This window comes from Enterobacter sp. SGAir0187, assembly GCF_002952735.2.
In the GTDB taxonomy this organism is placed as follows: Bacteria; Pseudomonadota; Gammaproteobacteria; order Enterobacterales; family Enterobacteriaceae; genus Enterobacter; species Enterobacter quasiroggenkampii.
Genome location: NZ_CP025034.2, coordinates 455593 through 512729, shown reverse-complemented (window position 1 = coordinate 512729; position 57137 = coordinate 455593). Strand labels below are relative to the sequence as shown.

The following is a 57137-nucleotide window of genomic DNA, read 5'->3' as shown; positions in this document are numbered from 1 at the left end:
CGACGCTGCAAAAGTCCATGCCGACTGGCCTTCCGTGCCGGTTGTCTCAGAGCCGAAACATCTTTTCAACGATCCCAATATTGATTTAATCGTTATCCCCACGCCGAACGATACCCACTTTCCGCTGGCAAAGGCCGCGCTGGAAGCCGGAAAACATGTGGTTGTCGATAAACCCTTCACCGTGACACTGTCACAGGCCCGCGAGCTGGATGCGCTGGCAAAGAGTCTGGGCAGGCTGCTGTCGGTGTTTCATAACCGCCGCTGGGACAGCGATTTTCTGACGATAAAACGGCTTCTCAGTGAAGGCGCGTTAGGGGAGATCCTCTTTTTTGAATCCCACTTTGACCGTTTTCGTCCGCAGGTACGAAACCGCTGGCGTGAGCAGGCCGGCCCTGGCAGCGGCATCTGGTATGATTTAGCCCCGCATCTGCTGGATCAGGCCGTCAATCTCTTTGGCCTGCCGGTGAGCATGACGGTCGATCTGGCCCAGCTCAGGCCCGGGGCGCAGACGACCGATTACTTCCACGCGGTGCTCAGTTACCCGCAGCGGCGGATTGTGCTGCACGGGACGATGGTCGCGGCTGCAGAATCTGCCCGCTATATTATTCACGGCACGCGCGGGAGCTACGTGAAGTTTGGTCTCGACCCGCAGGAAGACAGGCTGAAAAACGGTGAGCGTCTGCCGCAGGAAGACTGGGGCTATGATATGCGCGACGGCGTCGTCACGCGGGTGGAAGGCGAGGAGCTGGTCGAAGAGACCTTGCTGACGATACCGGGTAACTATCCGGCGTATTATGCCGCTATCCGTGATGCGCTGAATGGCACGGGGGAGAACCCGGTTCCGGCCAGCCAGGCGATACAAATTATGGAGCTGATTGAGCTGGGCATCGAATCTGCCAAACATCGCGCCACGCTCTGTCTGGCATAAGTTTTTGACGTTGTTGTAGGCCGGGTAAGGCGTAGCCGCCACCCGGCAAAAGGGTTTACGCGGTTGCCACCTTATCCCGCAGCGCCTGCTTCTCAGCAGGCGTCAGGAAGGCAATTTCCAGCCCGTTAATCTGTGCCTGACGGATCTGCTCACGGCTCAGACCCGCCTGCGGTGCGGCGATGTTGTACTCGTGGATGATATCCACGCCCTGAACCGCCGGATCGTCCGTATTCAGAGAGGCCAGCACGCCGTGTTCAAGGAACGTTTTCAGCGGGTGCTGCGACAGCGATGCTACGGTGCTGGTCTGAATGTTAGACGTCAGGCACGACTCAATACCGATACGCTGCTCAGCCAGGAAATCCATCAGCGCGCGATCTTCGACCGCCTTCACGCCGTGACCAATACGCTCTGCGCCCAGCTCACGGATGGCCTGCCAGATGCTTTCCGGGCCAGCCGCTTCACCCGCGTGCACCGTAATGTGCCAGCCGGCATCGCGCGCGCGGTTGAAGTGGGAGAGGAACAGGCTACCCGGGAAGCCCAGCTCGTCACCGGCGAGGTCGACGGCGGTGATGGCATCACGATGGGCCAGCAGCGCCTCCAGCTCCTGCAGGCAGGCGGCTTCACCGAACGTACGGCTCATGATGCCGATCAGGCGGGCCTGAACGTCGAAGGTTTTACACCCTTCGCGGACGCCTTCAATGACGGCTTCCACCACGCCTGCAACGGGCAGGTTGTGGGTCATCGCCATATAGCCCGGCGAGAAGCGCAGCTCGACGTAGTGCAGGCCGTTGCGGGCGGCATCTTCGATGTTCTCAAACGCCACGCGGCGGCAGGCATCCAGCGACGCCAGCATCTTCACGCCCCAGTCGAGTTTGCTCAGGAAGCTCACCAGGTCCGGTTCATTAGAGATCACCTGTACGTGAGGGATCAAGGACTCAAGGGTCTGAGCAGGAAGCGTTAAATTGAACTGGCGGCCAAGATCGAGGATGGTTTGGGCACGAATGTTACCGTCAAGGTGACGATGAATATCAGTTAAAGGCAGGCGTGTATCAATCATGGTCGCACTCTTTTCTGGTTAAAGTGCGCCATATTATAAAAACAAAACGGGGTAAAAAGCTATTTGCGCAAGGGAATATTCCGTTGCGCAAGTTAATTACAGGAGCGTGTTAATCCCGGCGATGAGGCGTTGAACTCCTTGCTCCAGCTTGCTGCGGGGGCAGCCCGCATTTAAGCGCACGAAGCCATTTCCCTCTTTCCCGTAGGTATATCCCGGCATGATGGCAACTTTTTGCTGCTCGATCAGCACTTTTTGCAGCGCCCGATCGTCAATGTTCAGTGGCCGCAGATCGATCCAGGCCAGATAGGTCGCTTCCGGTGGCTGCCAGTTCAGTTTCGGAAAAGCGCTGTTTAGTTCCTGTGCGATATACAACAAATTCCCTTCCAGATAACCCCGCAGGGCATCCAGCCACGGCGCTCCCTGCTGATAGGCGGCGATATGCGCCGTCAGCGCCAGCACGGAAGGGGAAGAGAGCCCATCCCGGCCTTTTAGCGCGCTGAGATAGCCGTTACGGCTCTCTTCATCGCCGATCAGGCCGTAAGCCCCGGTCAGCGCCGGAATGTTAAAGCTTTTCGAGCCGGAGGTCAGAAGCGCCCATTTGCCCTGCGCCACGGTGTTCCACGGCGTGTGACGATGTTCTCCCCACACCATGTCCATATGGATTTCATCGCTGATCACCGCCACGTCGTAGCGTGCGCACAGTTCCGCCATGTGCGTCAGCTCATCCCGCGTCCAGACCTTGCCGGTCGGGTTCTGCGGGCTGCACAGCAGCAAAATTTTGTTTTCCGGTTTCGCCAGCGCCGCTTCGAGGGCCGCCATATTGCCCTGCCAGCCTGCAGCCTGCTTTTCCATCTCAACCGCCACAATACGACGCGCGTTACCCTCTATGGTTTTATAAAACGCATCGTATGCCGGGGTGTGCACCACCACGCCGTCGCCGGGGGTTGACCAGAGGCGTATCAGTTCAGAGACCATGTAGATGACGGACGGACCATAAACCACGCTTTCAGTATCAATTCGGCTGTTAAAACGCTGCTGGAACCAGTGCGCGACGGCGGCAAGAAACTCGTCGTTCTTCCAGCGGCTATAGCCAAACACGCCGTGATGAATGCGCTGATGCAGCGCGTCGATTATGCAGGGTGCGGTGGCGAAATCCATATCGGAGATGGTGAAGGGCAGCAGATCGTCCGCGCCAAAACGGTCGGCGACGTAGTCCCACTGCGTACACCAGGTGCCGTGTCGATCCACGACGGTGGAGAAATCAAACATGCTTTAATCCTTAACGTAAAACCCCCTCATGGAGAGGGGGCTGAGGCATCAGGCTTCTACTGTTCGCATCAGGGTTGCCAGCTCATCTTTCACTGACTGTACCTGCGGGCCGATAACCACCTGCAAATTGTGCTGATTTAACTGTACCACGCCGATAGCCCGGTTGGCTTTCAGGGCGTTGGTATCCACTTTTGACATATCCGCCACCGACAAACGCAGGCGGGTAATGCAGTTATCCAGCGAGGTAATGTTCTCCGCACCGCCCAGCGCCGCCAGAATGGCAGGGGTGTTGTAGCCGGATTTGCCCACGGTACCGGCAACCGCCTGTTCCACGCTGGTGGCCGTATCGGTATCGCGGCCTGGCGTTTTCAGGTTAAAGCGGGTGATGGCGAAGCGGAAGATCCCGTAGTACACCACGAACCAGATTGCTGCCACGACCGGGACGAGATACCACTTGGTGGAGAGGCCGTGCAGGATCCCGAAGACCACGAAGTCAATCACGTTGCCGTCGGTGTTACCGATGGTGACGCCCAGCACCGCCATCACAGTAAAGCCCAGACCGGTCAGCACAGCGTGAATCAGATACAGCACCGGCGCAACGAACAGGAACAGGAACTCGATAGGCTCGGTGGTCCCGCCCACGACGCAGGCGATCACGCCGGAAATCAGCAGGCCTTTAATTTTATGACGGTTTTCCGGACGCGCGCAGTGGTACATCGCCAGTGCGGCACCCGGCAGGCCGCCGAGGAAGGCCGGCATTTTACCCTGAGACAGGAAGCGGGTGGCGCTTTCGGAGAAGCCGTGGGTGGTCGGGCAGCTCAGCTGCGCCTGGAAGATAGTCAGCGCGCCGCTCACGTCGTGACCGCACACCTCCATCGTCCCGCCCGCTTCGGTGAAGCGAATCAGGGCCACCAGGATATGCTGCAGGCCAAACGGCAGCAGCAGACGCTCGCCGGTGCCGAAGATCATCGGACCGAAATCTCCCGCGCCGTTGATGATGCGGCCAATGCCGTTGATGCCCATCGCGAAAACTGGCCAAATCAGCGGAATGATCAGACCAAACAGGCCCATCACCACCAGGGTGATAATCGGCACAAAGCGGGTACCGCCGAAGAACGCCAGGGCATCCGGCAGGCGGATATTGTGAAAGCGCTCGTGCAGCATCCAGATAATCACCCCGGCGATCACCGCCCCGAGGATCCCGGTATCAATAGACTGGATACCAATCACGCTCTGAATGTTGTTAGCTTTCAGCACGGCAGCGTCGGTGGTCGGCAGAATACCTTTCGCGGTCAGCCAGAAGTTAACCGCGAGGTTCATCACCGCGTAACCCACAAAACCGGCAAACGCCGCGACGCCTTTGTTCTCGCGGGCCAGGCCCAGCGGGATAGCAATACAGAACATCACGGGCAGGAAACTAAACGCGAAGGAGCCGACTTTACTCATCCAGATAAAGATCGCCTGCAGCACGGGGGTGCCGAGGAACGGGATCAGCGTGATGACGTCTTTACTGCTGAGGGAGCTGCCGATACCCAGCATGATCCCGCAGAACGAGAGAAGCGCCACGGGCAGCATAAAGGTTTTACCCAGTTGCTGGAAAAATTCCCACAGCGATATTTTTTGTGCTGCTTTCGCCGTCATATAACGACTCCTTTATTGTTAAAATCAGTTTGTCTGCTTCAATGCTGCGAGAAGATAAAACGTTTTATCAAAGTTTAGTGCGCGCTAAATCACATTCTCAGGCTTTGACTGGTAGTATAAAGATTACGTATTGATAAAACGTTTTACCGATCTCATTTTTCAGGGAGTCACTCCAGGACATGGCTGTAGCGAAAAAAGTCACCATCAACGATGTCGCGCTGGCGGCGGGGGTTTCCGTCAGCACCGTTTCTCTGGTACTGAGCGGAAAAGGGCGCATCTCTCCCGCGACCGGTCAGCGGGTGAACGAGGCGGTTGAGCAGCTGGGCTTTGTGCGAAACCGCCAGGCGTCGGCGCTGCGCGGCGGGCAAAGCGGGGTGATTGGCCTGATTGTCCGTGACCTGACGTCACCGTTCTATGCGGAGCTGACCGCCGGCTTAACCGAAGCGCTTGAAGCGCAGGGGCGGATGGTCTTTCTGCTTCACGGCGGTCGCGAGGCCGATCAGCTGCTTTCCCGGCTCGATATGCTGCTGAACCAGGGGGTGGACGGGGTGATCGTCGCCGGGGCATCGGGCGTGGGCAGTGAACTTTGCGAGCGCGCCGCCGAAAAAGGCGTGCCGCTGGTGTTTGCTTCACGCGCCAGCTACCTCGATGAAGCCGATACGTTGCGCCCGGATAACATGCAGGCCGCGCAAATGCTGACCGAGCATCTTATTCGTCGTGGGCATCAGCGCATTGCCTGGCTGGGCGGTAAAAGCTCGTCCCTCACCCGCGCCGAGCGGGTCGGCGGCTACTGCGCGACGCTGATTAAATACGGCCTGCCGTTCCACAGCGAGTGGGTTGTTGAGTGTGAGTCCAGCCAGAAGATGGCGGCGGAAGCGATAGGCGCGCTGCTGCGAAGCAATCCGACGATCAGCGCCGTGATTTGCTACAACGATGTGATTGCCATGGGGGCCTGGTTTGGCCTGATTCGCGCCGGGCGTCAGAGCGGCGAGGGCGGGGTGGAAACCTTCTTCGGCCATCAGGTGGCGTTAGGGGCGTTCGCCGACGTTGGTGAAAACGCCCTCGACGACCTGCCGATCGTCTGGGCCACGACCCCCGCGCGGGAGATGGGTTACACCCTGGCGGACAGAATCATGCAGCGTATCGACAATGCGGATGTGCAGGCCGGGCACCAGATTGTGGCGGCGCGGTTAGTGACGGTGAAATAATATCGCCCGGCGGCGCTTCGCTTGCACGGGCCTGCAACGGCTCTGAATCGCAGGCCGGGTAAGCGTCAGCGCCACCCGGCAATAAAAAACCCCTCATGCGAGGGGTTTTGACGTTTACTGCTGCGGTGCCGCCGGTACGGCTGGCGCTGCGGGTTCAGCCGGTTCCGGCATTCCCAGCGTCGGCATACCAAACATGCCAACAAACTCTTCCAGCGGCATTTTGTCGCCGTTGAGCGTGACCTGGCCGTTGGCGTACTGCAGGCTGGTGGAAATCGTGTTGTTGTCCACCTTCGTGATGCGGAACATCTGGCCCATTGCCGCCAGACCTTTCACCTGCTGGTTCGCCAGCTTGCCAGCGTCTTCATCGCCGTAGCCTTCCAGCTTCGCAATCTGGGTCATAAACTCGGTCGCCATATCCATCGGGATGGTCAGCTTGCTGTCGAGCGACTTCACGCTGCGATCCACTTCCTGCGCCAGCGTCTGCGGTTCACCCGTGGCGGTGGCCGGATCCTTCAGGAACAGAGACAGGTTAAAGCTGGTTTCACCTTTGCTGTTTTTCCAGCTCAGCGGCGCAACGGTGATCACCGGCTCGCCTTTCAGCAGGATCGGCAGGTTGTTGAACAGCACTGCCATCGCCTGCTGCTGGTACACTTCCGGGTTCTGCTGCAGCGCGGCATCGGTCAGCAGCGCCTGGCTCTCTTTGCTGTATTTCTGGCTAAATTCGTGCCACGCCTGGCCGTCGATATTGCCGATCTTCAGCGACAGTTTGCCTGTGCCCAGATCCTGATTCTGCACTTTCAGGCTCTTCAGCGTGTAATCCAGCTGGGTATTGATGCTCTTACCGTCTTTGGACACGTCGGATTTGCCGTTGACGTCCATGCCTTCCAGCACGGCCATCTCTTTGCCTTCAACCGCAATGGCGACTTTATCGAGAGACAGTTTCTGATCGCCGATACGCTCTTTAAAATCGGTCATGCGGCTGTTGCCGTCGGCCTTCAGGTTGTTGAAGGTGAGCTGAACTTTTTGATTGTATTCGTTCACGGCGTTGACCAGGCCACTTTCCGCTTCACCCGTCAGGGAGAACACGTTTCCGTCGAGGTCCGCGTCAAGTTTGAAGTGACCACCGCTAAAGGCGACTTTCTCATTCTCTTTCTCGTAGTTCAGCGCTTTCAGCGCGATATCGGAACTGGTGTCACCGGCATAGCTGATGCGGGTGTCGATTTCGAAAGGTGAGGTATTTTTTGCCAGGTCGAACAGCGGTTTGGTGACGTCGTTATTCACCAGGACCGTGTGAACGGACGCCATTGACGGGATCAGATTAAAGGACTTCAGCTGCGCCAGCGGGAATGGACCGTGGCTGACCACTTCATCCAGCACCACGCTCTGGCCCGGTTTCAGCCAGCCGTTTTCCGTACCGGCAACCGGCTTCACCACTACCTGCATACGGCTGGTAAACACGCCGCGCTCATAATTTTGATAGCTCAGCTCAAGGCCCGCTTCCGGCGCGCTGCGCTTAATCTCTCCGTTAGCCTGCGCCACCATCTCAGCCAGGCGTCCTTCCAGCTGTTTCCCGGTAAACCAGGAGGCACCCGTCCAGACCACGCCTAACGCTACAATCACTCCTACCGCTACGACCGATTTTTTCATTGCGACTATCCCTAAAATGAAACCAGGCGGTAAAAACCGCCCGGAGATATTAAGCCTGCAACTAGCTTAGCAAGAGTTGTTAAAAAATTCAGTAAGTGCTTAAAGCTTATTGAAAACGCGCGCCAGTCGACCGGTGCCGCTTACGCTAACCGGAGACTCATTGGCTGCAACGAATGCTGATTCACCGGGCTTAAGCACCAGACGCTGTTCGCCTTTGTGCAGCGTCGCTTCGCCTTCCACGCAGAACAGGATCGCCGCACTTTCCTGTGCGATGGTCGTTTCTGTCTGGCTCAGGTCGTGCAGGGAGAAAGCAAAATCCTCAACCGGAATCGGGAAGTCCAGCTCTGCGCCGTTTTTCACCGGCTGAGTCAGCAGCTCCGCGGCAGGTTTCGCCACAAACTTCACGTTGGCAACCAGCTCAGGGATGTCGATATATTTCGGCGTCAGGCCCGCGCGCAACACGTTGTCAGAGTTGGCCATCACCTCCAGCGCTACGCCCTGCAGGTAGGCGTGCGGGGTTTCCGCGAACAGGAACATCGCTTCGCCCGGGTTCAGCTTCACCACGTTCAGCAGCAGAGGGGAGAACAGGCCGCTATCGTCAGGGTAAAACTCGGAAATCAGGCGGATGGTCTCCCACGGTTCCCCTTGCTGGCTGTTCAGGGCCGCTTTCAGCACCGCCAGCGCGTGAGATTTCTCTTCACCCTGCATATTCAGCAGGCTGGCAAACAGCTGGCTGAGCGCGTCCGCGTTTGGGTTTTCGAGGAAGTGGGCAATAGCCTTGTTGGCACCCGCGACCGGCTGCAGCAGGGGGATAATCTCTGAAAACTCGCGGAAGGCGTTCATCGCCAGGAACGGCGTCAGCGCGAACACCAGCTCCGGCTTGTGGTTAGGATCTTTGTAGTTACGCTCGGCGGCCTCCAGCGGGATGCCCGCCGCGTTCTCTTTGGCAAAGCCGATTTCAGACGCTTTTTTGTTCGGGTGAACCTGGATGGAGAGCGGCTGGTCGGCGCACAGCACCTTAAACAGGAACGGCAGTTCGCCAAAGCGCTGAGCCACCTTGTCGCCCAGCAGTGCGGCTTTATCGGCATCAATCACGTCACGCAGGCTGCGTACCTGGCCGCTGGCGTCTTCAATTTTTGAGCTGCTCTTCGGGTGCGCCCCCATCCACAGTTCCGCCATCGGCAGGTTGTTCGGGTTAGCGATACCGTAGAGATCCGTTAACGCAGTTTTACTTCCCCAGGCGTAGTTTTGCACTGAGTTAATGAGTTTTTGCATTATCAAGCCCTGATTCAAATGTGGAATTAACTCCGGGTATTAAAGCAATAAACCACGTGGAAGTAACCTGTGGATGTAAAAAGTCGTACTAGTCTCAGTTTTTGTTAAAAAATTGTGTAGGATAAGCTGACTCGCTTTTAAGCCGGGCAGCGGAACATCTGCCCTGAATAAACAGACCGAAGCAGTAAGTGAGAGAACAATGTCGAATAAACCCTTCCATTATCAGGATCCTTTCCCCCTCAGTAAGGATCAGACCGAGTATTACCTGTTAACCCGCGATCACGTCTCCGTCTCTGAGTTTGAAGGACAAGAGATCCTCAAGGTGGATCCGCAGGCGCTGACTCTGCTGGCGCAGCATGCTTTCCACGATGCCTCCTTTATGCTCCGCCCTGCGCATCAGCAGCAGGTTGCCGATATCCTGAGCGACCCGGAAGCCAGCGAAAACGATAAATACGTTGCCCTGCAGTTCCTGCGTAACTCCGATATCGCGGCGAAAGGCATTCTGCCAACGTGCCAGGATACCGGCACGGCGATCATCGTTGGTAAAAAAGGCCAGCGCGTCTGGACCGGCGGCGGTGATGAAGCGGCGCTGGCGCACGGTGTTTATAACACCTACACCGAAGACAACCTGCGCTATTCGCAAAACGCCGCGCTGGACATGTACAAAGAGGTCAACACTGGCACCAACCTGCCAGCACAGATTGACCTCTACAGCGTCGACGGTGATGAGTACAAATTCCTCTGTATCGCCAAAGGAGGCGGTTCGGCCAACAAAACCTATCTCTATCAGGAAACCAAAGCGCTGCTTACCCCGGGCAAGCTGAAGAATTACCTGGTTGAGAAGATGCGCACCCTCGGCACCGCGGCGTGCCCGCCGTACCATATCGCGTTTGTGATTGGCGGTACCTCGGCGGAAAGCACGCTGAAAACCGTGAAGCTGGCCTCAACCAAATACTACGACGGCCTGCCTACCGAAGGTAACGAACATGGTCAGGCGTTCCGCGACGTGCAGCTTGAGCAGGAGCTGCTGGAAGAAGCGCGTAACCTGGGTCTCGGCGCGCAGTTTGGCGGCAAATACTTCGCTCACGACGTGCGCGTGATCCGTCTTCCGCGTCACGGCGCTTCCTGCCCGGTCGGGATGGGCGTCTCCTGCTCTGCGGATCGCAACATCAAAGCGAAGATCAACCGCGAAGGCGTGTGGATCGAAAAACTGGAAAACAACCCGGGCAAGTACATTCCGGAAGCGCTGCGTAAAGCGGGCGAGGGGGAAGCGGTTCGCGTTGACCTGAACCGTCCGATGAAAGAGATTCTGGCGCAGCTGTCTCAGTATCCGGTTTCGACCCGTCTCTCCCTCAACGGCACGATTATCGTGGGCCGCGACATCGCGCACGCGAAGCTGAAAGAGCGCCTGGACAACGGCGAAGGGCTGCCGCAGTACATTAAAGATCACCCGATCTACTACGCTGGCCCGGCGAAAACGCCTGAAGGTTATGCGTCCGGCTCGTTAGGCCCAACCACGGCAGGGCGTATGGACTCGTACGTTGACCAGCTGCAGGCCAACGGCGGCAGCATGATCATGCTGGCGAAAGGTAACCGCAGCCAGCAGGTGACGGACGCCTGCCACAAGCACGGCGGCTTCTACCTCGGCAGTATCGGCGGCCCGGCTGCGGTTCTGGCGCAGGGCAGCATCAAGAGCCTGGAATGCGTGGAATACCCGGAACTGGGTATGGAAGCGATCTGGAAAATTGAAGTGGAAGATTTCCCGGCGTTTATCCTCGTGGATGACAAAGGCAACGACTTCTTCAAGCAGATCCAGTCGTCCCAGTGTTCGGCGTGTGTGAAGTAATTCTGTAAATTTCCGGGTGGCGGCTGCGCCTTACCCGGCCTACGAGTCTGGTAGGTCGGGTAAGCGTCAGCGCCACCCGACACCAAAAAGAGCGCACAAAGCGCCATAACGTTTCTCAGAAGTCATCAATACTTATCCCTTAAGCATGTGAGCAATCCCGACAGTGTTATCAAGGAGAAAGTAATGACCACGGTACGCCATGAGAAAGACTCGATGGGCGCCATCGACGTCCCGGCTGACAAGCTATGGGGCGCGCAAACCCAGCGTTCGCTGGAGCATTTCCGTATCTCGACTGAAAAAATGCCCGTCTCGCTGATTCAGGCGCTGGCCCTCACCAAACGCGCGGCCGCAAAAGTGAACCAGGATTTAGGCCTGCTGGCGGCAGACAAGGCCACCGCCATCATAAATGCCGCCGACGAAGTGCTGGCGGGCAAGCATCCCGATGAATTCCCTCTCGCCATCTGGCAGACCGGTTCCGGCACCCAAAGCAACATGAACATGAACGAAGTGCTGGCGAACCGGGCAAGCGAACTGCTGGGCGGCGTGCGCGGCATGGAGCGTAAGGTTCATCCGAACGATGACGTCAACAAGAGCCAGAGTTCTAACGACGTTTTCCCCACGGCCATGCACGTGGCGGCGGTGATTGCTATTCGCGAACAGCTAATCCCCCAGCTCAACGTCCTGAAATCTACGCTCAACGAGAAGGCGCAGGCCTTCCGCGACATCGTTAAAATTGGCCGTACGCACCTGCAGGACGCCACGCCACTGACGCTCGGCCAGGAGATTTCCGGCTGGGTGGCGATGCTGGAACACAACCTGAAGCATATTGAGAACAGCCTGCCGCACCTGGCGGAGCTGGCGCTCGGCGGCACGGCGGTGGGCACCGGGTTAAACACCCATCCGGAGTACGCGGTGCGCGTGGCGGAGGAGCTTGCGGCCATTACCGGGCAGCCGTTCGTCACGGCGCCCAACAAGTTCGAAGCGCTGGCGACCTGCGACGCGCTGGTCCACACCCACGGCGCGCTGAAAGGGCTGGCGGCCTCGCTGATGAAAATCGCCAACGACGTGCGCTGGCTGGGCTCGGGCCCGCGCTGCGGCATCGGTGAAATCAGCATTCCGGAAAACGAGCCGGGCAGCTCCATCATGCCGGGTAAAGTCAACCCGACCCAGTGCGAAGCCATGACCATGCTCTGCTGTCAGGTACTGGGCAACGACGTGGCCGTTAACCTGGGCGGTGCATCCGGCAACTTCGAGCTGAACGTCTATCGCCCGATGGTGATCCACAACGTTCTGCAATCGATTCGTCTGCTGGCAGACGGCATGGAGAGCTTTAACGAACACTGCGCGGTGGGGATCGAGCCAAACCGTGAGCGCATCAGCCAGCTGTTAAATGAGTCGCTGATGCTGGTGACCGCGCTCAATACCCACATTGGCTACGACAAAGCCGCCGAGATCGCCAAAAAAGCGCATAAGGAGGGGCTGACGCTGAAAGCCTCCGCCCTGGCGCTGGGCTATCTGACGGAGGCGGAGTTCGATGCCTGGGTGCGCCCTGAGGCGATGGTCGGCAGCCTGAAATAATCAACTCGCCACGTACAGGTGCAGCCGTGGAATAATCAGCTGCAGCGGCTGCGCCTGAGGTCGGTAACGGTGCTGGACATTGTCAGCATCGTAATTCAGCAACTCACCAATATCCGGCACGATAGCCCCCTGATCGGCATCATAGAGCGCAATCAGCGGCGTTGGACAGGCATACTGCACCTGTTTTTGCTGGCCGGAATACCAGACGCGGGCGATAGGCTGAACCTTCACCGGGCGCTTAATTTTGAGGCGCGTATCCGCCGGTAGCGAGGCGATGCTGTGGTACTCCTGCTCCAGGCGCTCAATCCACTGCTCTCGCGACCACGGTGCGACGGTGCGCGGCGCCTTGAGGCTTTTTTCCAGCTGCGCAAGGATCTCATCCCGGGTGAAGTTTTTAATGATGTGCTTATTCGCCCAGCCGAAGCGCAGCGTGGCGGGATGGCGCAGTACCGTCAGCGTACGATAGGCATTCAGCGTAATTAACCCCGGAAGCTGACGGTGTACCCATTCAAACCGGGCGGCAGGGGCCAGGCCCGACTCCTCGGTAACGATCTTCTCAAACGCCGCTTTCAGGCTATTGATATGGGTAATCTGGCTTTCCAGCGCCTCGCGCGCTGTCGCATCGGTTTGCAGACAAATGACCCCCGGCAGGCGTACGGCGGCCTTACTGCTGCGGTTTTCTGACTGCTGCTGGATAAACAGGCGACGATAGTGTTTTAGCGCCAGCTCAAGGGCCGCGCTGCCGATGTGCTGTTCGACCTCGATGGTGTCCAGCGGATCGTGCTCGGCTCCCTTAGCCACATCCGGCAGGGTAAAGACGCGCGCGGCCAGCAGGCGACAGGCCTGCAAACGCTCGGTCAGGGTCAGGAGTTCGTGTTCTATTTCCCGAAACGTGCCGTTAAGCCGTTCGATGAGATCGTAGTTCGCCATAAACACTCTCATTAGTTACAACATACTTATCATATAGCACAGCACGCCGGGTCAGGCCAGCGTGCGGTTGAAGTCAGGCAGGAACGGGAAGGGCGATGTTATGGTACACCGGCCAGCTAAAGCAGAAGCGCGCGCCGCCGAGCTCGCTCTCCTCGCAATGTACCGTGCCGCCCATGGCCTGCGCGATAGAGTAGACAATGGCCAGCCCCAGACCACAGCCTCCGGTGGCGCGATCGCGGCTGGGATCGAGGCGGACAAACGGTTCAAACACGGTTTCGCGTGCCTCCGGCGCAATCCCCGGCCCGTCATCCTCTACCGTCAGGCTGGCCTGATTACCCTGCAAATCCAGCCCAATCTGTAGCGTACTTTCGCTGTAGCGCATGGCGTTGTTCATCAGATTGTCCAGCACGCGTTCCATCAGGCGCATATCGAGTGCGCCGTAGTCACCCGGCGTAACGCGCGTCAACAGCGTACGCTGCGGGTTCACGCTCTGAACGTCGTCAATGTGGGTTTGCAGCCACGCGGGCAGATCCGGCGTGCTGAGGTTAAGCTCGTTTTGCGGGCGATCGAGGCGCGCGTAGGTCAGCAACTCCTCAATCAGTGCCTCAAGCTGGCCAATGTCGCGGTTAAGCGCCTGAGACTCTGCTTCCGTCAGATTCTCACTCATCTCCAGACGATAGCGCAGGCGCACCAGCGGCGTGCGCAGCTCGTGCGCAATTCCGTCGATCAGCTGTTTCTTACTGGCGATAAGGGCATTGATGTTATCGGCCATCTGGTTAAAGGCTACGCCCAGACGTTCAAAGCTGGAGCCGCTGTCGAAGTGAATGCGCTCGGTAAAATGTCCCTCACCAAAACGCTGCGCGGCGGATTCCAGCTTCAGCATGTCCTGCCAGTGCGGGCGCATCCAGATAAAAACCGGAAACGCCAGCGAAATGGCGATAAAGGCCATCAGCGCCATGTCCAGCAGGCGCATCTGATGCAGATAATAGAGATAGGGCACCGGCCCGACGGCCAGCACGTAATGGCTGCGCGGAATACGCTGGATAAAGGTGTATTTCTCATCCAGCGCGACGATATCCCCGTCGCGCAAACGCTGCATGGCGGGCGGATCCAGCTCAAAATCTTTCAACGGCTCAATGCGTAAATCGAATGACAGATTGAGATCCAGCTCTTTCAGGGTTTTCGCCCAGTCGTGTGGCGGGATCTCTCTCAGCTCGCTGCGCATCAGATAGAGCGAGCTTTTCATCAGGTCGTCCAGAGACTGCCTGCCCGCGCGTTCGGCGGTAAATTTATAGACCAGCCCGACCAGCATGGTCATCACCAGGAAGCAGACAAACAGTAAAAGATAAAACTGCACAAACAGCTTTTTCATTGGATCTCACCGCAAACACGCTATGTGCAGAATATACATGAAAACCCCTCGAGTTTTTCACGTCTGTCGAACGTGTTACATGGCTTTCGCGCTGTTTTTTACCTTGGCGATGAATTTTTCTGTCACGGCCAGGCCTTCTGCAATGTGCGTATCAATCACATCCGTTCCGTATTCGCTGATGAGATCCAGCAGTATTTCGTAAGACTGGATGAGTTCCAGCAGGTCAAAGAGCGCTTTTTGATCGGTGTGTGAGGGGGAGGCGTGGTTGAGGGTTGCCTGATTAACAATCCACTCAAGATTGGTTTTTATCGCTTCTACCTGACCGTAGCTATACATAATTCATGAGCTTAAATCCTCATTTCAAGATTTATGGGAGAGATGTCGTGAAAGCTTCACGGCGAAAATGAGTAAAACAATCGCAAGAGCGGGGCGAGCTGAAGAAAGGTGAGTCGAGAAGGTAATTATGGAATAGTTTGCGTGCTTAGCAAGTTAATTGTTGCGCAAACGTAAGAATAATAGCGCGAAGAGAAGGCATCATCGCGCAATGCCTTCATTTCGCGCAGGTTATCTTATCCGGTGATCAGGTTTCCCACGCATGTGGTGCAAACAGATAGCCCTTGTTACGCACGGTTTTAATGCGGTAGGGCTCGGTGGCGTTATCCTGCAGTTTTTTGCGCAGACGCGAAATCGCCACGTCCACGCTGCGGTCCATGCCGTCATAGCTTACGCCACGCAGGTTTTTCAGCAGCGCGTCACGGTCCATGATCTGCCCGGCATGCGTTGCCAGCTCCCACAGCAGGTCAAAATCTGCGGTGGAAAGGGCGATAAGCTCGCCAGAGAGCAGCACCTGACGGTTAATCGGATCAATAGACAGCGTACCGAAGCGCATCGCTTTGTGCGGCGTTAGAGACGGCGCCGGTGCTTCGCGTTCGATGCTGGCGTGCTGGCGTAAATGGAGGCGCAGGCGAGCGAGCAGGACGGCAGGCGGTGTGGTTTTCAGAATGTAATCATTGGCACCCATCTCCAGCGACAAAATATGGTTCATATCGCTGTCGAGTGAGGTGAGCAGGACGATAGGGCCCTCCCAACGGGCGCGCAGGTCCCGGCAGAGCGTCATGCCGTCTTTGCCTGGCAACATAATATCCAGCAATACCAGATCCGGGTTTTCACGGACGACCACCTCTTCGGCACGATCGCCGCGAGGTTCAACAATGACGTCCATATCATGTTTACCCAGATAAGCGGCGATCAACTGCCCGACTTCGGGTTCGTCTTCAACATAAACAATCTTATTCATACAGCGTCTGTTTTCGTGAAAAAAGCCAACATACACCGCGAAACCTTAACCTTCCATTAATCTTTCAAAATTAACGCCGGTTCCGTTATTCTGGCTGATATTGTGAGTTGATTATTTCAGGGAAAAATATGGGGCTGGTGATCAAAGCCGTGCTGGGCGCGCTGGTGGTATTACTGATTGGCATTCTGGCAAAAACGAAAAACTACTACATTGCCGGGCTTATCCCGCTGTTTCCGACCTTTGCGCTGATTGCTCACTATATCGTGGCGTCTGAACGGGGTACGGAAGCGTTACGCACGACCATCGTGTTTGGCATGTGGTCGATCATTCCGTATTTCCTCTACCTGCTTTCGCTGTGGTATTTCACCGGTTTTCTGCGTCTTCCCCTGGCGCTGAGCGGGGCGGTGGTCTGCTGGGGGCTCAGCGCCTGGCTGTTAATTTTCTTCTGGAGCCGCTTTCACTAGCGCAGCGGTCGGCCGCCGTCCACGGCAAAAGTTCTGCCGGTGACGTAGCAACTGGTGAGCAGGTAATCCACAAGGTCGATGACCTCTTTCTCGCCCGGGGCAATTTTCATGAGCGACTTATTCAGCGCCTGCTGGCGATACTCCGCATCATCGTTTTCGTTAAATAAAATCATCGCCGGGGCGATGGCATTCACCTTCACCTCGGGGGCGAGCTTACGGGCAAACGAGCGGGTCATGTTATCCAGCGCGGCTTTACTGGCCGCATAGGCGATGTGCTTGTCGCTGCCGCGCTCCACCACATAATCAGTGAAGTGAATGATGTCGCCCGCAGCATGCCCGTGGCCGCGCAGCAGATCCTGCAGAGCATGATTCAGCAGATAAGGGGTATTAACATGGATCTGCAACATGGCGGCAAGCGTTTCGCTGAGCGAGGTACCGGTTTTTTCGGCCTGCCATGCGCTGGCGTTATGGATCACGGCGCGCAGCCCCGCAGTGGTGGATTTCACCTTTTCCGCAAAGGCCAGAATGCCTTCATCGGTTGAAAAATCAGCCTGAATGCAGACAGCACCGGCTTTGCGTAGCCCTTCAATCGACGGGTATTCCGTACGGTAGCTCACTATGACCGGATGGCGAAGGTTGAGAAAGTGATGGGCGAGAGCGAGGCCGATACGGCGGCCTCCACCGGTGATCAGTATGGGGCGAAGCGGTGCATTTCCCATCGTATTCTCCTTTACAGTTCAACAATGGGAAAGGCGATGCTATCCCATTAACATCCAGGTTGCCGGCAGGGCAGCAACCAGTAGCAGTCCAATTAATGCCATCTCACGGCGTTTCAGCGCATTCTCCAGCTGATGCGTGCGGCGGGCGTAGATAAACACCAGCAGACCCGGTGCGTACAGCACTACTGACAGCAGCAGATGCATAGGGCCGGAAGCATACAACAACCACAGGCCGTAAATACAGGCTCCGACACCTACGACATAATGCGCCGGGCTTGTGGCAATTTTTAACAGATACGCACCCACTAAGAAATAGGGTACCAGAATCATCTCCGAGGCGATGGTCAGCAGCGTGTTATAGTCTGAACCTGTGAGCCAGATCAGCACCAGGCAGACCTGAACGCTGATGTTGGTCAGCCAGAGTGATGCAGACGGCGCGCTGTTTTTGTTTTGACGCGCAAACAGCCGTGGAAACGCCTTGTGCGTAGCGGCCAGGAAGGGCACTTCAGCCGCCATGATGGTCCAGCTCAGGTAGGCTCCGCAGACGGAGATAATAAGACCCGCCGCAATCACCACGTCGCCCCAGGGGCCGAGCATTTTCACCATCAGGCCTGCCATTGACGGGTTACGCATTTCAGCCAGTTCAGGACGCGCCACCACGCCCAGCGACAGCAGCGTTACCAGCAGATAGACCCCGAGCGCAGCCAGTACGGCCAGCAGCGTGGCGCGGCCTACATCGCGTTTATTTCGGGCCCGGGCAGAAACCACAACCGCGCCTTCAACGCCGATGAATACCCACAGGGTAATCAGCATCGTGTTTTTCACCTGCTCCCAGACGGGAACGCCCAGCGCAACGCCGCTGAAATCGAGCTTAAACACGTCGAGACGGAACGCAATAAAGGCCAGAACGATAAACAGGCCGAGCGGAACCAGCTTCGCGAGCGTCGCCACCAGGTTAATGCTGGCGGCCGTTTGTACGCCACGCAGCACCAGCCAGTGGACGAACCATAGCAGCACCGAGGCGCCCACAATAGACTGCCAGGTATTCCCGTCGCCAAAGAGGTGCAGCTCAGGCGTATCGGTAAAGAAACTGAGCGCCGAGAAAACAATCACCAGATAGGAGACGTTGGCGATAACCGCACACAGCCAGTATCCCCAGGCGGAACAGAAGCCAATCAGCTCGCCGAAGCCTTCACGGGCATAGGTGAAAATGCCGCCGTCCAGGTCCGGGCGAATGCGGGTCAGCAGCAGCATGGCGAAGGCCAGCAGCAATATCCCGACTCCCGTAATGCCCCAGCCAATGATGAGCGCAGACGGGCTGGCGACGGCCGCCATATTTTGCGGCAAACTGAATACGCCCGCACCCAGCATTGAGCTTAAAACGAGTGCAGTCAGAGCACTCAGGCCAAGTTTCTTTTCCATTGGCTTCCTGTTATGAAAGGTCAAAATCCAGAATAATTATTTCGCTCAGGCGCATAAAAATGGTGGATCACACTAAGGCGCGGGATTTTACGGAGTGTAACGAAAGCATGCAATGACGTGTGGCAGAAATTCAAAAAAAGTAACAAAAAAAGCGGCATTGCGCCGCCTTTCTTAAACGATTTTGTTACTTGTACAGATCGGCGCTAATGGTCACGTTGTTACCACGTTCCTGCCACTGGCGGGTGATGTGGTAGAACTTCGCCCCTTTCTTCGCCGCACGCTTCGCGACCTGGTAAGAGACTTCCGTCATGTTGCCGTAGTTGCCGGTAAATTTGATGCTGTCGAACGGCACCATCTGCGCGGCAGTGGCGTTGTTCAGCTCTTCAATTTTGGTACCGTCTGGCAGCGTAACCGAATAACGGCCACCTTTCGTGGACTGCGTTTCAAAGAAACGGCCCACTTCAGCGCTTGGCGCAGCCGTCGTTGCGACGCCTGGAATTTCCACTTTCTTCGCTTCTTCGCCGCCTTTCGCTATCGCCGCGCGACCGGCTTCTGAGTTCGCCGGAATCGCATCCGGGCTCTGCAGAACACGTTTTTTCGCATCTTCTTTATAGATGAACGCGGTTATACGCTGGTTGCCGCCCTGGTTAGCATCGACCTGACGCACGATGTAGAACGAGTAGGCCCCTTTCTCCTTCGCGGCTTTGGTGATGGCATCGTTCACTTCAGGCTGGCTGCGGTAAAAGCCCTGAACGGTGACGGTGTCGTACGGTTCCAGCGCAATAGCCTGATCTTTCGGCAGTTCAACAACACCGTTGATCACGCGGTTTTTCGCTGCGTCAGCTTTTGGCGCGTTGTCTTTATACAGCGCAATAGTCACGCGCTGGTTACCGCTGTTGCCGTTATCAGACTGGTCAACAACATAAAACGAGGCCGCCCCGTTTTTATCAGCGGCTTTTGATGCAGCGGCGACGGCGTCGCCAATAGAATTATAACGACCCACAATGACCTTATGGTCAAAAGGTTTTAACGCTGCCGCTTGCTCCGGCGTTAACTCTGTTGCGGCATTCGCAGACAGGGCGGTCGCGGAGAGAAGTGCGGACGCCAAGAGTGTGTTCTTAAGCTTCATAAAAATGATCCTTCGCCTTGCGCAAACCATGTACTGGTATTGTTGTTAATTTGAGACGGTCCCGATTATGGCATTTAAAACCCGTCGCTGTCTGCGCCATTTTTCACTGCCTGTGCTCACTGAATCACCTTATTCGATAACATTTAGTGATATGTTGAAAAAACACGCGTTTGACAAGTAAAACTGATAAAGCTTATGACTTTTACAAGTTAATTTAATGTTAATAAGTTGTTCTCTTATGGCGCTATATCATGTTTTTACCGCTTCGCTTGCGCGAATTATCGGTTCTGGCGATGAATTTAAGGTAAATATCACTGTCAGTGGCGCCGATCGCTTATTTTTCACAGATAAAGTAAGAAATAGTGTTTTCTGGCGGTAGATCACGGCCGGTATTTTCAGTAGGTTATAGACAGTTTGTTACTGTTTTATTTTCCGGGGTGAATTGTGTCTCATTGCTTGTGTGATGGCGAAAAATGATACAAACCGCGGGCATTTATCGATAAACCATCATCAAAAACCGATGGAAGGGAAAACTATGCGTATTGGGGTACCAAAAGAACGGTTAGCCAATGAAACCCGCGTAGCGGCAACACCGAAAACGGTGGAGCAACTGCTTAAGCTGGGTTTTACCGTCGCGGTTGAAAGCGGCGCAGGCAAACTGGCGAGTTTCGATGACGAGGCCTTTATCCAGGCTGGCGCGGAAGTGGTGGACGGTGCCGACGTATGGCAGTCGCCGGTAATTCTGAAGGTCAATGCACCGGAAGAGAGTGAGATAGCGCTGCTGAATCCGGGCACCACGCTGGTGAGCTTTATCTGGCCTGCGCAAAATCCTGAGCTGATGGAAAAGCTGGCCGCGCGCGGCGTTACCGTCATGGCGATGGACTCCGTGCCGCGTATTTCGCGCGCCCAGTCGCTGGACGCCTTAAGTTCGATGGCAAACATTGCGGGCTACCGCGCCATCGTTGAAGCGGCCCACGAATTTGGTCGCTTCTTTACCGGTCAGATCACCGCGGCGGGTAAAGTCCCTCCGGCGAAGGTGATGGTGATTGGCGCGGGCGTGGCGGGACTTGCCGCCATCGGTGCGGCAAACAGCCTGGGCGCTATCGTGCGCGCTTTCGATACCCGTCCTGAAGTGAAGGAGCAGGTCCAGAGTATGGGCGCCGAATTCCTTGAGCTGGACTTCAAGGAAGAAGCGGGCAGCGGTGATGGTTACGCGAAGGTGATGTCGGAAGCCTTTATCAAAGCCGAAATGGAACTTTTCGCCGCCCAGGCGAAAGATGTCGACATCATTGTCACCACCGCGCTTATCCCGGGTAAACCGGCGCCGAAGCTGATTACCCGTGAGATGGTTGACTCCATGAAGCCGGGCAGCGTGATTGTCGACCTGGCTGCGCAAAACGGCGGCAACTGTGAATATACCGTAGCGAATCAGGTGACCACGACCGCGAACGGCGTGAAGGTAATCGGCTATACCGATCTGCCGGGTCGCCTGCCGACCCAGTCTTCTCAGCTGTACGGTACAAACCTCGTCAACCTGCTGAAGCTGCTTTGCAAAGAGAAAGACGGCAACATCACCGTCGATTTTGACGATGTGGTAGTCCGCGGTGTGACCGTGGTGCGTGAAGGTGAAATTACCTGGCCTGCGCCACCGATTCAGGTTTCGGCCCAGCCTCAGGCAGCGCCTAAAGCGGCGCCTGAGCCAAAAGAACCTGCCAAACCGGCTTCCCCGTGGCGCAAATACGCGATCATGGCGCTGGTGATTATTCTGTTCGGCTGGCTGGCTGACGTCGCGCCGAAAGAGTTCCTCGGCCACTTTACCGTCTTCGCGCTCTCCTGCGTCGTGGGCTACTACGTGGTGTGGAACGTCTCCCATGCGCTGCATACGCCGCTGATGTCGGTAACCAACGCCATCTCCGGGATCATCGTGGTGGGGGCGTTACTGCAGATTGGCCACGGCGGCTGGATCAGCTTCCTGAGCTTTATCGCGGTGCTGATCGCCAGTATCAATATTTTCGGTGGTTTCACCGTGACTCAGCGCATGCTGAAAATGTTTCGTAAAGGCTAAGGGGTAGCATATGTCTGGAGGATTAGTGACAGCCGCATACATTGTTGCTGCAATCCTGTTTATTTTCAGTCTGGCGGGGCTTTCCAAACACGAAACGTCTCAGCAGGGGAATAACTTTGGTATCGCCGGGATGGCGATTGCGCTGATTGCCACCATCTTCGGGCCGGATACTGGCAACGTAGCGTGGATCCTGGTGGCGATGATCATCGGCGGTGCGATTGGTATTCGCCTGGCGAAACGCGTTGAAATGACCGAGATGCCGGAGCTGGTGGCGATTCTGCACAGCTTTGTGGGTCTGGCCGCGGTGCTGGTGGGCTTCAACAGCTACCTGTACCACACGCCGGGTCTGGAACCGATTCTGGTGAATATTCACCTGACGGAAGTGTTCCTCGGTATCTTCATCGGTGCGGTCACCTTCACCGGTTCCATTGTCGCGTTCGGCAAGCTGCGCGGGAAGATTTCCTCTAAGCCGCTGATGCTGCCAAACCGCCATAAGCTGAACCTGGCAGCGCTGGTGGTGTCGTTTGTGCTGCTGGTGGTCTTCGTGCGTACCGAAAGCGTCGGTCTGCAGGTGCTGGCGTTGCTGGTGATGACCATTATCGCGCTGGCCTTCGGCTGGCATCTGGTGGCGTCCATCGGTGGTGCGGATATGCCGGTGGTGGTCTCCATGCTGAACTCCTACTCCGGTTGGGCGGCAGCGGCGGCGGGCTTTATGCTGAGCAACGACCTGCTGATCGTTACCGGTGCGCTGGTGGGTTCTTCGGGTGCGATCCTGTCTTACATCATGTGTAAGGCGATGAACCGCTCGTTCATCAGCGTCATCGCCGGTGGCTTTGGTTCTGACGGCTCGTCTACCGGTTCCGATGAGGAAGTGGGTGAGCACCGTGAGATCAGCGCGGAAGATACCGCCGAGATGCTGAAAAACTCGCACTCGGTCATTATCACCCCGGGCTACGGCATGGCGGTGGCGCAGGCGCAGTATCCGGTGGCGGAAATCACCGAGAAGCTGCGCGCGCGCGGCATCAAGGTGCGCTTTGGTATTCACCCGGTGGCGGGGCGTCTGCCAGGCCACATGAACGTGCTGCTGGCGGAAGCGAAAGTGCCTTACGACATCGTGCTGGAGATGGACGAGATCAACGATGATTTCGCCGACACCGACACCGTGCTGGTCATTGGTGCTAACGACACCGTTAACCCGGCGGCGCAGGACGATCCACGTAGCCCAATCGCCGGGATGCCGGTTCTGGAAGTGTGGAAAGCGCAGAACGTGATCGTGTTTAAACGTTCAATGAATACCGGCTATGCCGGGGTGCAGAACCCGCTGTTCTTCAAAGAGAACACCCACATGCTGTTTGGCGATGCCAAAGCCAGCGTGGATGCAATTCTGAAAGCGCTGTAAGTTGCGTTGAAACGAAAAAACCGCCGTATCCGGCGGTTTTTTTATTGCCGGGTGGCGCGCAAGCTTACCCGGCCTACGGTTTTGTAGGCCCGGCAAGCTTGCGCCGCCGGGCGTTAGGGGTCAATCGTCTTCCGGATCGTCGAGTTCAACCGGCGTCTGGTACTCATCCGGCTTGATAACCAGCAGGTCGCAGCGCAGATGGTCGATCACCTGCTCGGCGGTATTGCCGAGGAAGGCGGCAGAAATACCGGTACGGCCAATGGTACCCAGCACCACAATCCCCGCCTGCAGGTGTTCAGCCAGGTCCGGGATCACCTCTTCAGGCAGCCCTTTTTCCACGTGGGTCATTTTCTCATCGATGCTGAATTTCTGGCGCAGCGCTTTCATGGCCAGCAGATGCTGACCGCGGATCGCGTCGTTGTACACGCTCGGGTCAAATTCCGGCAGTTCAATGGCGATGTTAATCGGGGTGACCGGATAGGCGCCCACCAGATGCACTTCGGTATGATTGACCTGGTCGGCAAGCTGGATAGTCTCCTTCACCAGCTTCTCGTTCAGCGAATTGTGGTAATCCTCTTCGCTGGCGAGGTTTACCGCCACAACGGCTTTCCCGCCTTCAGGCCACGGCTGGTCTTTCACCATCCAGACCGGGCAAGGGCATTTACGCAGCAAATGCCAGTCTGTCGGGGTGAAGATCACGGATTCCAGCTTGTCGTGCTGGTGCGCCATCTTCAGCAGCAGATCGTGCCCACCGGCAACGACTTCCTGAATGATGGCTTCGAAAGGTCGGTTGTGCCAGACCACTTTAATATCAATGGGCACACCCGCTTCCAGGTAATACTTCGCCTGTTCGCGGATCCACGCGGTACGCTGGCTGATGACGCCCTGACGCATAGCGGTGCGCTCGTCAGGCGACAGAAGGGTGGTCATCTCATACGAGAAGTCATAGATCGGCAAAAACGCTTTGATTTTGCCACCAATCCGTTGATGTAAATACACAGCACGTCGTAATGCCGGCTGATCGTCCTGATTCGGATCGATTGCTACCAGCATGTTTTGATACTTGGCCATACAGGTCTCCTTACTACTGTCACCACAGTCTGTAATTAAAAGAGTAACCTATATATCCTGAATGAAACAGAGGGGAGGTTTTGCCAGATCAATAATTCATGAAAATTTATCAGAGGAAAAGCACCGTGGTCGTTACCGCAACAAACGCAATAAACAGCAGCACCATCACCGCTATCGCAAAGGTCGTGGAATCCTGAACGTAGGTTTTTTCCTCCCCCTTCATTGGGCCGACAAGCATGATCCAGATGAAGATAAAGGTCACGGAGGCAATCACGACTGAAACGAAAAACAAACTTTCTCTCAATTCATAACCTCAACGAGAACCTTTTGGGTGCTGTGTGGGGACGTGCTACGGTGAAAAGGTCAGATACAGGACAGGACGGGGTGACAGGCCAGACCGCTAAATCAGGAAAATTTATCGGTCTGGCTGTATACGTATGGCGTTTACGCCACGTTGCGGGCGTGCCCGGCAAGAACGGCCAGCGCTTCACCGTTTTCGATAGTGATGTATTTACCCTTAACGGCCAGCATCCCGCTTTTCTGGAAACGACCCAGCAGACGGCTGATGGTTTCCACCGTCAGACCCAGGTAGTTACCGATATCGCCACGCGTCATGGTCAGACGGAATTCACGCGGCGAGAAGCCACGCTCGGCGAAGCGGCGGGAGAGGTTGTAGATAAACGCGGCCAGACGCTCTTCTGCATTCTTTTTGGAAAGCAGCAGGATCATGTCCTGATCGCCTTTGATCTCACCGCTCATCAGACGCATCATCTGCTGACGCAGGTTAGGCATCTTGCCGGACAGATCGTCCAGGGTTTCAAACGGAATTTCGCAAACCATCGAGGTTTCGAGTGCCTGAGCAAAGCTCGGGTGATGGCCCGTACCGATGGCATCAAAGCCTACCAGGTCACCTGCCAGATGGAATCCGGTGATCTGCTCATCACCCTGCTCGGTGATGGTGTAGCTCTTGATGGTGCCAGAACGGATAGCATAGAGCGATTTCAGTTCGTCTCCCGCTTTAAACAGCGTCTGCCCTTTCTGAATAGGCTTTTTACGCTCGATGATATTATCAAGCTGATCGAGTTCATGCTCATTCAGGGTAAACGGGATACAGAGCTGGCTGATGCTGCAATCCTGGCAATGGATAGCACAACCGCCAGACTGAATGCGTCGTATAATTCGCTTTTCCGGGATCATAGGTTTGCTCAAGCCTTAATTGATATTGGTCAATTTTAACATCTTTTTGGTAAGTACGTAAGCCTGACAAACCCTCAATAAGGACAAGAGACGACAATGCGTCGCCATCTTCTTGAAATTCCACAGCTTGATTATGGATTTTTAGCCTAACCGGTAGAAAATTAAGCACAAAAAGCCTGGGAACTAGAGCAAAAGATACCCTTCGTGACGCAGTAACCACTCTTTTCGCTGCACGCCACCGGCATACCCGGTCAGGGTACCGTTGCGGCCAATGACGCGATGGCAGGGCACCACGATACTGACCGGGTTAGAGCCGTTCGCGGCACCTACGGCGCGTGCGGCCCCTGCGCGACCTAACTGCTCCGCGAGCTGGCCGTAATGCATCACCTGTCCGCAGGGAATGGCCCGCAGCGCCTGCCACACTTCGCGCTGGAAAGAGGTGCCTGCCGTGGCGGTTGGCAGAGTGTCAATGATACTGAGATCGCCGTCGAAGTACGCCGCAAGCTTGTCGCTCAGCCCACCCGGGTTGGTGGCGCTGATACGCTCAAAACCCTGAGCGCGATAATGAATGTTCAGCAGCTCTTCCATGCGGTCGCTGTGCTCTTCCCATTCGACGGCACGCAGATTGAACGCCTCATCGGCGATAACCCACAGCGGCCCAAGCGGCGTCGCAATCTTATCTTCGAGTAATCTCAGCATCCTCATTCCTTTAGTTCAGCCTCGGGTAAATCCCCGGTCCAATCGGCAGGCCGACAAGATACCATGCCACCAGCATCACCAGCCATACCCCTAAAAAGATAAGCGGGTAGGGTAAAACCAGCGAATAGTAGGTACCCAGTTTGGCCTCGGGTTTATAGCGCTGGAGGAAGCCTAAAAACAGCGGAACAAACGGCGAAACCGGCGCCAGCGGAATGACCGAAGAGTCCGCGATGCGGAACAGGATCTGCGCGAAAGCCGGATGGAACCCCAGCATCATAAACATCGGCACGAAGATCGGGGCCAGAATCGACCAGATGGCGGAGCCGCTGGCGATAAACATGCACAGCAGGGAGGAGAGCAGCGCCAGGCCGACAAACGCCGGTACGCCGCTTAACCCGGCCGCCTCCAGCGCATCGGTCAGACCCACGGCCATAAACTTGCCCATGTTGCTCCAGTTAAACATCGCCACAAACTGGGCCAGCGGGAACACCATCACGATAAAGCCCGCCATCTCCTTCATCGGCTCGATCATCAGCTGCGGCAGATCGCCCTGGCGACGGATTTTACCGGTGGCGATACCGTAGGCGAGCGAGACGACAAAGAAAAACAGAATAATCAGCGGCACGATACCCTGGATAAACGGCGAAGGCAGGACGGTATGTTTCACCGGATCGCGCAATATGCCGTTTTCCGGCACCACCATCAGCGCCACCGCGGCAATAAACGCCAGCGAGACAATCCCCGCCACGCGCAGGCCGAAGCGCTGCGCTTTGCTCAGGGTTTCCAGCTTTTCATCACTGCGGCCTTCCCATTTACCCAGCCGCGGCTCGACGAGCTTATCGGTAATCAGCCCGCCGACAATCGTCAGGATAATCACCGAGCTTGCCATAAAGTACCAGTTGTCGATCACGCTGACGTGCATGGCCGCATCAATGGTTTTCGCCGCCTCCGTACTGATGCCCGAGAGCAACACGTCGGTGGTGACGATCAGCAGGTTAGCAGTAAAGCCGCAGCCCACGCCTGCAATCGCGGACAGCAGACCCGCCACGGGATGGCGCCCGACGGCGAGGAAAATCAGCGCCCCCATCGGCGGCATGATCACCAGCGCAGCGTCGGAGGAGATATGGCTGAAGAAGGCGATAAACAGCACCATGTAGCTTGCGTACCGCGCGCTGACGTGAGAAGCCATCTTCACCATCAATGCGGGCAACAGGCCGACGCGTTCAGCCAGACCGGCGCCCAGCACCAGCGCCAGAATGGCGCCGAGCGGGGCGAATCCGCTGAAGTTTTTAATCACGTTGGGTAAAAACCAGTGCAGCCCTTCAATGCTCAGCAGGTTTTTCACCGCCACCAGGCTGCCGTCGGCCGGGCTGCGCACGCTGACGTCAAAGGCGGAGAGCACGGCGGTGGCGACCATCAAAATCACAATCAAATAGATAAAAAGCAGGAAAGGGTGCGGCACTTTATTGCCGATCCTTTCAACCCAGCCATAGAGCTTACCGGATGGGGAATGCGAAGGTATGGATGACATACTCATGGGCGTTCCTCGGGACTGTTGTGTTGTTGTGTTGTGTTTTTTTATTTTAAAGGTGACGGTGTCACGCCTCGCGGGATCGGACACACGTACGGTTTTTCTTCTATTTGTTGTTCGAACTCTTCACGGCATTTTTTCAGCAGCGCGGCGTCCTGCAGCAGATGTAACGCGGTCGCGCCCATCACTTTCCCGGCCAGCAGCATGCCTTTATGGGCAATAGAGGTTCGCCCCTGAGATACCAGTTGCCAGGTATGCAGCGGCGTGCCGACGGTAAAGCAGGGGCTGAAGCACTGGGCGACCGGCATTTTCCAGCTGACGTCACCCACGTCGGTTGAGCCTGCCAGCACGTTGTCGGTGACGGCATAAGGCGCGACTTCATCCACCAGCAGCGTCGCATGATGACGACGGGCAAAGGCTTTACCCGCTTCGCCACCCGTGGCGGCAATATTTTTCAGGCTGTTTTGCAGATCGTTGGGCGTCAGCGTGGCGCGGATCTCGCGGGCAAACTCTCGCTCTTCGTCGGTCCACTCCGGCGTGCCGTAGTGCTGCAGGGTGCGATACATCGCCGCCTCAAGCGTGCGGTTCGGCAGGTAGCTGGAGCAGGCTTTGTCAAAGCGGCACTCGACGGTGGTTTCGGTCATCAGCGCCGCGCCCTGGGCAATTTTCTCGATGCGTTCGTAGATCTGCTGCGCATCCGCCATCTCCGGGGCGCGGATCAGGTACAGCACCTCGGCCTGCGCCTGTACCACGTTGGGCGAAATCCCGCCGGTATCGGTAATGGCGTAATGGACGCGCGCTTTCTCGATGATGTGTTCGTTAAGGAAGTTGGTGCCGGTGGTCATCAGCGTCACGGCGTCCAGCGCGCTGCGTCCCAGATGAGGGGAGTTGGCCGCGTGCGCCGCCACGCCGTGAAAACGCCAGGCGGCCTGAATATTCGCCAGCGTGCTGACGTTAAACATCCCGGCAAAGGCTTCCGGGTGCCAGGTGACGGCGGCATCGACGTCATCAAACAGCCCTTCGCGCACCATAAAGGTTTTCCCGGAGCCGCCTTCTTCACCGGGACAGCCGTAAAAACGCACCGTTCCGCTGCCGCCGTGCTGCTCCAGCCAGCTTTTCACCGCCACCGCGCCCGCAAGCGCCGCGGTGCCTAAGAGGTTATGTCCGCAGCCGTGGCCGTTAGCCCCCGGCGTGGCGGTTTGCGCGGTCGCGCAGTGTGCCTGCTGGCTTAACCCGGCCAGCGCGTCGTACTCGCCCAGCAGGGCGATAACCGGTTTCCCGCTGCCGAAGCTGGCGATAAAGGCATTTGGGATACCGCCTGCCTCGCGGGTCAGCGTGAAGCCTTCGGCTTCCAGCTCGCTGGCCAGCCGTTCGGCGGACCAGACCTCTTCAAAGCGGGTTTCGGGACGATCCCAGATCGCGTCGGCAATATCGGTTAACGTCCGACATCGCGTATCGATCGCATCGGCAATAAAAGCGTAGTTCTCCTGCATTACACACCTCGCGTCCACGGGAAATTCAGCGCAGTTCGCGCCAGCGTTTCGATGGCGACAGGCATCACCTGCTCATCGAAGTCGAATTTTTCGTTGTGATGTCCGGCGCTCAAATCCGTGCCAAACACCATATAGGACGCCATGCCGCCGTTCTGCTGCACGCGGGCCATCATCAGCGTGGCGTCTTCGGATCCGGCCGGGGCTTTTACCTTATCGATGGCGTGAACAACCCCGGAAACCTGGCTCGCCTGTTCGCGCAGATAATCAACCCAGGCCGGCGTCGGCGCGCTGGAGGTGGCGGCCCCCATCAGGCGCATCTCCGCGCTCACGCCGTAGAGCGCCGCCGCGCCGGTAATCACCGCCTGCGCGCGTTCAAAGACATACTGATTAATCGCTTCGCTTTCACCGCGGGTTTCAACCTTCATCAGCGCATTCGCGGGCACCACGTTGCGTCCGCTGCCCGCCTGCATCACGCCGACGTTTACCCGGGATGCGCCGTCGCTGTGCGGGGCGATGCTGTGCAGGGCGAGGGCGGCCTGCGCGGCAGCGAGCAGGGCGTTACGACCGTCCTCCGGCTTACCGCCCGCGTGTGCGGCCACGCCGGTGAAGCTCACGTCGAACTTGGTGGTGGCCATAAAGTTATCGCTGCCGCAGATTACCGTCCCGGCAGGCACGCCGGTGCCAATATGAATGGCCGTGAAATAGTCCACGTCATCCAGCGCCCCGGCGGCAACCATGGCGCGCGCGCCGCGCGTTCCTTCTTCGGCAGGCTGGAAGATCAGCTTGATGGTGCCGTTCAGCCGGGCTTCATTCTGCTTAAGCACCTGTGCCAGCCCCAGACCAATGGTGGTGTGGCCGTCGTGTGCGCAGGCGTGCATCATTCCCGGATTGCAGGAGGCAAACCCGTCGCGGAACGGGCGATGGCTGTCGTCGAGCGCTTCGCTTAAATCAAGGGCGTCCATGTCCACGCGAAACGCCAGGGTTGGGCCAGGGCGGCCGGTATTCAGGGTGGCAACAATGCCGGTAAAGCCGCCTTCAAACGGCGCCAGCCATTTCTCAGGCGCGCCTTGCTTGCGCGCGCGGGCAAATTCTCGCGCCAGGGTCGCGTCATCGGGCAGCCCCATCCGGCTTTCGGCATCGACGACGTCGCGCCCCATCGCCAGCGCGTAACCCAGCGAGTCCAGGGTCTCCGCGACTTTCGCGGCGGTACGAAACTCTACCCAGCCGGATTCCGCAAAATGGTGAAAATCGCGACGCCACGCGCTCAGCTGCGGGGTTAACGTCTGGATGTAGTGCGCCAGTGTGTCCATATCTGTTCCTGTCATCATTAAAATATGTGAACTGCTTCACGCTGTGATAGTTTTTACTTATCACTAACCGATATTTCACAGTTTTAACCGTTCAGGAATTACCCTCGCACATCCCTTTCCAGTAAAGTAGATGACAGTTTCTTTACTCTGATAAACAACGGTTATCGGTCGGGCTATGTCATTTCAGGTTAAATTCCATCATCTCCGGGCGTTTGTTGAAGTTGCTCGCCAGGGCAGCATTCGCGGTGCCAGCAGGACGCTGAATCTTTCCCAGCCGGCATTGACCAAATCCATCAAAGAGCTGGAGGAGGGCATGGCGGCGCAGCTTTTCGTGCGCAGGAGTAAGGGCGTCGCGTTGACCGAATGCGGCGAGGGCTTTTACCAGCGCGCCCGCCTAATTCTGGAAGAGCTGCGCGCGGCGCAGGATGACATTCGTCAGCGGCAGGGGGAACAGGCCGGGCAGATCAACATCGGGATGGGGGCCAGCGTTTCGCGCACCCTGATGCCCGCCGTCATCACCCGCTTTCATGCCCAACATCCGCAGGTCAAAGTGCGGATAATGGAAGGACAGCTGGTGTCGATGATCAACGAATTACGGCAGGGCGAACTGGACTTCACCATCAACACCTATTATCAGGGACCTTACGACCAGGAATTTACGTTTGAAAAACTCTTCGAGAAGCCGTTTGCGGTATTTTGTCGCGAAGGGCATCCGGCAACAGTAGCAACGTCGATTAATGAACTTCTGCATTATAACTGGACAATGCCGACGCCGCGGGGAAGTTATTATAAGCAGTTAGAAGAGGTATTTAGCCATCGCTCGCAAATACCGCGAATTGGTGTGGTCTGCGAAACCTTTTCCTCCTGTATTAGCCTGGTCGCGCAAAGCGATTTTCTAAGCATATTGCCGCAGGAGCTAGGGTGTGACCCGCTGCTGGCGCACCGCCTGGTCATGCTGCCGGTTGTCGAATCGCTTCCAAAAGCTGCATATTATTTAATTCAGCGCCGCGATTCACGTCAGACGCCCCTGGCTGAATCGTTAATTACACAGTTCAGACGGGAAGCGAGGAAAATAATCGTGGCGTGAAAGTGAGATAATAAAAAAACAGGATCTGCCCGACATCAGACAGATCCTCCAGTACACACAGCAGTGCGTCCTTTCGCCAATCCTGAGTATTATATCCATGAAGCAGGTATATTTAGGTATAACACCTTTCCCGCAAAATGAAAGGATATTGAGTGTTTGATTTTACGAAAATTTAACACAAATCACTTATTTCATCTTTGCTGAAATTTTAGTTAAGTCATATTTAACTTTATTGTATAAATACTATATATATTCATCAGGTTAATATTTGTTGCGCACGACGGCCTGTAACGGTGATTGAGGCCTGTCTCGGGCGCAGGTATAGTACCGTCCTCAGTTGTAGCCGGAGGATATCCATGAACCCTGACGACAAATCCTTTTTTCTTGACGCCATGGAAGATGTCCAGCCGCTGAAGCGTGGCCCGGATATTCACTGGCAGCCCAGCCGCAATACGCGGACGCGCCAGGAGGTGGATAGTGAACAGCTGGATAACTTCCTGACGCTGGATTTTCTTGACCTTCTTCCCCTGGAAGAACCGCTGGCGTTCCAGCGCGAAGGGGTGCAGCAGGGCGTTATCGATAAGCTGCGCTCGGGTAAATATGCCCGCCAGGCCAGCTTAAACCTCCTGCGCCAGCCCGCCGAACGCTGCCGTCAGATGCTCTATTCTTTTATCTGCCAGGCCAGACGTGACGGGTTACGTAACCTGATTATTATTCACGGGAAAGGGCGGGAGCAGAACTCACATCCTAATGTGGTGCGCAGCTATCTGGCGCGCTGGTTAACCGAGTTCGAGGATGTACAGGCCTTCTGCGTGGCGCTGCCGCATCACGGCGGCAGCGGGGCATGCTATGTTTCACTGCGAAAATCCGATGAAGCAAAACAGGAAAACTGGGAGCGGCACGCCAAGCGCAGCCGCTAGCGGGCGATTTCTCGCCCGCTGGTGACTCAGAAGGTTTCCCAGTTGCTGTCGGTAGAGGCGGCTGTAGTTGCCGGGCGCAGCAGCTGTGGCGTTTTCAGACTGGCCGGGCGTGGGGCGACCGCTTTTTCTTTTCCGTTCAGGCGAAACGCGGCTACGGCCTGGCGCAGCTGCTCGGACTGATCTTCCAGTGCCGCAGCCGCCGTGGCGGACTCCTGCACCAGCGCGGCGTTTTGCTGCGTCACGCTGTCCATCTGCGAAACGGCCAGGCTCACCTGCTCAATACCGCGGCTCTGCTCGTCAGAGGCAGATGAAATCTCACCCATGATATCGGTCACGCGGGTGACGGCGGCGACAATTTCCTTCATGGTGGTGCCAGCCTCGCTGACCTGCTCAGAACCGGTATTCACCCGGCTGACGGAGTTCTCAATAAGCCCTTTGATCTCTTTTGCCGCCTGCGCGCTGCGGCTCGCCAGCGTACGGACTTCGCCTGCAACAACCGCAAAGCCACGCCCCTGTTCCCCGGCGCGCGCCGCTTCCACCGCTGCGTTAAGCGCCAGAATGTTGGTCTGGAACGCGATGCTGTCAATCACGCCGGTAATATGCGCAATTTGCTGCGAACTGTCGGCGATTTCGTTCATGGTGCGAACCACGTTATCAACGACGTGACCGCCGCGCGCGGCCGTTTCAGAGGCGTTTTTCGCCAGCAGCGTGGCCTGACGGGCGTTATCGGAGTTCTGCTTCACGGTCGCGGTCAGCTCTTCCATGCTGGCGGCGGTCTCTTCCAGCGAGGCGGCCTGCTGCTCGGTGCGGGCGGAAAGATCGTTGCTTCCTGCGGCAATTTCGCCTGCGCCGGTGTAGATGGAATCGGTGCTTCCGCGCACGGCGCTGACGGTGGTCACCAGCGACTGCTGCATCTCATGCAGGCCCGCGGCCAGCTGACCCATCTCATTGCGGCCCGAGATAGCGATATCCTGCGTCAGGTCGCCCCCTGCAATGGCGCGAATATGGTTCATAATGGAGTGGAGTGGTTTTAACAGCAGGTGCTGTAAACCCTGCCAGATGACCACCAGAACCGCGATAACGGCCAGCAGAATTGCCGCCAGCGTCCACTGCATCTGCGTGAAGCTGCTCTGATTCTCTTCGGTTGCGGCCTTCAGCAGGGTGTTGTTTTCGGCGCGCCAGCGGTTATAGACCGCTTCCATATCGTCCTGCGCCTGCTGCGCGTCCAGATCGCCATAGGCCTGATAGTTATCGGCGCGCAGATACTCAATAGATAAACGCATGACTTCGTGCATCTGGTTCCAGGATTTCTGCATCTCGTCGGTCAATGCCGCCTCCTGGCCCTTAACCTGCGGCAGTTTCTGCCACTCTTTGTTATAGGCTTCGGCTTTTGCGAGCGAGTCGCTTGCTGTGCCCAGCAGTTTATTGATCGCCGCCAGGGAAGCCGGATCACGCTGGTTTTTCAGGTAGCGGATCGCCACGCGGGTGACGGTGACGCGCGTTTTCACCAGCGTGTTCACGCTGTCGCTCAGGCTTTCCTGCTGGGCGTTGAGCACGCCGGAGTTCTGGAAGTTATGGCGATCGTTGCTGACGGCAGAGTAGAACAACCCTCCCGTGACAACTTGCAGCAGACAGAATATGGTGAGGGCAAAGATAATACCGGTAATCACGTGCAGATTTTTCAGCATAGCGGTCGTCCGTTAGAGAAGATGCAGGGTTACTTCATTACTATCGTCGTAGAGAATGTAAACTTTAATTAACTCGCGCTTAACTAAAGGCTCCCTGAGGGAACCTGTTGTAAATCCGGATCATTTTTATGAGGAAGGTCAACATGAGCAGCATTGATAAAAGCGGGACATACGCGCTTGGGACGCGGACGGTGAAACGACTGGGCTACGGCGCGATGCAGCTGGCCGGGCCGGGCGTCTTTGGTCCGCCGAAGGATAAGCAGGCCGCGCTGGAGGTGTTACGCGAGGCCGTGGCGGCGGGGGTGAACCACATTGATACCAGTGATTTTTATGGCCCTCATGTCACCAACCAGCTGATCCGCGAGGCGCTTCATCCTTATCGGGACGATCTGACGATCGTCACCAAGATTGGTGCCCGTCGCAACGACAAAGGCGCCTGGCTGCCGGCCTTTTCCGCGCAGGAACTGACGCAGGCGGTGCATGACAACCTGCGTAATCTGCAGCTGGACGTGCTGGACGTGGTGAATCTGCGGATCATGTTTAGCGCGCACGGGCCAGCGGAAGGGTCGATTGCTGAACCGCTCTCCACCCTGGCAGAATTACAGCAGCAGGGGCTGGTGCGGCATATTGGTCTGAGCAACGTCACGGCCACCCAGGTCGCGGAAGCGCAGAAGATGGTGCAGGTGGTGTGCGTGCAGAACATGTACAACATTGTGAACCGGGGTGATGATGCGCTGGTGGATCTGCTCGCGCAGCAGGGGATTGCGTATGTGCCGTTCTTCCCACTGGGCGGCTTTACGCCGCTGCAATCGTCCGGGCTGAAGGCTGTGGCGGATTCTCTGGGCGTCACGGCAATGCAGGTTGCGCTGGCATGGCTGCTGCAGCGTTCCCCGAATATCCTGCTGATCCCGGGCACCTCTTCCGTGGCGCATCTGCGGCAAAACCTCGCGGCGGGGGAACTGCAGCTGCCGCCTGACGCGCTGGAAACATTGAATACGCTGATGGACTGATCGTCACAGGCGCAAAGCCCGACATGCACTTCCGGGCTTTGCGCGTTTTAAATCTTCTGACACTTCAACGCGTTTGGGTTCGCTTCCGGAAATGACCTTGATCCCTGGCCATAATCCGTAATACTGTATTTATATACAGTATCTGGCGAGAAAGGCATTATGGACACTCTCTTTTCTTATCATCCAAACCAATCTATTGAATTACCGTTGTTTGCAGAGCGTGTAGCCTGTGGTTTCCCCAGTCCGGCTCAGGATTATGTGGAGGATCGTCTCGATCTTAACCGGCTGGCAGTAAGACATCCCAGTGCGACCTATTTTATCAAGGTGAGTGGAGACTCCATGATTGGCGCGGGGATTGGCGACGGCGATCTGCTGGTAGTTGATCGCTCGTTAAATGCCGAACATGGGGATATCGTCGTGGCGTCGGTCGCCGGTGAGTTTACGGTGAAGGAGCTACAGACGCGCCCGGCTCTGAGACTTCTGCCGCATAATGTCCGCTATCAGCCGATTACCTTTCATTCCGAAGAGGAACTGCAGATCTTCGGCGTCGTCACCCACACGCTTAAAACGCATAAACATGTTCGCGCTGGTTGATGTGAACAGCTTCTATGCCTCCTGCGAGAAGGTATTCCGCCCCGATCTGGAGGGGAAGCCCATCGTGGTGGTGTCCAACAACGACGGCTGCATTATTTCACTGTCGCGGGAGGCAAAGCAGTTCGGCATAAAAATGGGTGAGCCCTATTTTAAATTCAAAGAGAAGCTTTTTCCGGCGAGGGTTTACGTCTTCAGTTCAAACTATGCGCTGTATGCCGACCTCAGCAGTCGGGTGATGCAGACGCTGACGGATCTGGCTCCGGCCATAGAAATTTACTCGATCGACGAGGCGTTCGTGAACGTTTCAGGGATCGGTAACTGCATGTCGCTGGACGCGTTCGGACACCAGATGCGCACGCAGGTCTTTAAAAACACGGGCTTAACCGTTGGCGTCGGCATTGCTCCGACCAAAACGCTGGCGAAGCTGGCCAACTATGCGGCGAAACGCTGGGCCAGTACTGGCGGCGTGGTCGATCTGTCGGGCCGCGAGCGGCAGCGTAAACTGCTGGCAAAGGTTCCGGTAGAGGAGGTATGGGGCGTAGGGCGGCGCATCACGAAAAAACTGAACGCGATGGGGATTACCACGGCGCTGGAGCTGGCGGAGGCCTCCTCGTGGGTCATTCGCAAACATTTTAACGTGGTGCTGGAGCGTACGGCGCGCGAGCTTCGCGGCGAGCCCTGTCTGGACCTGGAAGAGTACACCCCCACGAAGCAGCAAATCATCTGTAGCCGTTCGTTTGGTCATCGCATTACGCAATATGAAGAGATGCACCAGGCGATTTGTGCCTACGCGGAACGCGCCGCAGAGAAACTGCGCGGCGAGCATCAATACTGTCGTTTTATCAGCGTGTTTGTGCGCACCAGCCCGCATGCAGACAACGAAATTTATTACGGCAATCAGGCTTCGGTCACCCTGATGACGCCCACCAATGACTCGCGGGATATCATCCATGCCGCCACGGAGGCGCTGGGGCGGATATGGCTCGACGGGTATCGCTATATGAAGGCCGGGGTCATGCTGGCGGACTTTTTCAGCAGCGGCGTCGTTCAGCTTAACCTGTTTGACGACAATCGCCTGCGCGCCAACAGCGCGGCGCTGATGGAGATGATCGACAGCGTCAATCACTCCGGCAAAGGGAAGATATGGTTTGCCGGGCAGGGGATTGAGAAACCGTGGGCGATGAAGCGGGAAATGTTGTCACCGGCCTATACGACGCGGTACGCGGATTTACCGGTGGCGAGGTAGATGGTGGCTATGTGTGACAAAGAACCGCAGACGGTTTGCGGACGCTGCTCCTGTGCAGCGCCCATAGCATCAGGGTTAAGGGCTTACTCAACCGTTAACGCATCGACAACCTCGGCCACGCTTCTCACGCTGCGGATATTCCCGATCCCCGTGCCGAGCGCGATATAGCCTTCATCGGTATTATTTTCCAGCATGCCCAGGCGCAGGCCCCGTAATCCGCCCATCGACTTGCCCAGCGCTTCGTTGCTTGCGCCCGCTTTATCCATCGCCGCCAGTTTTTCCGCCAGCTTGCCGGGAAGAGAACGATAGTAGTGGGGGACAGTGCGGAAAAGCAGCAGGTCCAGGCCGTTGGCGGTAACAATTTTCTCTTTGACCCCCTGTGGCACGCGGCTTTCTTCGGTACTGATAAACACCGAGCCGGCAAACACGCCCTCCGCACCTAACGCATGCGCCGCTCTGGCGGTGCGACGATCGGTAATACCGCCCGCCGCCATCACCGGAGCATGCTTCACGGCATCGGCAATCAGCGGCACGATGGAAAAGGTGCCCAGCGCCGTTGCGGGTAACGTCCCACCTTCATCAAAACCGGTGGCGACGATGATGTCTGCCCCCATTTCTTCAGCGAGACGGGTATTTTCCGGCGTGGGATTGATGTCGCGGTAGATAATGGCAATGCCCGCCTCTTTTAACTCACTAAACAGCGCGGGAATAATGCTGCCTTCCCCGTAGCCCGTGTACACCACGGCTCTGACGCCTTCCTCTTTTACCACCTTAAGAATTGGCCCGGTCCAGACGTCATTAACGGCGGTGGGGATCAGGTTAACGCCGAAGGGTTTTTCGGTCAGCCGTTTGGTTTTACGAATTTCTTCCCGCATTTTTTCGGCGGTCTCTTCCGGCGTGGAGACCGCGGTATCGGCGGTTAACCCTGCGTTGGGACCCAGCACGCCGAGTCCTCCGGCATTGCTGACCGCGGCCACTAAACGGGCATCAGTAAGCCAGGATAACGGTCCCTGAATAACGGGCTTTTCGATACCCAGGATCTGACAGATACGGTTATTTTTCATAGCAGACTCTCCCTTACGTTTGAATGAAGGAGAGTGTAAAGAGTAAGATTGTTAGGAAAAATAGCCAGAAAGATTCATCACTGTTATAAAATCAATAACAATCATTTTCTCCCGCTCGCGGCAAGACATCCCATATGCAAATAAACCTCTTTGAATCTATTCGGATTTTTATTGAAATTGTCGACTCGGGGAGCCTTACCCAGGCGGCAGAGAATCTGCAGGTCCATCGACCGGCAGTGACCAAAGCGCTGCAGCTTCTGGAACAACACAGCGGCACGCGGCTCCTGCAGCGCACAACGCGTCGGATTAGCCTGACGCCGGATGGGGAAGCCTTTTATCGCCGCAGTAAACCCCTGCTGGCGCAGGCGAATGAATTACTGGAGTCGTTTGGTACGGACCGTGCAATACACGGTCAACTGCGAGTCGATATGCCTGTCTCTTTTGCAACGCTGCGGGTGATACCCAATCTGCCTGATTTTTATCGTCAGCATCCCGAGATCGAGATCATTCTGAGCAGCTCTGACCGCCGTCGGGATATGCTGCGGGATGGCCTGGACTGCGTGCTGCGGGTGGGCGAGCTGGACGACGGCGACTATATCGCGCGTAAAGTCGGGAACATTAAAATCACGACCTGTGCCAGCCCGGCCTGGCTGGCAAAACACGGTACGCCAGAAACGCTGGAGGATTTACGCAAGCATCAGGCGATTAACTGGATTAACAACAGCAGCAGGCACATTCAGCCGTGGACGTTTACCACGCCAGAGGGCGTCGCGGAGATCGTGCTACCCGGTAAGCTGGTGGTGGATAACTCCGAGGCCTACATCGCGGCAGGCCTGGCCGGGCTGGGGGTTATGCAGGGGATGAATCTCTTTCTTCAGCCTTACATTGACCGCGGCCTGCTGGTTGAGGTCTTGCCAGCCTGTCGCTCGCCGGACCGCAAACTGTCACTGCTCTACCCACACCGCCATCTCTCCCGCAAGGTGCGGGTATTTACCGAGTGGCTGGAGAGTCTGGTGTGAAAGCGGCCAGCTCATGGCATAGCGCACCAATCTGCTCCACGGCATTGAGCAGGCGGGGCGTCGGTTCGTTTGCACAGTTTAGCCGCAGAAAGTGCGTGAGTTCTGCGCCAGGAGAAAACAGGGGACCGGGGCTGACGCCAATACCCCGCGCCAGCGCGCGACGATGCACCTCCAGCGCGTTGACCTGCGGAGGAAGTTCGACCCACAACAGAAAGCCCGCTGCGGGGACGTTTACGCGGGTACCGGGGGGGAAACTGGCCCCGACCTGCGCCACGACGGCGGCTATTCCCTCTGCGATCCGCCGCTTTAGCCGCCGCAGGTGACGGTCGTAGTCGCCGCTTGCCAGCATCTCGCTCGTCGCGGCTTCCAGCAGCGGCGCACCTGCCCACTCTCCGGCCATGCGGGCCTGCAAGACCTGCGTGAAATAGCGTCCGGCGGCAATCCAGCCGATTCGCCACCCCGGCGCAAGCGTTTTAGACAGGGAGCTGCAGTAAATCACATTCCCGCTCTGGTCGAAGGCTTTGCAGGCCGGAGGACGTTGCCCGTCACCGACCAGGTCACCGTAAACGTCGTCCTCAATCAGAGGAATACCGGCTTCTTCAAGCAGAGCAACCAGTTCCTGCTTGCGCGCGACGGGCATGCTGGCACCCAATGGGTTTTGCACGGTGGGCGAGGCCAGAACGGCCGCAGGACGGTGGCAGCGGATGGCGTTAGCCAGCGGTTCCAGTAACAGGCCTTCAGCAGGATCGGTGGGGATTTCTAAGGCCTTCAGGCCTAAATCCTCCAGCAGCAGGAGCGTGCCGAAGTAGGCGGGCTGCTCAATCGCCACCACATCACCTGGCTGACACACGGCCCGCAGGGCCAGACGCAGCGCCTGTGTCGCGCCCGCGGTGATAATGAGATCGTCGGCGCCGAAACGGGCTCCCCACTGCGCAGCGCGCGCGGCAATCTTACTTCGCAAGTCTGCTCTTCCCGGAGGCAGGCTGTAGCTCTGCCCATGCGCGTCCAGACGACGACCCGCAGAGTGCAACGCCCGCTGCAGCGCCTCCCCAGGCAGCCACGCGGGATCGGGCAGGGCGGCGCCCAGCGGGACCAGACGGGCTTCTGCACTGCTGAACAGCGACCGGGCCACGGCGGACAGGGTGACGGGGACCGGGCCTGGCGGGGAACGCGCGGGCTCCGCACGCTGAGGCTGGCTGATCTGGCAAATGTAATAACCCGAACGCGGACGCGCAACGATCAGCCCCTCGGCCTCAAGGCAGCGAAGGGCCTCCAGCGCTGTCGGAAGGCTAACGTGCTCGCGCTCGGCCAGTTTTCGCGCGGAGATCATCCGGTCACCGGCTCGTAATGCGCCTGAAGAGAGCGTGAGGCGTAGACTCTCAGCAATCCGGCGATAGTGTGGTGAGGAGGTGGACAGGGCAGACATGGGTATCTGTTCAGGCTAATTTTCGATAAAACTGACTATACAGCCAATGATGCGCGCCATCTATAGTGTCCGGCATGTTCAGGACAAGGAGGCATTATGCACAGCGATAATTTCGACATTTCCTCGTATTTCAAACGCATAAACTACACCGGACCGGCGGCGGCCGATACGACCACCCTGCATGCGCTGATGCGTCATCAGCTCTTTTCCGTTCCCTTTGAAAATCTGGACGTACAGGCGGGTAAAATTGTCTCGCTGGCGCCGGACGACATTGCCGATAAGGTGTTAAAGAAAGGGCGCGGCGGCTACTGCTATGAGGTGAACGGGCTTTTCGCCATGGCACTGGAGGCACTCGGTATTCCTTACCGTTTCGTGGCGGCGCGTCCAATGTTCTACCCTGCGAGGCGGCCAAAAACCCATATGGCGTTAATCGCTGAAGTGGAGAGCAGGCAGTGGCTTTGCGATCTCGGGTTCGGCAGCTACGGCATCCGCGCGCCAATGGCGCTGGACACGCTTGACGTGGATATCCCCCAGGATTTCGACACGTTTCGCCTGAGCCGCAGCACAGAGGGTGAGTATCTGCTCGAGGCGAAGGTGGAAGGCGAATGGGCCCGACAATACGGCTTCGATCTCACGCCTCAGGAGTGGATTGATTTCGTCCCGGCCAACTACCTGAACTCCACGCACCCGGATGCGATCTTTGTGCAGAAGCGGGTGGTGGTGCAGCACAGTCCGGAAGGACGCCAGATTTTACTGGGCGATATGCTGAAAACCATCACGGCGAACGGCACTGAAACGCGGCAGCTGACGGAGGAGGACATCCGCCATGTCCTGACAGACCGTTTTGCGCTGAAAGTCGCGTAAAACAGAAGGGGGCCTGTGCCCCCTGAAATGCAGGTATGGGTAGCGAAGGTTACTTCTTCTTATCCATCATTGCCTTTAAATCGGCAAACGGGTTAAACGTGGCGACGCCCACGTCTTTTTGCGCGTCTTCCCCGGCCACCACGGTGGTGCCGTACTGATCTGCTTCGGTGTATTTCGAATGCTCGTGATCGTGGCAAAACAGGCACAACAGCTCCCAGTTGCTGCCATCTTCCGGGTTGTTGGTATGGTCGTGATCGATATGGTGAACCGTGAGTTCACGCAGATTGGAATAGACAAACTCGCGCGAACAGCGTCCACACACCCATGGATAGATTTTTAATGCTTTTTCGCGATAGCCGCTTTCCAGCCGCGCGTAGTTTTTGGGGATCAGTGCCATTGCCGGTTTTACCTGCCATAAAAAAGTGGGGGATATTATATCCCATTATGGGGAGGAATGAAGAACCACGCGATTCGGTCAATTTATTTGATGCTTTCCGTTAAATAAACGGCATTTATTCTTACCGGGTAATGCGTAAAGTGGACAGAACGCAATGCATTATCAGGACACAGGGTTATGAAAAAGATCGGGTTTTTATCGTTTGGTCACTGGACGCCTTCGCCGCAGTCCGGCACGCGCTCGGCGGCAGACACGCTGCTGCAGTCCATCGATTTAGCCGTGGCGGCTGAAGAGCTGGGGGCAGACGGCGCCTATTTCCGCGTGCATCACTTCGCGCGACAGCTTAGCTCGCCGTTCCCTCTGCTGGCGGCCATTGGCGCAAAAACGAAGACCATCGAAATCGGCACCGGCGTGATTGATATGCGCTATGAAAATCCGATGTACATGGCTGAAGATGCGGGCGCGGCGGACCTGATTTCCGGTGGTCGCCTGCAGTTGGGCATCAGCCGTGGCTCCCCGGAGCAGGTTATTGATGGCTGGCGTCATTTCGGCTATGTCCCGCAGGAAGGGGAAAACGAGTCGGATATGGCGCGTCGTCATACCGAGGTGCTGCTTGAGGTGCTGCGTGGGGAAGGGTTTGCCAAACCGAACCCGCAGCCCATGTTCCCGAATCCGCCGGGGCTGCTGCGCCTGGAGCCTTATTCAGAAGGGCTGCGCGAGCGTATCTGGTGGGGGGCGGGTTCCAATGCGACGGCCGTGTGGGCCGCAAAACTGGGCATGAACCTGCAAAGCTCAACGCTGAAGGACGATGAAACCGGTGAGCCGTTCCATATTCAGCAGGCAAAACAGATCCGCGTGTACCGTCAGGCCTGGAAAGAGGCGGGGCATACGCGTGAGCCGCGGGTGTCGGTCAGCCGCAGTATTTTTGCGCTGATGGACGACCGTGACCGGATGTATTTCGGGGCCAGCCGCAACGACAGCGATAGCGTGGGTTATCTTGATGAGAAAACGCGCGCCATCTTCGGGCGCAGCTATGCCGCGGAGCCGGACAAGCTGGTTGAACAACTGAAAAAGGACGAGGCGATTGCCGAGGCGGACACGCTCTTACTGACCGTGCCGAACCAGCTGGGTGTGGATTATAATGCGCACGTGATTGAGTCTATTCTCAAACATGTCGCACCGGCGATGGGCTGGCGCGAGTAGTTCCGCTATCAGCCTTGAGATCGTAATGGAAAATCTGGCCCTCTGGTATCGCCGGTTTGGCGAGCCAGAATCTGTTCTGCAACCTGAAACCGCGCCGCCGGGCGCGCTTGCGCCGGGACAGCTCCGCGTGCGGATGCTGTTTTCTCCGGTCAACGCGTCCGATCTTATCCCCATCACCGGTGCCTATCGCCACAGAACCCCGTTACCGGCGGTCGCGGGGTATGAAGGTGTCGGTGTTGTCACCGAGGCGCCCGCCTCGTTTAAGCATCTGGTGGGCAAGCGCGTCCTGCCGCTGCGCGGTCAGGGCACCTGGCAGCGCTATGTGGATTGCCCGGCAGAGTATGCGATACCCGTTCCGGACACCGTCGACGCGCATCTGGCCGCGCGGGCCTATATCAACCCGCTGGCGGCGCAGATGATGCTGACCCGCTACCCGCCGCGTGGAAAGCGGGTCTTGCTCACGGCTGCCGGATCGGACTGCGCCATTCTGCTGGGGCAGTGGGCGCGTCAGGTGGGGGCGGAAGCGGTGTATGGCATTCACCGTTCTGCCGTGCATGCTGAACGGCTGGAGGCGATGGGCATCACGCCTGTCGCACAGCATGACGCAAACAGAATCGGCACCGTCGCCGCCCGTAGCGATATCGTCTACGATGCCACCGGCGGGCCGCTTGCGGAAACGATCCTCAGCGTGATGCCCGAGCAGGGCATGTTTGTCTGCTACGGGCTGCTCTCCGGGCAAGCCTTCACACAGCGGCGGCCTGCGCCGCGCGTGGCGTGGTTCCATATCCGAAACGGTCTGGATGCGCTCAGCGTTGAGGCGTGGCGCGCGGAGTTCGAGCGCATCTGGCTGAGGTTGCCCGGCAATGAGTACAGCGACGTTACGGTGTACCCGCTGGCAGAGTGGCGAAGGGCGCTCAGCGCTTATCGTGAAGGTGGAAGGACCCGCAAGCCCCTCCTGTCGATGGCGGAATGACGGCTATTTATGACTCATATCGCTCAGCAGCACGGCGATACTTTGCCCGCCCGCCGTCTGCTCCAGACCAATCTTGACAATGATGGTGAGCGGAACGGAGAGCAGCATCCCAACGGGCCCGAGCAGCCAGCCCCAGAATATCAGGGACAAAAAGACCACCAGCGTGGACAGCCCCAGGCCCCGGCCCATCATGCGGGGTTCCAGTATGTTACCGAACACCAGATTGATGACCAGGTATCCGGCCAGCAGGATCAGCGCGTCATAAAGCCCGCTGAAAACCAGCACCTGAAGAATAGGGGGGATCGCCGCCAGCACGGAGCCGATGTTGGGAATGTAGTTAAGCGCAAACGCCAGTAACCCCCAGACGAACGCAAAGCGGACGTCCAGCGCCAGAAGCATCACCCAGACGACAACGCCCGTCACCAGGCTAATGGCCGTTTTCAGCACCAGATAGCGGGAGACGCTGTCCAGCGCGCGTTGAATCGCCCCCATTCCTTCGACCGGACGGACCATTATCTGCTGCAGCTTTGCGGGAAGCTGCGGCACCTCCAGGAGCATAAACACCACCGTTAAAAACAGCAGGAAAATGGAGGTCATGGCATTGGAAAGCTGAGCCAGCAGGCTGGTGACGATCGTCATCGCCGCATTGGGGTCGATATATTTCAGCAGTTCTTCAACCGAGACTTCGATACCCGCGCGTTGCAGCCAGGGCTCCAGCTGCAGCAGCGGTATTGCCAGCGAAGAGCGGTATTTCGGCAGCGTTCGCGCCAGTTCATTGAGCGAGGTCCCCAGATAAGCCACCAGCAGTACCATCGCCACAATAATGATGCTGATAAGCAGCGTGATGGCCAGCACGCGCGGGATGCGTAGCCGCGTCATGCGCTGAACCAGGGGGTTGAGGATCACCGCAATAAACAGGGCCAGAATAAAGGGCACAATAATGTCGGCGGCAAAGCGCACGCCTGTTAATATGATCACCAGCATGCCCAGCATGATGACAATTTTTAACCCGTTCAGGGTAATGATGGGTTTAGCCATGGTGACTCCGAAATTTTCTTTATATTTATAATAAAGGTGAAAGGCATTGCAATAAACTAACCAAAATCAAACGGAGTGGGTAAAGAATTGCAAAGACTTTGAGTAAAATCCTGGCTTATGGTACAAATTCGGTGTGTTTAACTACCGAGGACAATTTTCATCCGCAAAGACGAGAAGCAACAACGCGGATAATTGTAATTTTATGGACAATATGTTCAGGACGTACTCTTCAAACAATACTGCTGTATACTCCACCTCTTTCTGCCTGCTTTCTGGTGAGCAACACTGGCGCACCGCACTCTAGTCATTTCTTCTGCCTGAGCTGGCGCTAAGCGCTTAGCTGACTGATTTCAATTCGTATTTTTGGGTTTGCTGCACGCAGCGGGCCACGATGGATTATATTCTCAAGCAGGAGAAAAACATGTTTTACTGGATTTTATTAGCTCTGGCTATTATCGCTGAAATTACCGGCACGCTGTCGATGAAGTGGGCTAGCGTCAGCGAGGGCAACACCGGTTTTATTTTGATGCTGGTGATGATTTCGCTTTCGTATATTTTCCTCTCGTTTGCGGTGAAAAAAATTGCGCTGGGCGTCGCGTATGCCCTGTGGGAAGGGATCGGTATTTTGTTGATTACGCTGTTCAGCGTGCTGATATTTGACGAAACATTAACAACAATGAAGGTCGCCGGATTAACGACGTTGGTCGCGGGTATTGTGCTGATTAAATCAGGTACCCGTAAGCCGTCTAAAGTGCAGAAGGAGCAGAACCATGCAACAGTTTGAGTGGGTTCATGCGGCCTGGTTGGGGTTCGCCATCGTGCTGGAAATTCTGGCGAACGTTCTGCTGAAATTCTCCGATGGTTTTCGCCGTAAACTCTACGGCCTGATGTCGATTGCTGCGGTTCTGGGGGCGTTCAGCGCGTTATCCCAGGCGGTAAAAGGGATCGATCTTTCGGTCGCCTATGCGTTGTGGGGCGGTTTTGGTATCGCCGCAACGCTGGCTGCAGGCTGGGTGCTTTTCGGTCAGCGTTTAAATAGCAAGGGCTGGATGGGACTCATCTTGCTGCTTGCAGGTATGATTATGATAAAACTTGCCTGACGTTCATAAAGCCATCCTTTACAGGCAGCGAAATTCGCTGCCTGTATTACGCTTAGAAAAGCAAAACCTTAAAGAGGATGGCTGATGTATCGCACATTAAGCTGGCGCAATATTCCCACCGCGAGAACGTTGTTTGCCATGGTCTTTATGGCGGGCATCGGCTTAATCATCTCCGTCGTCGCACTCCTCTATCTTTCCCTGCATCTTATCAGCACCAAAACCAATGAAATTGATGAACACCGCACGGCGCTTTCCGTGCAGGGGGCCATTCAGACATCGGTTAACCGCGTCTCCTCGCTGGTGCTGGATAACGCCGTCTGGGACGATGCGGTGCGGGAGGTCTACCGTCCCACGCTCGATACCGACTGGCTATATAACACCTGGGGCGCAGGCTTTAAAATCAACAACCTCTATGATGGTACCTTCGTGCTTGATGAACATTTCGATGTCATCTGGGGATCGTTTCAAAGTCAGCCTTTTCAGGAGACGAATCTCGATTTTTTCGGTAAGGGGCTAAAAGCCCTGATTGCTCAGCACGCGCGCGCCTTATCAAGCGATAAAAATATCTATGCCGGGATCAGCAAAACGCGAAGCGGCGTCGCCTTTGTGGGCATTGGGCTGATTCGCCCGATGGTCGGAAGATTACAGGTGACCGACGAAACGCGCCGCTATCTGGTGATCACCCGTCATCTGAACGCCAGAATCTTAGCCGACCTGGGGGCGACCTTTCAGATCGATAACCTGCACTTTACGCCGGAAAAAATTAACGAACTGAGTATGCCGCTGCGAAGTTCGGCAGGGGAGCTGCTAGGCTATCTTAACTGGCAGGCACGGCTTCCGGGGGCGCAGGCCGCCCGGGCGGCATCCTCTGATATCACGCAGATTGTTGTGCTGGCATCGGCCCTGATCCTGCTCTTTATTCTGGTGAGCAGCGTGGGGCTGTACAAGCTTGCGCGAGGAGAAAGCCAGGCGCGTCTGGTGGCGAGAACGGACTGGCTAAGCCATCTGCCGAACCGACGAGCGCTCATCGAAGCGTTGGATCGGGTGAGTCTACGCGGGGATATCGACGTCAAAAGCGTGGTGTTTATCGATCTGGATGGCTTTAAAGACGTGAATGACATCTACGGGCACAGCGTGGGAGACGATCTCATTGTGGCGATTGCGAAAACGCTGAGTGAACGCGTGCCGCCGGGGGGAATGCTGGCGCGTATGGGCGGGGATGAGTTTGCCATGACCATCGGCGGTGATGAGGCAGAAACACAGGCCACCGCCTTTGCCGTTTCGGTGCTGGATTTTCTCACCTCCCCGATTCAGCTGGGGGAACGCACGATCCATATCGGGGCCAGTATCGGTATCGCCAGCGGAACCCTGATTGAATGCACCAGCTCTGAGCTGTTTCGCCGCGCCGATATTGCCATGTACCATGCCAAAATGAGCGGGAAAGGGCGTATTACCCACTACGACGCCGAGCTGAACAGCGCCCGGGAGCGCAAGCTGGCGATTGAAAATCAGATCCGTAACGGTCTGGAGCGCGATGAGTTTGAGGTCTGGTATCAGCCGATTATTGACGCCCGCAGCCAGAAAATGAGCAGTGTAGAAGCGCTGGTGCGCTGGCCACGTCGCCCGGACGGGCCGCTGGGCCCGGATACTTTCATCGCCATTGCGGAGACCAGCGGTCTGATTTACAAGCTGGGCCAGTTTGTGTTGCAGCGCGCCTGTCAGGATCTCCAGCCGTACGGTGACTTAACGCTTTCCGTTAACATTTCTCCCGCGCAATTCCGCGATCCCGCCTTCGAAGACAAAGTGGCCAGCGTGCTGGAGACCACTCATTTCCCTGCTAACCGACTGCAGCTGGAGGTCACAGAGTCCTATGTGCTGGAAAACCCGGAGCGTGCCCGCATGGCGATAGCCAATCTTAAAGCGCTGGGCACCGCGGTGGCGCTGGATGACTTTGGCACCGGCTATTCCAGCATTGGCTATTTGCGGCGTTTTAACTTCGACACCATCAAGATTGATAAATCGCTGGCCGGGCTGGTGGACAACGATGAACAGGCGGCCGCGCTGGTAAGCGGCACGGTGCGGATCGCCAACGCGCTGGGAATGGCGGTGGTCGCCGAAGGGGTCGAGACCGAAAGACAAATGAAACTGCTGCGGCTGGCTGGCTGCGATCAACTGCAGGGTTTTTGGTTCAGCCAGCCGATGCCGATTGAGTCAATCAGGGCATTACATCAGGTCAGACGATGCTGATTTACTGCTGCGCCAGTGCTTCCAGCTTGTCGCGAAAGCCGGTCACGGACAAGGCCCGGTTATCTGCGCGCCAGCGATCTTTCGCCGCCGGTGCAGAGCTCTGCACACCGATCAACTGCCAGCCGTTATCTGTTTTCAGCATCAGCGGTGAGCCACTGTCACCCGGTAACGTATCGCACTGATGCGAGAGTACGCTGGTTTGCGCCCAGCCCGTCACAATACAGTCGGAGTGCGTGTAAAGCGTATCCAGATGGTCGACAGGATAGCCGGACTGCGTCACCTTCCGGTTGGCGGCTTTCAGCGCGGCGGTGAGTGCGTCTTTGTCGCCGTCAAATAACGGCAGCGGCGTAATGCCGGAAGGGGGGTAGCGTAAAACGATGAGGCCAAAGTCCCATGAGGCGGCCGCCGGTGGCACGATCCAGCCGTCACCATCCGGTTTCAGGCGTTTGCCGAGAGACGGATCGACCCGGCCTTCAATGCCGTGAATTTCATAGCGCCAGGTGCCTTTTTGCGACACAAACCGCAAGGCCACCGCTTTATCCGGCTTGCCGTTTGGCGGCGTTAACAGACAGTGGCCTGCCGTCAGGGCAAGCTGTGGGGTAATCAGCGTCGCAGTACATAAGTTACCGCTGGCGGTTTCCAGTTGACCTATAGCATCCCAGGGCGCCTGGGTGGGATCGGCGACGCGCGTGCGATCGTCATGACCGAAAAAAAGCGTCTTTAGCTCTTTCGCGCTAATGGTGTCATCACCGCCATCATCCGCATGTGAGAATCCAGAAAAAAGACCAAACGTTCCCAGTAACAACACAACAGATTTACGCATATCACACTCTGGTGGGGGTAATTATGATTATTAAAAGTGAACCCTATGAAAATACTATAGACGGGACAGCGCTAAAGTGGGAGTAAAATCAGCGTGCTACATTCAGGAAAGATAAAAATGGCTGGCGATGAGCGCGCATAAAATAAGCAGGATCAGAATCAGCTCAAACCGATAGCGCCGCAGCATACGCCCTCCGGATAAAAAAAACGGCGCGGAACCTGTTCCGGTTCAGCGCCGGTTTACCAACGTGCCCCGAAGGGCACGGTTTAGCTTGTACTCTTACGCAGCTGGCTGTGCAGCTGGTTTAGCAGCTTCGTGTTTTACTGCTTTTTTGTGATGCTTTTTAGCAGCCTGGGCTTTCTGCTCTACAGCCGGTTTGGTCGCTTTTTTGTGGTGCTTTTTAGCAGCCTGGGCTTTCTGCTCTGCAGCTGGTTTGGTCGCTTTTTTGTGGTGCTTTTTAGCGGCCTGGGCTTTTTGCTCTGCAGCCGGTTTAGCGGCTTTATGATGTTTCTTGTGATGGACAGTTTTTGCTGGCGCCGCGGTGGTCGTTGCAGCAGGTGCCGCAGCAGCCGGTGCAGCAGTGGTTTCAGCAGCGAACGCAGCAGAAGACAGACCCATAGCAGCGGCAACAACCAGAGCTAATACTTTTTTCATGTTCATACCCTCGAATTTGGTTTTTCATTTAACCCCACTGCGGGGCCGTTGAAAGAACTATATCCCTGTAAATTCGGGGTTTCCGTGAGTGATTGGTATCGGTGTGTAACCATATGTACAAGGCCGGGGAAGAACCCCGGCCTTATCATTACAAATAGCGGGAGGTCAGATGTTCGCGGAAGTAGCGGATATTCAGATCTTCACCCGTCGCCTGGGTGATTAACTGCGACGTGCTGAAGCGACTGCCGTGCTGCCAGATGTTCTGACGCAGCCACTCAAAGAGTGCGGAAAAATCGCCCTCAGCGATGGAGGCCTGCAGACCCGGAAGCGCCGTTTTGGCGGCGTGGAACAGCTGTGCGGCATACATGGCCCCCAGCGTATAAGATGGGAAGTAGCCAAAACCGCCGTCAGTCCAGTGGATATCCTGCATGCAGCCGTTGCGGTAGTTGTCTTTGGTGGATAACCCGAGCCAGGCCTGCATTTTCTCGTCCCACAGGGCAGGGATATCGTCCACTTCGATCTCGCCGTTGATCAGCGCGCGCTCAATCTCATAGCGCAGCACCACGTGTGCCGGGTAGCTCACTTCGTCCGCATCGACGCGGATATAGCCCGGCTTCACGCGCTGGTTCCAGGCAATAAAATTCTCTTCGCTGAACGCCGCCTGGCTGCCAAAGCGGGCGTGCACCGCAGGGAGAAGATGTTTGAGGAAGGCTTCACTGCGTCCCAGCTGCATCTCAAAGAACAGGCTCTGGGATTCGTGGATCGCGGTTGAGCGGGCGAGGGCAATCGGCTGTCCTGCCCACGCGCGCGGCAGGTTTTGTTCGTAGCGCGCGTGTCCGGTTTCGTGGATCACGCCAAACAGCGCGCTGAGCAGTTCATCCTCGTCGTAGCGCGTAGTGATGCGCACGTCTTCCGGCACGCCGCCGCAGAACGGGTGCGCACTCACGTCGAGGCGACCGCCGTTAAAATCGAAGCCGAGCATTTTCATGGCTTCCAGGCCCAGTTCGCGCTGTGTTGCGGTCGGGAAAGGCCCCTGAGGAGGAACAAACGATCGCTGAGCCTGCTTTTCCACGACGTTTGCCAGCAGGTCCGGCAGCCAGGATTTCATGTCGCCGAACAGCACGTCCAGACGGGCGCTGGTCATGTCGGGTTCGAAAATATCCAGCAGCGCGTCGTACGGCGTACAGCCTTTGGCTTCCCCCCGCAGGCGCGCCTCTTCACGGCTGAGTTTGACCACCTCTTTCAGGTTGGCGGAAAAGCCCTGCCAGTCGTTAGCGGGACGCTGCGTGCGCCAGGCGTGCTCGCACCTGCTGCCCGCCAGGGATTTGGCCTCCACCAGCGATTCCGGCAGCAGCGAGGCCTGCTGATAGTGGCGCGTCATTTCCCGCAGGTTGGCCTGTTCGACGTCATTCAGATCTTCCCCTGCCGCCTCCGCTAACAGGTCGCCGACTTTTTTATCGGTCAGGAGCTGGTGCTGCAGGACGCTCATCTCCGCCAGCGCCTCGCCGCGCGCGGCGCTGCCGCCGGGCGGCATCATGGTGAACATGTCCCAGCTGGCGATGGAGGAGAGGTGCGAGAAGCGGGAGAGACGCTGGAAGGTTTTAGTAAGCGATAGATAGGAATAATTATTTTTCATTCTACGTTCTCGTTGTGTTTGAGGCTCTTAACGAGCATACAGAGGTTCAGATCTGATTAAAACAGATGTTTCTTACTCAAATGTTGTTGATGCTTCTTAATGTTTTAAATTGGTAATGTGAATAATCATGATTATTTGCATTGACCGTATGAATTATTTGAAGGTTGAAGATAGCTCTTAGAGTCAAATATGGAAATGCGCATAAGAATATTCTTATGCCGACGCGATTTTCATAGCGTCAAAGTCAACTAATAGGCAACTTTTATAATGGTTAAATTTATTTTATGCTCGATTTCAGTGGCTTTACTAGCTGGCTGCGCGATGCAACCCGTTCCTTCTCAGTATAGAAATGCTACAGTTACGCTTGTTGGGCACAGTAAGGCAGAAGCAATGACTGATTTAGGGATACCAACACGAACAATGCCCGTCAATGGGAGCCAGACAATGTATCAGTGGGACAGCAATCAAGGTACAACATCTGCTGGTTTGTTTAGCACTGATACCAATGCTGTGGCGGTCGGTAGTTCCACTTATCAGGGATATGGTAACGGTTTCTCCGGAGGGGCGGTTGGAACATCTAACACCACTGGTAATTATGATAGTGCTACAGCTACTCATATCTGTGCATTGTCATTACTAATTGATAATAAAACTGATAAAGTACTTTCAGGTACATTCAATGGAACTGTTGATGATGCTTGCATGAGCCATTTCAGCAATGTTATTACATTAGATCCTAATGCGGTTAATGCGAATAAAGCAGCGATAATGCATAACCAACATGTGAAAGAGGCTAAAGCAGTAATTGGTGTTTTGGCTATTGTTGGCGCAGGTGTTGCCGCTTACAATAATCGCTGATTTAATCCACATAAAACGAAAGGCCGTTTATTTCGGCCTTTCGTTTTATGCAATATCGGCTTTTCAATACAATGTTAATGCAGACGTTTATGCAGGCTTCCCCCCACCAGCAGTGCCGCGCACAGCATCAGCGCGATAAACCCGCCCACGCCGTTCCAGCCGTAGTGATGCCAGAACACGCCGCCGAGCGTCCCGGCGATGCTGGACCCCAGGTAATAGCTAAACAGATAAAGAGACGATGCCTGACCTTTGGCGCGACGCGCGCGCGGGCCAATCCAGCTGCTGGCGACCGAGTGGGCGGCGAAGAAGCCCGCGGAAAAGAGCAGCATGCCGGCAAAAATCAGCCACAGTGAGGAGAAGAGCGTCAGCAGCAGACCGACCAGCATCACCGCCGTGAAGAACAGCATGACCGGGCCGCGTCCATAGCGTGCGGTCATCGCCCCGGCCTTCGGTGAACTCCACGTACCGGTCAAATACGCAACCGAGAGTAAACCGACAATCGCCTGGCTCAGATGCCACGGCGAGAGCATCAGGCGGTAGCCAATATAGTTGAACAGCGTGACGAAGGCGCCCATCAGCAGGAAGCCGGTCAGGAACAGGCGCGGGAGGCCCTTGTCGCGCCAGTGCAGACGGAAGTTGATAAACAGCGTTTTCGGGCGCAAAGAGGTCGGGCGGAAATGGCGCGATTCCGGCAGGATTTTCCAGAACATCAGGGCTGATGCCAGCGCGAAACAGCCGATGACCGCCAGCGCAATCCGCCAGCTAAAGAAGTCCGTGAATACCCCGCTCAGCAGACGTCCGCTCATCCCGCCAATCGAGTTCCCGCTGATGTAAAGCCCCATCGAGAAGGCGACAAAGCTCGGGTGGATCTCCTCGCTGAGATAGGTCATCCCGACCGCCGCCACGCCGCTGAGCGAGAGCCCGATCAGCGCGCGCATCACCAGAATCCCGTGCCAGCTGGTCATCATGGTCGAGAGTAACGTACAGACCGACGCCAGCATCAGCGCGGTTACCATAACCGGTTTACGGCCAATGGCGTCGGACAGCGGCCCGGTAAAGAGCAGGCCAATCGCCAGCATGCCGGTGGAAATGGAGAGTGAAACGCTGCTGCTCGCAGGCGATACGCCAAACTCATGGGAGAGCACGGGCAGGATCGGCTGAACGCAATAGAGCAGAGCGAAGGTGGCCAGACCGGCGGAAAAGAGCGCCAGCGTGACGCGCATAAATTGGGGGGTACCACGTTTAATGAACTGAACCGGCTGCGATGTTGCAGGTAAATCATCGATATCGCTCGCCGGATCGATATCAATGGCAGTTGTACGACTCACACAGTTTCCTTGCTTAAACATCCCCGTGATTTCTGGTGACGGGTATGACCACCTCTTCAGGGTAGGAAAATGTAAATATTCTGTCTAATATATTAATAATCTCAAATGATACTTTAGAAATATGAATATCGAGCTGCGTCATCTTCGCTACTTTGTCGCCGTCGCCGAAGAGCTGCATTTTGGCCGCGCGGCGGTACGGCTGAATATCTCTCAACCACCGCTAAGCCAGCAGATTCAGATCCTGGAGCAGCAGGTCGGAGCGCGCCTGCTGGCCCGCACCAACCGCAGCGTGAGCCTGACGGCGGCGGGTAAGCAATTTCTCATCGACAGCCGACAAATTCTCAGCATGGTCGAGGACGCCGCCGCCCGGGCAGAACGGCTCTATCTCGGGGAGGCCGGAGAGTTGCGCATCGGGTTTACTTCGTCCGCACCGTTTATCAGCGCCGTCTCGGAAACCCTGTCGTCATTCCGCCGCCATTTCCCGGATGTTCATATTCAAACGCGCGAGATCAACACCCGCGAGCAGATCGCGCCGCTGAATGAAGGTTCGCTGGATCTGGGGCTGATGCGTAATACCCAGCTGCCGGACTCGCTGGCGTGGGAGGTGATCCTGCGCGAACCGCTGATGGCCATGATCCCGCACGATCACCCGCTGGCGTCGCGTCCGACGGTGTCGCTGGCAGAGCTGGCAAAAGAGCCGTTTGTCTTTTTTGATCCGCAGGTCGGAACGGGTCTGTATGACGATATCCTGGGGCTGATGCGCCGCTACGATCTTGCCCCGGTCATTACCCAGGAGGTCGGGGAGGCAATGACCATTATCGGGCTGGTCGCCGCCGGGCTGGGCGTGTCGATACTCCCGGCCTCCTTTAAGCGGGTACAGCTGCGTGAGATGCGCTGGGTTGCTATCGCCGAGGAGGATGCCATTTCGGAGATGTGGCTGGTGTGGTCAAAACATCGCGAACAGAGTCATGCTGCCCAGCGCTTTAAACAGCGGTTAATCCAGGCCTCCGCGGTCTGATATTTCCCGGTAAAAATGGGTAAAAATGTGCGGTAAATCACATGGCTAAGTAAATATTTGACGGCAGCCATGCAAGTGCTTCACCATAGCCAACAGTTTATTTCGAAGCTCGAAAATAAGGGAGTACGAGGTGGTCGCTGATAGTCAGCCAGGGCATATTGATCAGATTAAGCAGACCAACGCTGGCGCGGTGTATCGCCTGATTGATCAGCTTGGTCCGGTTTCGCGTATCGATCTTTCGCGCCTGGCACAGCTGGCACCCGCCAGTATTACCAAGATTGTCCGCGAGATGCTGGAAGCTCACCTGGTTCAGGAGACGGAAATTCAGGAGCCGGGCAGCCGTGGCCGTCCGGCGGTCGGGCTGGTGGTTGAGACGGAAGCCTGGCACTACCTGTCGCTACGCATCAGCCGGGGGGAGATCTTCCTTGCGCTGCGCGATCTCAGCAGCAAGCTGGTGGTGGAAGACCGTCTTGATCTGCCGCTCAACGCCGAGAAACCGCTCCTCGACGCGATTGTTTCGCATATCGATCGTTTCTTTATTCGTCACCAGCAGAAGCTTGAACGCTTAACGGCCATTGCCATCACCATGCCGGGTATTATTGATACCGAAAATGGCATTGTTCACCGGATGCCGTTTTACGACGATGTTAAAGAGATGCCGCTGGGCGAAGTGCTGAAAAACCATACCGGCGTGCCGGTCTATATTCAGCATGACATCAGCGCCTGGACCATGGCGGAGGCGCTGTTCGGCGCGTCACGCGGGGCGAGGGATGTGATTCAGGTGGTTATCGATCATAACGTCGGGGCAGGCGTCATTACCGACGGACGTCTTCTCCATGCCGGAAGCAGCAGCCTGGTGGAAATTGGCCATACCCAGGTCGACCCATACGGTAAGCGCTGCTACTGCGGGAACCACGGCTGTCTGGAGACCATTGCCAGCGTGGAAAGCGTGCTGGAGCTGGCGCAGGTCAGGCTCAGTCAGTCCATGAGCTCCTCGCTGCACGGACAACCCCTCACGGTGGATTCTCTCTGCGCCGCGGCGCGTCAGGGCGATCTGCTGGCGAAGGACATCATTACCGGGGTGGGGAATAACGTTGGCCGCATTCTGGCTATCATGGTGAACCTCTTCAACCCGCAAAAAATCCTTATTGGCTCACCGCTCAGCCAGGCGGCGGAGATCCTCTTCCCGGCGATTACGGCCTGTATTCAGCAGCAGTCGCTTCCCGCCTACAGCCGGAACATTGCGGTAGAAAGCACCCAGTTTTCCAATCAGGGCACGATGGCCGGCGCGGCGCTGGTCAAAGATGCCATGTATAACGGCTCGCTGTTGATCCGCCTGTTACAGGGTTAACTCTTTTTTGCAGATGTAAGAAAAATTGCGCTATCTCAAGCCGGGTAGCGCACGCATCCCGTAGACTTCCTCCACTGAATTATTTACCTGGTTTATATTTTCGAAGCATACCCAAGAGGTGGAGTGAGTCATGCTTAAGCGTTTCTTTGTTACTGGTACAGATACCTCTGTCGGCAAGACCGTTGTATCCCGCGCATTGCTGCAGGCGCTGGCAGCAAGCGGTAAACGCGTGGCAGGGTACAAACCGGTCGCAAAAGGGAGTAAAGAGACGCCAGAGGGATTGCGTAATAAAGACGCCCTGGTGCTGCAAAGCGTCTCGTCACTGGAGTTGCCTTATCATGCTGTCAATCCCATCGCGTTAAGCGAAGAGGAGAGCAGCGTGGCGCACAGCGGCCTGATTAACTATCCCCTGTTGTCCGACGGCCTGGCGAACCTGAGCGGGAAGGTGGATCACGTGGTGGTCGAAGGGACGGGCGGCTGGCGCAGCCTGATGAACGACCTGCGCCCGCTGTCGGAATGGGTGGTCCAGGAACAGCTTCCGGTGGTGATGGTGGTGGGGATCCAGGAAGGGTGCATCAACCACGCGCTGCTGACGGCGCAGGCGATTGCCAATGACGGTCTGCCGCTGATGGGCTGGGTGGCCAACCGCATCAACCCGGGCCTCGCGCACTATGCGGAGATCATCGACGTGCTGAGCGCTAAACTGCCCGCACCGCTGGTGGGCGAGCTGCCTTATCTGCCTCGCGCCGAGCAGCGCGAGCTAGCGCAGTACATCGATCTCTCTGCCCTCGGTGGCGTGTTGACCGTAGACCGAGTCGTGGCGTAACGTCCGCGACAGCACGGACGCCAGCACGCAGGCAACCAGCAAACCGGGCAGTAAAACATACTGTCCGGTCATTTCACAGACCATCAGCGCCGACATAATGGGCGCATGCGTGGTCGCGGCGAGTAGCGTTGCCATCCCTGCCAGCCCCAGCAAAATTGCCGTCTCAGAACCCGGCAGCCACAGCGCGAAAAGCTGTGCAAATAGCATGCCTGTCGCCATG

At 56.7% G+C, this 57137-nt stretch carries 53 protein-coding genes (2 of these 53 only partly in view); 24 read left to right on the top strand and 29 right to left on the bottom strand.

Translation table 11 applies throughout. The features are described 5' to 3' along the window. Positions 1-928, top strand: partial view of an oxidoreductase gene (locus CWR52_RS02400; protein ID WP_104948744.1) — the 3' portion only. Its footprint begins 113 nt before the window's first position; 928 of the gene's 1041 nt are visible here — the last part of the coding sequence; its start codon lies beyond the left edge, outside the window; its stop codon occupies positions 926-928. Between the two features lie 55 nt (positions 929-983). Here the strand turns inward: CWR52_RS02400 and add are convergent, their stop codons facing one another. The 3 genes from add to malX all read right to left on the bottom strand — a co-directional run bounded on the left by add (position 984) and on the right by malX (position 4895). Continuing rightward, positions 984-1985 carry an adenosine deaminase gene (add, locus tag CWR52_RS02395; RefSeq protein ID WP_104948743.1) on the bottom strand — a complete coding sequence of 334 codons (1002 nt, stop codon included), beginning with the start codon at positions 1983-1985 and terminating at the stop codon, positions 984-986. Between the two features lie 96 nt (positions 1986-2081). After that, positions 2082-3254 carry a MalY/PatB family protein gene (locus CWR52_RS02390; protein WP_104948742.1) on the bottom strand — a complete coding sequence of 391 codons (1173 nt, stop codon included), beginning with the start codon at positions 3252-3254 and terminating at the stop codon, positions 2082-2084. Positions 3255-3302: 48 nt separating this feature from the next. Further along, positions 3303-4895 carry a maltose/glucose-specific PTS transporter subunit IIBC gene (gene malX, locus CWR52_RS02385; protein WP_024909342.1) on the bottom strand — a complete coding sequence of 531 codons (1593 nt, stop codon included), beginning with the start codon at positions 4893-4895 and terminating at the stop codon, positions 3303-3305. A 179-nt stretch (positions 4896-5074) separates the two neighbouring features. Between malX and CWR52_RS02380 the strand changes: the two genes are divergently transcribed. After that, complete coding sequence (locus tag CWR52_RS02380; protein WP_104948741.1) at positions 5075-6103, top strand: Mal regulon transcriptional regulator MalI; 1029 nt, start codon at positions 5075-5077, stop codon at positions 6101-6103. 114 nt (positions 6104-6217) lie between these two features. On the opposite strand, the gene CWR52_RS02375 is transcribed toward CWR52_RS02380, so the two are convergent. Both CWR52_RS02375 and manA read right to left on the bottom strand, forming a co-directional pair. After that, the gene (locus CWR52_RS02375; protein ID WP_104948740.1) at positions 6218-7750 is read right to left on the bottom strand and encodes a YdgA family protein; all 1533 of its coding nucleotides are present in this window, start codon (positions 7748-7750) and stop codon (positions 6218-6220) included. A gap of 99 nt (positions 7751-7849) precedes the next feature. Further along, positions 7850-9025: a mannose-6-phosphate isomerase gene (manA, locus tag CWR52_RS02370; RefSeq protein ID WP_104948739.1), complete on the bottom strand. Its 1176-nt coding sequence runs from the start codon at positions 9023-9025 to the stop codon at positions 7850-7852. Between the two features lie 199 nt (positions 9026-9224). On the opposite strand from manA, the gene fumA reads away from it, so the two are divergent. After that, positions 9225-10871 (top strand): class I fumarate hydratase FumA, encoded by a 1647-nt coding sequence (gene fumA / locus CWR52_RS02365; RefSeq protein ID WP_028012930.1) that lies wholly within the window; start codon positions 9225-9227, stop codon positions 10869-10871. A gap of 183 nt (positions 10872-11054) precedes the next feature. Then, positions 11055-12449, top strand: a complete 1395-nt coding sequence (fumC, locus tag CWR52_RS02360; RefSeq protein ID WP_104948738.1) for a class II fumarate hydratase — start codon at positions 11055-11057, stop codon at positions 12447-12449. On the opposite strand, the gene tus is transcribed toward fumC, so the two are convergent. The 4 genes from tus to rstA all read right to left on the bottom strand — a co-directional run bounded on the left by tus (position 12450) and on the right by rstA (position 16048). Further along, entirely contained in the window at positions 12450-13379 is a 930-nt protein-coding gene (gene tus, locus CWR52_RS02355; RefSeq protein ID WP_104948737.1) for a DNA replication terminus site-binding protein, read from the bottom strand. Between the two features lie 73 nt (positions 13380-13452). Further along, the gene (gene rstB, locus CWR52_RS02350) at positions 13453-14751 is read right to left on the bottom strand and encodes a two-component system sensor histidine kinase RstB (RefSeq protein WP_033145344.1); all 1299 of its coding nucleotides are present in this window, start codon (positions 14749-14751) and stop codon (positions 13453-13455) included. Positions 14752-14826: 75 nt separating this feature from the next. After that, the gene (locus CWR52_RS02345) at positions 14827-15087 is read right to left on the bottom strand and encodes a hypothetical protein (RefSeq protein ID WP_104948736.1); all 261 of its coding nucleotides are present in this window, start codon (positions 15085-15087) and stop codon (positions 14827-14829) included. 244 nt (positions 15088-15331) lie between these two features. Further along, entirely contained in the window at positions 15332-16048 is a 717-nt protein-coding gene (rstA, locus tag CWR52_RS02340) for a two-component system response regulator RstA (protein ID WP_021241154.1), read from the bottom strand. 128 nt (positions 16049-16176) lie between these two features. On the opposite strand from rstA, the gene CWR52_RS02335 reads away from it, so the two are divergent. Beyond that, positions 16177-16512 carry a GlpM family protein gene (locus CWR52_RS02335; protein WP_104948735.1) on the top strand — a complete coding sequence of 112 codons (336 nt, stop codon included), beginning with the start codon at positions 16177-16179 and terminating at the stop codon, positions 16510-16512. On the opposite strand, the gene folM is transcribed toward CWR52_RS02335, so the two are convergent. The 3 genes from folM to ydgH form a co-directional block, all read right to left on the bottom strand. Further along, entirely contained in the window at positions 16509-17231 is a 723-nt protein-coding gene (gene folM, locus CWR52_RS02330) for a dihydromonapterin reductase (RefSeq protein ID WP_048030718.1), read from the bottom strand. The two genes, CWR52_RS02335 and folM, sit on opposite strands and share 4 nt — an antisense overlap. A 39-nt stretch (positions 17232-17270) precedes the next feature. Then, a complete protein-coding gene (locus CWR52_RS02325) occupies positions 17271-18653 on the bottom strand; it encodes an amino acid permease (protein ID WP_104948734.1) in 1383 nt (460 codons plus the stop codon). A gap of 184 nt (positions 18654-18837) precedes the next feature. Next, positions 18838-19782 (bottom strand): DUF1471 family protein YdgH, encoded by a 945-nt coding sequence (gene ydgH, locus CWR52_RS02320; RefSeq protein ID WP_104948733.1) that lies wholly within the window; start codon positions 19780-19782, stop codon positions 18838-18840. 535 nt (positions 19783-20317) lie between these two features. Here ydgH and pntA point away from each other — a divergent pair. Next, entirely contained in the window at positions 20318-21847 is a 1530-nt protein-coding gene (pntA, locus tag CWR52_RS02315) for a Re/Si-specific NAD(P)(+) transhydrogenase subunit alpha (RefSeq protein ID WP_008500544.1), read from the top strand. 10 nt (positions 21848-21857) lie between these two features. After that, the gene (gene pntB, locus CWR52_RS02310; RefSeq protein ID WP_021241158.1) at positions 21858-23246 is read left to right on the top strand and encodes a Re/Si-specific NAD(P)(+) transhydrogenase subunit beta; all 1389 of its coding nucleotides are present in this window, start codon (positions 21858-21860) and stop codon (positions 23244-23246) included. Between the two features lie 120 nt (positions 23247-23366). On the opposite strand, the gene uspE is transcribed toward pntB, so the two are convergent. From uspE to CWR52_RS02275, 7 genes are all read right to left on the bottom strand, one after another. Continuing rightward, the gene (gene uspE / locus CWR52_RS02305; RefSeq protein WP_032640084.1) at positions 23367-24317 is read right to left on the bottom strand and encodes a universal stress protein UspE; all 951 of its coding nucleotides are present in this window, start codon (positions 24315-24317) and stop codon (positions 23367-23369) included. A 109-nt stretch (positions 24318-24426) separates the two neighbouring features. Next, positions 24427-24621 carry a hypothetical protein gene (locus tag CWR52_RS02300; RefSeq protein ID WP_044596726.1) on the bottom strand — a complete coding sequence of 65 codons (195 nt, stop codon included), beginning with the start codon at positions 24619-24621 and terminating at the stop codon, positions 24427-24429. A gap of 140 nt (positions 24622-24761) precedes the next feature. Beyond that, positions 24762-25514 carry a fumarate/nitrate reduction transcriptional regulator Fnr gene (fnr, locus tag CWR52_RS02295; RefSeq protein WP_006174991.1) on the bottom strand — a complete coding sequence of 251 codons (753 nt, stop codon included), beginning with the start codon at positions 25512-25514 and terminating at the stop codon, positions 24762-24764. Between the two features lie 183 nt (positions 25515-25697). Then, entirely contained in the window at positions 25698-26213 is a 516-nt protein-coding gene (gene ogt / locus CWR52_RS02290) for a methylated-DNA--[protein]-cysteine S-methyltransferase (RefSeq protein ID WP_104948732.1), read from the bottom strand. A 10-nt stretch (positions 26214-26223) separates the two neighbouring features. Next, positions 26224-27750: a p-aminobenzoyl-glutamate transporter gene (abgT, locus tag CWR52_RS02285; protein WP_104948731.1), complete on the bottom strand. Its 1527-nt coding sequence runs from the start codon at positions 27748-27750 to the stop codon at positions 26224-26226. A gap of 41 nt (positions 27751-27791) precedes the next feature. Beyond that, positions 27792-29237 carry a M20 family metallopeptidase gene (locus CWR52_RS02280; protein ID WP_104948730.1) on the bottom strand — a complete coding sequence of 482 codons (1446 nt, stop codon included), beginning with the start codon at positions 29235-29237 and terminating at the stop codon, positions 27792-27794. Then, positions 29237-30547 carry a M20 family metallo-hydrolase gene (locus CWR52_RS02275; protein WP_104948729.1) on the bottom strand — a complete coding sequence of 437 codons (1311 nt, stop codon included), beginning with the start codon at positions 30545-30547 and terminating at the stop codon, positions 29237-29239. The genes CWR52_RS02280 and CWR52_RS02275 overlap by 1 nt, the downstream gene beginning before the upstream one ends. Positions 30548-30722: 175 nt before the next feature. Here CWR52_RS02275 and CWR52_RS02270 point away from each other — a divergent pair, with 175 nt between their 5' ends. Both CWR52_RS02270 and smrA read left to right on the top strand, forming a co-directional pair. Then, positions 30723-31634 (top strand): LysR family transcriptional regulator, encoded by a 912-nt coding sequence (locus tag CWR52_RS02270; RefSeq protein ID WP_104948728.1) that lies wholly within the window; start codon positions 30723-30725, stop codon positions 31632-31634. 356 nt (positions 31635-31990) lie between these two features. Beyond that, entirely contained in the window at positions 31991-32554 is a 564-nt protein-coding gene (gene smrA, locus CWR52_RS02265) for a DNA endonuclease SmrA (protein ID WP_045910355.1), read from the top strand. Positions 32555-32580: 26 nt separating this feature from the next. On the opposite strand, the gene tcp is transcribed toward smrA, so the two are convergent. Then, positions 32581-34242 (bottom strand): methyl-accepting chemotaxis citrate transducer, encoded by a 1662-nt coding sequence (tcp, locus tag CWR52_RS02260; RefSeq protein ID WP_104948727.1) that lies wholly within the window; start codon positions 34240-34242, stop codon positions 32581-32583. Between the two features lie 143 nt (positions 34243-34385). Between tcp and CWR52_RS02255 the strand changes: the two genes are divergently transcribed. From CWR52_RS02255 to umuC, 3 genes are all read left to right on the top strand, one after another. Continuing rightward, complete coding sequence (locus tag CWR52_RS02255) at positions 34386-35252, top strand: aldo/keto reductase family oxidoreductase (protein ID WP_104948726.1); 867 nt, start codon at positions 34386-34388, stop codon at positions 35250-35252. Positions 35253-35411: 159 nt separating this feature from the next. Then, complete coding sequence (umuD, locus tag CWR52_RS02250; protein ID WP_104948725.1) at positions 35412-35846, top strand: translesion error-prone DNA polymerase V autoproteolytic subunit; 435 nt, start codon at positions 35412-35414, stop codon at positions 35844-35846. After that, a complete protein-coding gene (gene umuC, locus CWR52_RS02245) occupies positions 35830-37092 on the top strand; it encodes a translesion error-prone DNA polymerase V subunit UmuC (RefSeq protein WP_104948724.1) in 1263 nt (420 codons plus the stop codon). The genes umuD and umuC overlap by 17 nt, the downstream gene beginning before the upstream one ends. A gap of 83 nt (positions 37093-37175) precedes the next feature. Here the strand turns inward: umuC and CWR52_RS02240 are convergent, their stop codons facing one another. Continuing rightward, positions 37176-38156 carry an NAD(P)H-dependent flavin oxidoreductase gene (locus CWR52_RS02240; RefSeq protein WP_104948723.1) on the bottom strand — a complete coding sequence of 327 codons (981 nt, stop codon included), beginning with the start codon at positions 38154-38156 and terminating at the stop codon, positions 37176-37178. Positions 38157-38290: 134 nt separating this feature from the next. Between CWR52_RS02240 and CWR52_RS02235 the strand changes: the two genes are divergently transcribed. Next, on the top strand, positions 38291-39175 hold the full coding sequence (locus CWR52_RS02235; RefSeq protein WP_104948722.1) for a LysR family transcriptional regulator: 885 nt from the start codon (positions 38291-38293) through the stop codon (positions 39173-39175). Here CWR52_RS02235 and CWR52_RS02230 read toward each other — a convergent pair. Then, positions 39147-40601: a PLP-dependent aminotransferase family protein gene (locus CWR52_RS02230; protein WP_104948721.1), complete on the bottom strand. Its 1455-nt coding sequence runs from the start codon at positions 40599-40601 to the stop codon at positions 39147-39149. The two genes, CWR52_RS02235 and CWR52_RS02230, sit on opposite strands and share 29 nt — an antisense overlap. A gap of 96 nt (positions 40602-40697) precedes the next feature. Here CWR52_RS02230 and CWR52_RS02225 point away from each other — a divergent pair, with 96 nt between their 5' ends. Next, complete coding sequence (locus CWR52_RS02225; protein ID WP_104948720.1) at positions 40698-41465, top strand: arylamine N-acetyltransferase family protein; 768 nt, start codon at positions 40698-40700, stop codon at positions 41463-41465. A 49-nt stretch (positions 41466-41514) separates the two neighbouring features. On the opposite strand, the gene yajD is transcribed toward CWR52_RS02225, so the two are convergent. Continuing rightward, a complete protein-coding gene (gene yajD, locus CWR52_RS02220) occupies positions 41515-41862 on the bottom strand; it encodes an HNH nuclease YajD (RefSeq protein WP_003857471.1) in 348 nt (115 codons plus the stop codon). Positions 41863-42039: 177 nt separating this feature from the next. On the opposite strand from yajD, the gene CWR52_RS02215 reads away from it, so the two are divergent. Both CWR52_RS02215 and CWR52_RS02210 read left to right on the top strand, forming a co-directional pair. After that, a complete protein-coding gene (locus CWR52_RS02215; RefSeq protein WP_104948719.1) occupies positions 42040-43065 on the top strand; it encodes an LLM class flavin-dependent oxidoreductase in 1026 nt (341 codons plus the stop codon). A gap of 25 nt (positions 43066-43090) precedes the next feature. Next, entirely contained in the window at positions 43091-44038 is a 948-nt protein-coding gene (locus CWR52_RS02210; RefSeq protein WP_104948718.1) for a zinc-dependent alcohol dehydrogenase family protein, read from the top strand. Positions 44039-44041: 3 nt separating this feature from the next. On the opposite strand, the gene CWR52_RS02205 is transcribed toward CWR52_RS02210, so the two are convergent. Further along, positions 44042-45076 carry an AI-2E family transporter gene (locus tag CWR52_RS02205; RefSeq protein ID WP_104948717.1) on the bottom strand — a complete coding sequence of 345 codons (1035 nt, stop codon included), beginning with the start codon at positions 45074-45076 and terminating at the stop codon, positions 44042-44044. 133 nt (positions 45077-45209) lie between these two features. Here CWR52_RS02205 and CWR52_RS23640 point away from each other — a divergent pair, with 133 nt between their 5' ends. The 4 genes from CWR52_RS23640 to CWR52_RS02190 all read left to right on the top strand — a co-directional run bounded on the left by CWR52_RS23640 (position 45210) and on the right by CWR52_RS02190 (position 48423). Continuing rightward, positions 45210-45380, top strand: a complete 171-nt coding sequence (locus tag CWR52_RS23640; RefSeq protein ID WP_085930315.1) for a hypothetical protein — start codon at positions 45210-45212, stop codon at positions 45378-45380. A 117-nt stretch (positions 45381-45497) separates the two neighbouring features. After that, entirely contained in the window at positions 45498-45860 is a 363-nt protein-coding gene (gene mdtJ / locus CWR52_RS02200) for a multidrug/spermidine efflux SMR transporter subunit MdtJ (protein ID WP_104948716.1), read from the top strand. Beyond that, positions 45847-46176: a multidrug/spermidine efflux SMR transporter subunit MdtI gene (gene mdtI, locus CWR52_RS02195; RefSeq protein ID WP_104948715.1), complete on the top strand. Its 330-nt coding sequence runs from the start codon at positions 45847-45849 to the stop codon at positions 46174-46176. Before mdtJ ends, mdtI begins: the two co-directional genes overlap by 14 nt. Before the next feature lie 84 nt (positions 46177-46260). Beyond that, positions 46261-48423 (top strand): bifunctional diguanylate cyclase/phosphodiesterase, encoded by a 2163-nt coding sequence (locus CWR52_RS02190; RefSeq protein ID WP_104948714.1) that lies wholly within the window; start codon positions 46261-46263, stop codon positions 48421-48423. Position 48424: 1 nt separating this feature from the next. Here CWR52_RS02190 and CWR52_RS02185 read toward each other — a convergent pair whose 3' ends face one another. The 3 genes from CWR52_RS02185 to CWR52_RS02175 all read right to left on the bottom strand — a co-directional run bounded on the left by CWR52_RS02185 (position 48425) and on the right by CWR52_RS02175 (position 51536). Beyond that, complete coding sequence (locus tag CWR52_RS02185) at positions 48425-49246, bottom strand: trypsin-like serine peptidase (protein ID WP_104948713.1); 822 nt, start codon at positions 49244-49246, stop codon at positions 48425-48427. 279 nt (positions 49247-49525) lie between these two features. Next, the gene (asr, locus tag CWR52_RS02180; RefSeq protein WP_021241183.1) at positions 49526-49900 is read right to left on the bottom strand and encodes an acid resistance repetitive basic protein Asr; all 375 of its coding nucleotides are present in this window, start codon (positions 49898-49900) and stop codon (positions 49526-49528) included. A gap of 148 nt (positions 49901-50048) precedes the next feature. Continuing rightward, positions 50049-51536: a carboxypeptidase M32 gene (locus CWR52_RS02175; RefSeq protein WP_104948712.1), complete on the bottom strand. Its 1488-nt coding sequence runs from the start codon at positions 51534-51536 to the stop codon at positions 50049-50051. Between the two features lie 267 nt (positions 51537-51803). Here CWR52_RS02175 and CWR52_RS02170 point away from each other — a divergent pair, with 267 nt between their 5' ends. Next, complete coding sequence (locus tag CWR52_RS02170; protein WP_129546947.1) at positions 51804-52394, top strand: hypothetical protein; 591 nt, start codon at positions 51804-51806, stop codon at positions 52392-52394. A gap of 74 nt (positions 52395-52468) precedes the next feature. Here the strand turns inward: CWR52_RS02170 and CWR52_RS02165 are convergent, their stop codons facing one another. After that, positions 52469-53722, bottom strand: coding sequence for an MFS transporter (locus tag CWR52_RS02165; protein WP_104948711.1), 1254 nt, complete (start codon positions 53720-53722; stop codon positions 52469-52471). Positions 53723-53843: 121 nt separating this feature from the next. Between CWR52_RS02165 and CWR52_RS02160 the strand changes: the two genes are divergently transcribed. The 3 genes from CWR52_RS02160 to bioD all read left to right on the top strand — a co-directional run bounded on the left by CWR52_RS02160 (position 53844) and on the right by bioD (position 56917). Continuing rightward, positions 53844-54740 carry a LysR family transcriptional regulator gene (locus CWR52_RS02160; protein WP_104948710.1) on the top strand — a complete coding sequence of 299 codons (897 nt, stop codon included), beginning with the start codon at positions 53844-53846 and terminating at the stop codon, positions 54738-54740. A 130-nt stretch (positions 54741-54870) separates the two neighbouring features. Further along, complete coding sequence (mlc, locus tag CWR52_RS02155; protein WP_104948709.1) at positions 54871-56091, top strand: sugar metabolism global transcriptional regulator Mlc; 1221 nt, start codon at positions 54871-54873, stop codon at positions 56089-56091. Positions 56092-56221: 130 nt separating this feature from the next. After that, a complete protein-coding gene (gene bioD / locus CWR52_RS02150) occupies positions 56222-56917 on the top strand; it encodes a dethiobiotin synthase (RefSeq protein WP_104948708.1) in 696 nt (231 codons plus the stop codon). Here the strand turns inward: bioD and clcB are convergent. Continuing rightward, on the bottom strand, positions 56852-57137 hold the end of the coding sequence (clcB, locus tag CWR52_RS02145; protein ID WP_104948707.1) for a voltage-gated ClC-type chloride channel ClcB. 1025 nt of this gene lie beyond the right edge of the window; the window shows 286 of its 1311 coding nt (coding positions 1026-1311); the start codon falls outside the window, past its right edge — the gene reads right to left on this strand; the stop codon is at positions 56852-56854. The genes bioD and clcB overlap by 66 nt on opposite strands.

Coding starts and splice junctions, on each gene's coding strand:
- add (WP_104948743.1), bottom strand. CDS start 1,985: ATGATTGATACACGCCTGCCTTTAACTGATATTCATCGTCACCTTGAC.
- CWR52_RS02390 (WP_104948742.1), bottom strand. CDS start 3,254: ATGTTTGATTTCTCCACCGTCGTGGATCGACACGGCACCTGGTGTACG.
- malX (WP_024909342.1), bottom strand. CDS start 4,895: ATGACGGCGAAAGCAGCACAAAAAATATCGCTGTGGGAATTTTTCCAG.
- CWR52_RS02380 (WP_104948741.1), top strand. CDS start 5,075: ATGGCTGTAGCGAAAAAAGTCACCATCAACGATGTCGCGCTGGCGGCG.
- CWR52_RS02375 (WP_104948740.1), bottom strand. CDS start 7,750: ATGAAAAAATCGGTCGTAGCGGTAGGAGTGATTGTAGCGTTAGGCGTG.
- manA (WP_104948739.1), bottom strand. CDS start 9,025: ATGCAAAAACTCATTAACTCAGTGCAAAACTACGCCTGGGGAAGTAAA.
- fumA (WP_028012930.1), top strand. CDS start 9,225: ATGTCGAATAAACCCTTCCATTATCAGGATCCTTTCCCCCTCAGTAAG.
- fumC (WP_104948738.1), top strand. CDS start 11,055: ATGACCACGGTACGCCATGAGAAAGACTCGATGGGCGCCATCGACGTC.
- tus (WP_104948737.1), bottom strand. CDS start 13,379: ATGGCGAACTACGATCTCATCGAACGGCTTAACGGCACGTTTCGGGAA.
- rstB (WP_033145344.1), bottom strand. CDS start 14,751: ATGAAAAAGCTGTTTGTGCAGTTTTATCTTTTACTGTTTGTCTGCTTC.
- CWR52_RS02345 (WP_104948736.1), bottom strand. CDS start 15,087: ATGTATAGCTACGGTCAGGTAGAAGCGATAAAAACCAATCTTGAGTGG.
- rstA (WP_021241154.1), bottom strand. CDS start 16,048: ATGAATAAGATTGTTTATGTTGAAGACGAACCCGAAGTCGGGCAGTTG.
- CWR52_RS02335 (WP_104948735.1), top strand. CDS start 16,177: ATGGGGCTGGTGATCAAAGCCGTGCTGGGCGCGCTGGTGGTATTACTG.
- folM (WP_048030718.1), bottom strand. CDS start 17,231: ATGGGAAATGCACCGCTTCGCCCCATACTGATCACCGGTGGAGGCCGC.
- CWR52_RS02325 (WP_104948734.1), bottom strand. CDS start 18,653: ATGGAAAAGAAACTTGGCCTGAGTGCTCTGACTGCACTCGTTTTAAGC.
- ydgH (WP_104948733.1), bottom strand. CDS start 19,782: ATGAAGCTTAAGAACACACTCTTGGCGTCCGCACTTCTCTCCGCGACC.
- pntA (WP_008500544.1), top strand. CDS start 20,318: ATGCGTATTGGGGTACCAAAAGAACGGTTAGCCAATGAAACCCGCGTA.
- pntB (WP_021241158.1), top strand. CDS start 21,858: ATGTCTGGAGGATTAGTGACAGCCGCATACATTGTTGCTGCAATCCTG.
- uspE (WP_032640084.1), bottom strand. CDS start 24,317: ATGGCCAAGTATCAAAACATGCTGGTAGCAATCGATCCGAATCAGGAC.
- fnr (WP_006174991.1), bottom strand. CDS start 25,514: ATGATCCCGGAAAAGCGAATTATACGACGCATTCAGTCTGGCGGTTGT.
- ogt (WP_104948732.1), bottom strand. CDS start 26,213: ATGCTGAGATTACTCGAAGATAAGATTGCGACGCCGCTTGGGCCGCTG.
- abgT (WP_104948731.1), bottom strand. CDS start 27,750: ATGAGTATGTCATCCATACCTTCGCATTCCCCATCCGGTAAGCTCTAT.
- CWR52_RS02280 (WP_104948730.1), bottom strand. CDS start 29,237: ATGCAGGAGAACTACGCTTTTATTGCCGATGCGATCGATACGCGATGT.
- CWR52_RS02275 (WP_104948729.1), bottom strand. CDS start 30,547: ATGGACACACTGGCGCACTACATCCAGACGTTAACCCCGCAGCTGAGC.
- CWR52_RS02270 (WP_104948728.1), top strand. CDS start 30,723: ATGTCATTTCAGGTTAAATTCCATCATCTCCGGGCGTTTGTTGAAGTT.
- smrA (WP_045910355.1), top strand. CDS start 31,991: ATGAACCCTGACGACAAATCCTTTTTTCTTGACGCCATGGAAGATGTC.
- tcp (WP_104948727.1), bottom strand. CDS start 34,242: ATGCTGAAAAATCTGCACGTGATTACCGGTATTATCTTTGCCCTCACC.
- CWR52_RS02255 (WP_104948726.1), top strand. CDS start 34,386: ATGAGCAGCATTGATAAAAGCGGGACATACGCGCTTGGGACGCGGACG.
- umuD (WP_104948725.1), top strand. CDS start 35,412: ATGGACACTCTCTTTTCTTATCATCCAAACCAATCTATTGAATTACCG.
- umuC (WP_104948724.1), top strand. CDS start 35,830: ATGTTCGCGCTGGTTGATGTGAACAGCTTCTATGCCTCCTGCGAGAAG.
- CWR52_RS02240 (WP_104948723.1), bottom strand. CDS start 38,156: ATGAAAAATAACCGTATCTGTCAGATCCTGGGTATCGAAAAGCCCGTT.
- CWR52_RS02235 (WP_104948722.1), top strand. CDS start 38,291: ATGCAAATAAACCTCTTTGAATCTATTCGGATTTTTATTGAAATTGTC.
- CWR52_RS02230 (WP_104948721.1), bottom strand. CDS start 40,601: ATGTCTGCCCTGTCCACCTCCTCACCACACTATCGCCGGATTGCTGAG.
- CWR52_RS02225 (WP_104948720.1), top strand. CDS start 40,698: ATGCACAGCGATAATTTCGACATTTCCTCGTATTTCAAACGCATAAAC.
- yajD (WP_003857471.1), bottom strand. CDS start 41,862: ATGGCACTGATCCCCAAAAACTACGCGCGGCTGGAAAGCGGCTATCGC.
- CWR52_RS02215 (WP_104948719.1), top strand. CDS start 42,040: ATGAAAAAGATCGGGTTTTTATCGTTTGGTCACTGGACGCCTTCGCCG.
- CWR52_RS02210 (WP_104948718.1), top strand. CDS start 43,091: ATGGAAAATCTGGCCCTCTGGTATCGCCGGTTTGGCGAGCCAGAATCT.
- CWR52_RS02205 (WP_104948717.1), bottom strand. CDS start 45,076: ATGGCTAAACCCATCATTACCCTGAACGGGTTAAAAATTGTCATCATG.
- mdtJ (WP_104948716.1), top strand. CDS start 45,498: ATGTTTTACTGGATTTTATTAGCTCTGGCTATTATCGCTGAAATTACC.
- mdtI (WP_104948715.1), top strand. CDS start 45,847: ATGCAACAGTTTGAGTGGGTTCATGCGGCCTGGTTGGGGTTCGCCATC.
- CWR52_RS02190 (WP_104948714.1), top strand. CDS start 46,261: ATGTATCGCACATTAAGCTGGCGCAATATTCCCACCGCGAGAACGTTG.
- CWR52_RS02185 (WP_104948713.1), bottom strand. CDS start 49,246: ATGCGTAAATCTGTTGTGTTGTTACTGGGAACGTTTGGTCTTTTTTCT.
- asr (WP_021241183.1), bottom strand. CDS start 49,900: ATGAAAAAAGTATTAGCTCTGGTTGTTGCCGCTGCTATGGGTCTGTCT.
- CWR52_RS02175 (WP_104948712.1), bottom strand. CDS start 51,536: ATGAAAAATAATTATTCCTATCTATCGCTTACTAAAACCTTCCAGCGT.
- CWR52_RS02170 (WP_129546947.1), top strand. CDS start 51,804: ATGGTTAAATTTATTTTATGCTCGATTTCAGTGGCTTTACTAGCTGGC.
- CWR52_RS02160 (WP_104948710.1), top strand. CDS start 53,844: ATGAATATCGAGCTGCGTCATCTTCGCTACTTTGTCGCCGTCGCCGAA.
- bioD (WP_104948708.1), top strand. CDS start 56,222: ATGCTTAAGCGTTTCTTTGTTACTGGTACAGATACCTCTGTCGGCAAG.